Below are 52,625 nucleotides of genomic sequence, written 5' to 3'. Positions count from 1 at the left end.
GTCGCAAGCCGTCTCGGACGCAACCCGGCTCAAGCACTTCCGGGTGCCCAAGCTGCGGACGAGCTTGGGATTCCTCTGACGCGGGGCCAGCGCACGGCAGACCCGGCGATGATGGGTCGCGAGAACGCGATGGCGGGCGGCGCCTATGGCGATCGAGCGCAGCGGGTCGCGCAGGAAGCCATTGAAGCCCAGCGCGGTAAGGTGCTGGAGGCTCGCGACCAGATCGGCGCAACGGCGGGGCGCGGGCAAGTGGATATCGCTCGGCCGGGCGATGCTGGCGGCATCGTGGGGGAGGCCGTCGACAGCTTTGCGAGCCGCGCGCGGTCGACGTGGGAGGCCAAGCAAAACAGCCTCACCAATACCGTGAACGAAGCTTCCGACCGGATGGCGGGACGCTTCAATCCGATGGACGTTTCGCCGGTCGATGCCGGCGGCTTCGTCGCGGAGGCCACGCGCTCCGCCGCTGCGCGCGGCAAGCTCAAATACAATGAGGCTTATCGCGACGCCTTTTCCAAGCAAGGCGAGATTGCGCCGGAGTTCTTCACCGGCATGGCAAAGCCCGGACAGAACGGCCTCACGGTGCTTGGCTCGCCTGCGAACGAGTTTGCGGCGCCGATTTCGAAGCGCATTCAGGAAGGGCTTCTCAATCGGGCTGAACCGATCATCCCCGATCGAGCAACAACGCCCATTGCGGCGAAGACGCTGAACGAGCTGGACCGAATTGCCAGCCTCAACCTTGGGCGCATCGGCAACCCCGCTCCTGGGCAGGAGATTGCCGGCGTCAATCTGCGAGGCATTGAGCAAGCCCGGAAAATCCTCATCGCGGGGTACAAGGACGCCAAGGCCAATGCCGCCGATGCGCGAGCAATGCGCGGCATCATCGAAGGCTTTGACGACCAGCTAGAGCGCGGCTTCGCAAGCTCCCTGTTCTCTGGCGACGAAACCGCGCTGGCCGCGATCAAGCAGGCTCGCGGCGCCTATTCGAATTGGATGCGAGCTTTCCGCCCGAATGGTGCAGGTGATGACGCGGGCCGGGCTGTGCAGCGGATCATCGAGCGCGGCGCCACGGATGAGGAGGTGGCGAATTTCCTCGTAGGCTCGGCCCGCGTCGGAGATACCGGATTGAGCTCTCGGCTCGTTGATCGGCTCGCCAGCGTGCTCGGGAAGGATTCGCCCGAGTTCACGGCTATTCGGGGCGCGACGTGGCAAAAGCTGACTGGCGGCTTTGACGCCGCTGATCCGAAGGGCGCGGGCAAGGTGGCGGAACGGGTTGCGGAGTTCACTGGCGAGCGCGGGCGAACGTTCGCCGGGAAGCTCTTCAGCAGCGAAGAGCTTGGCGCCATGCAGCGTTATTCAAACGCGCTGCGCATGTTCGCGGCCCGAGCGAAGGCCCAGCCCGACAACCCGGCGGCCCAGGCTCCCGTCAAGCTCCTCATGGATATCTCGGAGCGTCGCTTGTCGCCCGAGGACATGGCGTCCTCCATCTTCGGCTTCGGCAACAAGGCATCGAGCAGCAATATCAAACTGGTCGATGCCATCGGGGACTTGATCGGAAAGGACGGCCCGGAATGGGCTGCCGTCCGTCAAGGAGTCTGGCAGCGCATCGCCAACGTGCCGGAAGGGTCGATCGAGATGGGCGCTCAGAAGATGAGCCAGCGCATCTACAATTTCGTCTCGGGCGAGGGGAAGACCTTGGCGGAACGTCTCTTCTCTCCCGAGGAACTGGGCCAGATGCGAAAGCTCGCCACGGCCCTTCGGCAGACTATCCCGCCACAGGGCTCCACCAACGTCTCAAACTCGGGCAATCGCAACGCGGGTCAGATGCGCGAAATGGCGCGTCGTGCGGTGGAAGCCATCATGACGACGATCGGCGCAACCCTCGGCGGTTGGGGCGGCGCCACATTGGGCCTTGCCGGCGGGAAGGGCGTCGGCGCCATCGCCAATATGCAGGCGGGGCGGCAGGCTCGCGGACTCTACTATGCCGGCCCACCGACGCCGATTGCGCCTCGCTTGGCCGAGCGCCTTGGGACTGCTGGCGATTACGCTCCCCAGGCTACAGGGCTGTCACTGCCATCTCAGATATCGGGCAGGGGGAGCGCGCCGGGTTACCTGCCAGCCGCAGCCGATCAAGACCAGCGCTAGGGTGATAGGATGCGGCCCGCACGCAATCAGCAGCCCGAGCAGCAGGGAAACCCCCAGGCGCCTCATCTACGCGGGTTCGCGGAATCCGCTGACAACCCACGCGATGGCACGGCATGTCGCGTACCAGAGGACGCCAGGGACGGCGAACAGCACAGCAAGCATGTAGCTGTCATTTGCCTCGCTGGCCGTCTTCGCCAGGAAGAAGCCGCCAAAGCAGATATACGCTGCGACCAGCAAGAGTGGGACAGCGCCAACAAGTCCAAGCCGATGAAATCCGCGCGTCATCCGGTCCACGGTGGAATGCTCCAGTTTGCCACCTCAACGTGCCCCTTCCCCCGTCCTCCTGCAAGGGGTGACGCTGTCTTAGCGTTAGCGAGCTTCGCTCTCGTCGCGTGGGTGATGCTCAGGGGGGTGGCATGAGCGAACCTGAAAATGCAGGCGGAAAGCAGGGAACTCGGTTCAAGCCGGGGCAGTCGGGGAACCCTGCCGGCAAAGCGAAAGGCACGCGCCATAAGACCACGCTCGCCATCGAGGCCCTGCTGGAGGGTGAGGCCGAAAAGCTGACGAAGAAAGCCATCAGCCTGGCCATGGCTGGCGACATCACGGCCCTACGCCTCTGCATGGATCGCATTGCCCCCGTCAGGCGCGACCGGCCTGTCACGTTTGACCTCCCGAACATCGAAACCGTCAGCGACCTCCCGAAGGCGACGCAGGCCATCATGGAAGCGGTTGCCGGGGGCGAGCTGACGCCATCAGAGGCGGCCGAGCTGGGCAAGCTGGTGGACGCACACGCCAAGGCGATCGAGGTGACGGACCTGCATCGCCGGTTGGAAGCGCTGGAGGGAGGACGCCCATGACACGGCAGCTATCCGCGCGCATCGATCGGCTGGAGCAAGCGCGGAACGCTCAGTCCAGCCGTTTCATCATGTGGTCGGATTCCGAAGACCCGAACGCGCCTCTGGAGCGCGTCGAGCTTTGCGGTCTCTCGCATGAAGAATGTCTCGATCTCCTCGACGAACCCGCGGTGATGCAATGAAAAGCACCATCCTCGCCCGCATCGTCAAATTGGAAATGATGCGCCGGCCAGGAGCAGATGAGAACGCGGAGCGTCGTGAAGTAGCGAATTGGGCGGCGGCCAATCCTGAAGAGGCAAGCCGGCTTATTGCAGAAGTGAGCGCTCGTCTGCTTGGCGACGGCAAAGACTGCCCTGTTTACGTCGTTCCGCCCAAGCCGGCCGCAGTGCATGACTTTTTCATGGAGGGGCTATGAGCAACGCAATCCTTGCTCGGATCATAAAGCTTGAGGAACGGCGCAGGCCGGTTTTCGAACATATCGCCAAAGAGGCGCGGGATGCCGCTGTGGCTGCTGATCTAGCTCGCCTCAAAGCATCTCCCGAGGCAATGGCAGCCATCCGAGCCCGCCTGCGAGGGAATGAGGATGCATGGCGTTCGGGGCAGGCAGCCATTGCGGCAGCGCTGAGGGCTGACACATGACCAGCGCTCTCGCCCGTCGTCTGAACCGGCTGGAGGCAGCATTGCGAGCGCGCGTCCCTCTGCGGTGCCTGATCCTGTGCGGGACGGCTGAAGAGAATGAGGCCGAGTGCCTGCGGGCCTTCGCTGAAGGGCGCATCACGGCGCGCGAACCAATCATCCGGGTCAACTGGCCCGCTGGCTATCGGCCGGCCATGCAGGGAGCAGCTTAAATGCGACTGAGCGAGCGATTGGCAAAGCTGGAGAAGGCGTCCGGCGTCAAGAAGCCCGGCCAGCGTGTGGAGCTGCATATCCTCGACTGCGCACCGGAGGAACGAGAGGCCCGGATTGCTGCGATTGAGGCCGCAGACACCGACGCCTTTCACATCGTCAACGTCATCATTGAACCCGCTGAAAATGGCATTGGGCTATGAGCCGGGAACTGGAGCGCCGCCTCATTAAGATGGAGGCGAAACACAAAGCCGAGCGCGGCGGCGGCAAGCGCATTGAGCGTATGACCGATGCCGAGCTGACGGCGGCCATCAGGGCGTGCAATGCCAAGCTGGAGGAAGAGCATGGCCCAGGCTGGCGCGAGTGGTTGGCTGCAAATGACCCGGAAGGGCATCGCACACTAAGCCAACTTGAGCAGGAGGGCGCACTTTGAGCCGCGAGATGGATAGGCGCATCGCTGCGCTGGAGCGCGTCAAAAATGGTCACGGCGGAGTGCGATATGTCGTTCTCGATCATCCGCCGGAAGATGACGAGCGCGAGCCTTTCGAGCTGCGGCGGCCGATGAGCGAAGAGGAGTGGGTGGCGAAACACTGCTTCGATTGACCGGGCAGCGAGGGCTTTCAGATGGCCTTTTTGATGGCCTCTTTCCGTGGCTGATCGATAATCTTGCAATTTTGCCAAGTGGTTGCCGCTCCTATTCGATACCTTAGCAAGGCATGACATCGATGGACGGCATGGAAAAGCCCGCCGCTGATGGCGACGGGCCTCTGGCTAGGCCAGGACTTTCCGTAACCGGCAATCGCCGGGAAACCGATGGCTCTCCGCTGACGCGGTCGGTACATCCGCGACTACGCGGCCAGGGAGAGCGTGCAGACGCCAAGGCGACGCCGGGCTGGCAACGAGATAGGGGCGCAATGTGTTCCTGCAAGGGCTGGTCGGTTCGCGACGCGGCGCCGTGATCCATCGGCGCAAAAATGCGCTGATCGTAGATCCTTCACCAGCGCTCCCCGCGCCGCCATTGCTCGGGGTCGATGAACGTCCCGGCATGCATCCCGACATCGGCGGCCAAAGCTTCGTCATAGGCCTTGGAGTAGCGCGCGCCACCATATCGCCAGTACGGAACTGCCCAGCCCTGCCGGATCATCTCGCGGCCGATGTCGAGCCCGGCGGCATTGGTGCAGGTGGCAACCTCGCGGCCATAGCGGTCATGGGTTTCGACCATGCAACGTACGCCCTCGCGGATCAGCTTCGCCAGCGCATCCCGAGAATCTCGCCCGCAGAGCGTCGCCTTGCCGGCGTCCGATCGGCAAACTTGGCTCAGCTCGGGGGCATCCATTGCAGACAGGCGGATGCGCTGCGAACCAATCCGAAGCGTATCGCCGTCGATCGCAACCGCTTGGCCTGGGCGGAACTCATAGGACTGCGCGCTCGATACCGCAGGGCAGAACAGGAGAACGGCTGCGCCAAAAAGGAAATTTCGAGAACTGTTCAGAGGGTCCACCGCTGCGGTCGTTATCTAACTCCGCTTGGAATGCCTACGGGGGGGCGCGCTCTTTAACTTGCGGAAGTCCAGATAGCGGCCTTTTACAACCTGAGCCGTAAAAAATGCGCTCGCCAGATCAATAGGCAATGGCGCGCTCCTCGGCGCCGGGACGGGTGCTGAGACTTCTCGCTTTTGATATTTTGTCGGGTCGTTTTTGATCTTGCTCATCAGTTTGATTTGAGAGTTCCCTCAATCTCCCGTCTCGTCATCCGAGCCTTACAAAGGTCGCGCTTTCGCCGAGCCGCGCCCCCCAGCACCGTAGTTGTAAACTCGGTAGAGCCGTCAGAGTTCACAACGAAGCGTTTCTCCGTTCCGTTTTCGTTCTTTATCCAAACCTTGTTAACAGGGTCTTCAACCGGCCGCCAGTCCAGACATTCGTCAATCGCCGCGAGGGCGTTAGCTACCGCAAGAGCCGATGGATAACGATCAAGCGGGTTCGGCTCCAGACACTTTGCCACCACCCGACGCAGCTTGACCTGAACGTGCTCGCCAAAGGCTTGCCGATCGGGAAAGGCCCCGGCAATGATTGCTGCCGCTAGCGCGGGCCGGTCTATGTTTCCGAGGGCGTCATAGAAAGGAGCAAACTGCCGATAGAACTCGTCATTTCCATTGATCATGCGATATAGCGTCAGGCCGATTTGGTAAATGTCGAACCGCAAATCATACGGCGGCCCGCCAACGGCCTCTGGGGGTGCCATCTTCAGATAGAAGCCATTAGGTTGAGCAAAGCCGAGCTGCATTTGTTTCGCTAGCCCGAAATCAGAAAGCAGAGCCTCGCTCCGCTTAGAAAGTAATACATTGTCCGGTTTTATATCGAAATGTATCAGTCCTTTAGAATGTATATTATGAACACCGCAAAGCAATTGGCATCCGAGCCTGATGACTTCCCGCACGGTTAGTCTGCTGGCCGCCATAAGCCCCTTGACCGACCCGCGAATGTAAAATGGCATGGCGATATATACGCTGTCGGCATCCTCGCAGGCGTAATGTATTTGCACCACGTTTTGATGAGCCGTCGCGTAGAGATGCTTGGCCTCGTCAAAGAATTCTGCAGGATCGATAAGATCGGCTTTTGCGATTGTCTTCATGACAATCTCGGCACCCAGTTGGGCGTCGCGAACCAGATGAGTTTTCGAATTTCTGCCGTCGGCGCCTATCTCTCGAATTTCAGCAAAATTTAGCTCCGCCCTTTTGTACGGCCTAAGCATTAACTGCTCCCCTCGCGCACAAAACAGCCTCCCGCTGTTCTTTATTCATCCGGTCCCAGTTTTCTATGCCGGGATCGCTCTCTCCATCAATCATTGGCTTGAGTGCGGCTCGGTCGATACCGAGACGCGATGCGATCGATGAGATATGACCTACATAAAAGGCTTCGAGGTCGCTACTTGCAAAAGCCTCCTTCAGTACGCCTTCTATTTCTATGCGTGGGATAGAAGGATTTTGCGCCGAAGGTTCCGTAGCGCGGATGCCTGCACGAGTGACTTTGTACTCCCTGAGTACGTCAAGCAGGTTGCTCCTAATGTATTTAAGCGCGTCGGGAGTTTCGAATGCCGCTGGTATGACTATCTGCTCGACGTTCACAACGACCTGAGCCGCGGCGTCATACACAGCAAACGTCACGGCGCTGGGCGCCGCTCTGATACCAATTGTCCGCATGATCCCCCCGAAGCACCAATTAATGCTCGCCTCATTGGTACAAAGGATCAAGGCGCAATCTGTGGCTGACGGGATTTTGGAGGGGATCTACGAAGCGCCGAGAGGTCTGCACTGCCGGCGACTGCCTCAAACCGTCGAACTTCCCCCATGAACCAGAACTTCACCTGGCAGATCTCGGCCATCCAGGATCAAGCGTGACGGACGCGCCATCGGGATAGTACACCGTGATCCCATTTTGGCCGCCGAAGAACCGCAGGCCGCCGCGGCTACGCTGTGAGCGATGCCGTCGGCGGTGCCATACTCACCCTCGGGACGGAGCCAGAAACTGAAGGCGAGCGATGCCTTGCTGTTGCACTCGATGCGCTTGACCTTCGCCAGTGCTGCCGTACCCCACATGAGGCGGAGCAGGGATCTCATTCGGGAGTGAACTGGACGTCAAAGCGCAGGTGGCGTCTTCAGAGTCGCGGGCCGCATTCGTGCTGGCTCGGCTACCACCCCAGCCGTGGCCTCATCAGGGCCAGCCAGCGCCAGCCACTGAGTCATGGCGGGGCTATCTATTCTCCGGAGTGGGCTTCCTGCGTGTAGCCGCAGCCAGAAATTCATCGGAGGATTCCAGCGCGGCCTCAACGATGGGCCGAACGAAGGCGCGCAAATCACGCCGCCACTCCTCCGACGATTGCTCCCAGGTGAACTGGCGCTTTTCACGAGCGCTCTCATGCATGGCCTTGGCTCCTGCCTCAATTGCCAGGTCGATACGCGTTTCTGCCATTGGTGTCCTCCTCTCCGGCTTCCATAGTGTCGGAAATGTCGCGATAGACGCTGGGGGCGAGCTTGCCACAGACGTGCACCCGAAGAGAGCTCTACGACCTGGTGTGGGCCGAACCGCTTTGGAAGCTGTGCGAGCGGTTCGGCATTTCAGACGTTGCCTTGAAGAAGGCATGCAAGAAATTCGATGTGCCGACGCCACCGCAGGGACATTGGAACAAGCTGCAGGCCGGGAAGAGGACCGTCAAAATAGCGCTGCCCCAAAGAGGCCTGGGAAAACCGGAAGTCCTTGTCATCGGCGACTCTCAATGGCGGCTGTGGAATGACGCGCCCGACGATTTCGTTCCCGAACTTCCAGATTTCGACGAGGACGAGACCGCCGTGCGCAACCGGGCGCACGCGCTCGTGGGAACAGTCAATATTCCGGATCGCATCACGAGAGCTCATGTCCAAATCGCGACGCTGATTTCTGAAGAACAGAAATTGGTGGAGCAGGAAAGGGCAAGTGGATTCTCCTGGCCGCGCCCGCGCTTTCAAAGTCCTCTCGACCGAAGGCGCCTGAGAATCGCAAACGGGCTCTTGCTGGCGGGGGAGAGGGCTGGTGCGAAATGGCGCCGCGGCGACAAAGACAAACTGGAATTTGAGGCCACTGTCGGTGAAACGCGGATCGGGCTCTCGGTACGCAAGGTCGCCAAACACTCTTACAAGACGATATCCGGTCGTCGCGAGCGAGAAGAGCGCGAAGAGGTCGAGGTCGTGCTCGGGCCATTTCGAGATGAGCGAGAATCGGGCGGTCGGGTCTGGTCCGACACCGAGAGCGGCAAGCTGGAAGCATCGGCCGCGGAAATCCTTACGGAGCTATTTGTTGATGCAGAACTCAGTTACCGCCAAGGGTTCGCAGACCTAAGGGACTGGCGCATCCAACGGCGGGACCTCGCGATAGAGCGAGACCGTCAAGAGCGGGAGCGCATCGAGCGCGAAACCAAGGAGCAGCAAGCGGCTCTGGAGCAAGCGCGGGTCAAACGGCTGCTCGATGACGCGGACAATCTCCGAAAGGCATCTGCTATTCGGTCCTATGTTGATCAAGCGGTGCGTGAGTGGGAAAAGCGGCCCGGTAATATCGCTCGCGAGAAACTCGATAAATGGCGAAGGTGGGCAATTTCCCAGGCTGATCGCATTGATCCCGTCGCCAACGGAAGTTTCGTCATGTTCGACGAAGACGGTCCCAAATGATGGTTCCGGGCGCGACGCACAAAAACTGCGGTATTGAGCCTAATTTTCGCGCGTCACGTTTGCGGTATTGAGCCCCTAAAACGGGGTGCAGAAAAACTGAGGTATTGAGCCTATTTTCCCGATGCTCGTTCAGTGCTCAAGTTGGACACTGGTTTGCGAGCTTCTTCCGCCAGGTGGACGCAGTCTGCGGGCTCACTCCGGTGCGCCGCCCGATCTCCCGGTCTGACAAATGCGGCGCCTCGTTCAACAGCGAGATGACGTCGCGCTGCTTATCGGCATTGGTGCGCCAATTGGTGCCCGTCGATTTGGCACAGGCTTCGTCCTGTCCATTTTGAGCGGGAGCCTCGTAGCGTCGGCGAAGCATTTCAAAGTCGCGGCGGAGGGTCATTACGAGCCCGTCTTCCTTCTCCTCGGTCGGGTCGATCCACTGTCGCTCGAACTTATGCTTTTCCCAGGCGAACCGGGCTTGTACATCGTCCCAAGATTCCGCGGGGCGATTGTGCAGGTCGCGTTCCAGCAGCTCCATCCGGGCGAATACTTCAAGGTGGTGACGATATTCGCCCTCGACAAATGCGCTTCGGTCATCATGCAGCTTGTCCCACATCAACGCCTCGGCAAGCATGCCGTGCAATTTCTGCGGCATCGGCCAGCCCTCGCGAATTGCAGCAACCGCCGCGGGGTCAGCCTTGCTGAGAAAATCCAGCTCGCCAGCGCCCCCTAAATTGCAGGTGAACGCGAACTTCTGCGTACCGCACCAGTCCATGTTGATTTTCCGCTTTGCAAACGGCGCGGCGGCGACGAACAGCGCCCGCTCGATTTCCGTCAAAGCGAAAACGGCTGACACATTCCCAAATCGCTTCAGAAGCGCACGACGCCGGTCGGCCCGACGTTCCTCGCGGGCGGTTTTCTTCTCCGCCTGGCTCGCTTTGTAGCCTGGGTGCTTCTCCTCCATCCAATCGTCCATGCCGCGGAAGATGTCGCGCCAGTCGGATGATGGTTGAGCGGCAGCGGGTTGCGCTTTGGCCTTGCTGTCCATTTTGGACGACGCCTGCTTGAGTGTCATCCCAGCGCGTGCTGCCATGGCTTCAGCCCGAGCCCGAGCCCGAGCCGCAGCGCGCTCGCCCTCAGTCGCGCCTCCGCTCATCAGGCGGTGGACCTTGGCAAACTTGTCCATGTCCAATTTGGATGCGGTTGCGGCGGCGGTCATTTGCCAGCCCTCCGCATGGCATTAGCGAGCGCCTGCGCAATCTTCGCCTCAACGAAGGGCCAGCCGTCGCGCTCCCAGAGGATGGTGCCAGACTGCTTGGCGCCCACGTGCTCGCCTCGCGTTGGCGAGCCCAGCATGCGCAGCTCGTGGCAGAGCTGCTTGGCCTGCTCATGAGCAAACGTCTCGATCTTGTCTTGCATCGTCATAGTGGACCTCACGCGGAGCGACGGTTGTTGTTGGCGGCGGACCCGGTTTCCTGGCCCTGGGTGCGATAGCTCCCTTCGACCACTTCGAAGCGACGGCTCGCGCTCATGAACCAGAACTTCACCTGCCCCGGATGACCGCAGATGGGCTGCCGCCTGATCTTCTTCGCAATGACCATGGTGCAGCGGTCTTCGAAGTCGCGGTAAACGACCAAGCCGGCATCCGCCTTGTTGCGCCAGTGAGCCGAGCCCGAGATGTCATAGAGGCCCGGCACAGGCTCTTTGCCGCCAGCCGGGTTCGATATCTTCGTCGGGTGCGCAACCATGAACACCGTCACGCCGTGGACCTTGGCGAAGCGCTTGCACTTGCTGATGAGCTGCGAGACGAACTCCGTTTCCGTCATGCCTTGAGGGCGGCCGGCCTCCAGTTCGTTGTAGGGGTCGACGATCAGGCCATTGATGCCCTTTCGCAGAACGGCAGCCTTCGCACGCTCCAGAACCCAATCGATCGACGGGGTATGCTCGCCCGAGTCGATGAACATGAAGCGCTCGTGAACCCACCGCATCGAGGTATGCAACTGCTCCTCGTCCATGCGCATCGACGGGCCATCATGGAACGGCAGTGCAGCGTGAATCTCGCATAGGTCGATGATGTGGTTTTCGCTGCCCGTCTCGGGTGAGAACACGGCCCAGCGCCATCCGTGCAGCTCCGACATGGTCGCGGCGGCCTGATCCAGCCATCGGCTCTTGCCGTGGTTGGGGATGCCGGTCACAACGACGAACTGGCCGGGCAGCACCTTGAAAGCCTGATCCATGTCCCGCCCCATCCCGAGCGAGAGAGGCTTAGGCCCTTCGCCGCGATAGGTGGCCAGCACCTCGTCCGCGAACGTGTCTGCGCCATAGAGGCCATCGATCGGCCAGGGCTCGGCATTGTCGACGCGCCCCCGCAGCACGCCCTTCCCGAACTGCATCAAGCACTCGTTAGCGTCCTTCGTCTGCGTCGTCTCATCGGCCGGGAAGGTGACGCGCCAGCATCGATCCTTGCCCAGACGGCGGGCTAGCTCCTGCGCCAGCAGTTCGCCGGGGCCGTCCATATCGGTCGCGATCAGGATACGACCGGCGGCCTCCAGTTCGGCCGCATGCGTGGCCAAAGGCTCATACCGCTTATCCGACTGCTCGGGCCGATCGGGCGCACCATTCGGCAGGCTGACCACATTGGACAGACCCGCTTCGATGAAGGCGAGCACGTCCATTTCGCCCTCAACGAAAATCAGATCCTCACCCGGCTTGATCGCATCGGCGTTGTAAAGGACGGGCTCGGGGTTCTTCTCCTGGCGAAAGTTCTTGTCGTTGTCGCGGTACTTCACATTGCGCAGCGTGCCGGCCCATTCGTAGGGGAAGGCGATGCAACTGGCCTCGGCCTCAAGCTGCGGAAACCACTGGCGGGTGCGATAGATACCCATGCGCTCGACGGCGGCAGCGGAGATGCCCCGGCCGGCGAACCAAGCCAGCAGCTTGTCGGGGCGTTCGGGGTTCTCGATACGAACAGGACGATTGAACATGCGGACCTCGCGGACGGGGTTGCGCCTGAAATCATCGCCCCCGGCGCCGCCGGTCCAACCGCAGTGATGGCACTGCCAGCGGACCCGATCGGCAAACACGGTGACGGACAGGCAAGGGTCGGTTTTCTTTTTGCGGAGATGCGAGCAGCGCGGGCAGGTCGTCTTGTGGTTGCCCTGCGCCCATGAGCGAAGCCGGATGCCTTCGGCCTTGGCGGTTTCGAGGTAATCCATGCTCAGCCCCTCCCCATCGTGAAAGCGAGGGAATCGGAGCGCTGCGCGGGCCGCGCCTTCAATGCGGCTTCGATCCAGGCGACGGGCTCGGCCGCGTTCTGCTCCTGCGCGTCCTCGATCGTGCGCAACACCTTGCGGGCATCGTCCTTGGCCTCACGAAGCCACTTCCCGATCAGCGACCGCGCCGCCGCATCAGGCTTTCCGGTTAACTGCCTGACGGAGGCGAGGCCTTGCCGAAAGAGACGATCCCGCCAGTCGGGGAGGGCAGTATCTGCCGCAGGCGAAGCCGGGGCGGCCACGCCCGAAGCGTCAGCTTCGGATATATATCTACTGTCTACTGTCCTATGCGTCTCCGAGACGCTAGGGCGACCCGAGGTAGCGTCTACACTAGCGTCTACAGTAGCGTCTCGGTCCCTTAAGGCCTCCTCCAGCATCCCCTCCAAGGTGGCGAGCTTGGCGCCCCCCGGTGGGGTGATCCCGAAGGACCGGAGCTGCGCGCAGATATCTCGGCTGCGGTCGCGCCAGCGTTTTTGCCGTTCGCTGCGGTTGAGGTTGGCTTCGCGGAACTCGCCCTTCCGCTCGAAAGCCTGCACGGCCTTTTCAGCGACGACCGGATGATAGAGGCGCCCGTCATCGCACTTGATCCAGCCGGACAGGGCCCGGTCGCGGATGCGCTCCCACTCGGCGGGATCGCACATGGCGAGGCGCGCCAGCACGCGGTCATTGTCAGGCAGAGAGCCGGCAGGGACTTGATGCCAGCACTCGGCCCAGAGCGTCATCGAGGCATGGCCTAGCCGCGGATCGCTCGCGGCCTCTAGCCAGGTATCCGACCGCAGGAGCCGGCGCACGTCCAAGGACATGAACTCGAAATCCCGCAGGTCGCAGTTCTTGGGAGTGAGGGGCGCGGTCATCACAGCGCGGCCTCATCATCGGAGACGTTCTCCGCGCACCACGAGCACCAGTTGGCATGCACGGCCAGCGGCACGTCATACCGATCAACGGTCATGGAGGTGCCACGGAACGGCCCAGGCACTTGCTCCTGCCTGCGCTCAATCAGGCCGCGGGAAACGAGGGTTTCGAGGGTCCGAGGATGGTGGCCAAGGTCGTTGCCGATGGCGATTTGTTCGAAGGCCTCAAGAGCGCGCTTACTCAACCCTGCGCACGGATGAGGCTGGCGAGCAGCTTTCGTGCTGGTCATTATCCTGCCTCGTTGGAAATGAAGCGCAGGCCATCACGCTCGGCCATTTCGCGAGCGAGAGCGGCAGCGGCTTCCGGTGTGTTCGGGGTGGCGGGGTGGCGCCTGACGAGGCGCCCTCCCTGACTGGTAGCAGCGCACCACAGGCCGAAGTCCAGGACGACCTCGACGGCATCCGGTACGCGCTTGACGCGGCGCTCATTGGCGCGAGGAAACCGAACCACGCTAGTCATCGTGGCCGCCTTCCTCGTCGAGCTGGCGCATGGCCTCTGGCAGAGTATCCAGCGCCGCCTTGGCGAAGGCTGCGAACTTGCGGACAGAGCGCATCAGGGCCGGCCCATCGCCCATGACGAGATGGTCGGAGGCATGGCCTAGATGGAGGCAGGCATAAGCCAGCGCTCCGCCCATGAACGCGCGTGGGTTAGTTGCGCTGTTGATGTCCGCGACCGGCGGAAGCGGCAAGGGGGTAACGTTCAGGCTCATGCCGCCCTCCGCTCGATGACCGTTACGGGGACGCTCAGGACGTAGCGGGCATGAGTGCCCGCATATGGCCCGGAATGCTTCTCATCGTGGGTGACGACGCCAACGCCGCCCCGGCGGAGCTTGAAAACATAGTGCGACCAGCGCGGGCCGGGGTGGTCGATCGGCGTGCAGCCTTTCGAGCCGGCGTTGATGAGGTTGTCCAAGGCCCAGGCGTCGCGGCCCTTGAAGGTGCGCGGCGTCGTATCGCCTTCGACGGTGATGGTGATGCTCTTGAGGTTTGCCATCAGTCACGGCCCTCCTTCGGCCCGAGAGAGGCGAGGCGGAGAACCGTCAGGGCGTGCAGCTCGGACAGGCCGAAACGGCGCTGGAGACGATTGACGATAACGGCGGGGATGGTATCTTCGGAAGGCATTCCGGCCAGGAATGAAGCCTTCGCGAGCCCGGCGCCCCCGCGCCGGGTTTGTTTTTGAAGGTGCATGAGACTACGCAGCCTCCAGTCGGGAGGCGGCTTCGACCGCATCGATATAGCGGCGAACCTCGCTTGCACGGATGAAGCGCCGGGTGCCGTTGCGAACGGCGGTGAGGCGCTTTGCCTTCAGCTCCTCATATCCCTTGGTGCATTTCAGGCCGGCCATGTTGAAGGCCGTCATGAGGGGGATGAGGGGATCTACCTGGGCGACAATCTCGTCGGTCATGGTCTTCCTTTCGCCGGCCTTCGGGTGAAGGCGTCCAAGTGGCGAAAGGCAGTAGGCGACCGATTAGAGGATATAAAAATCGGGGTTTAAAAGATATTTCCAGATTCTAATCCGCCCCATTGATCAGAAATTTTGTATTTTAATGGGAGGTATTAAAATCACTTGCGTTTAGGGAGCCGGTAGGTCTTCTCAGCGGCCTTCTGATCGGCGGTCTTATCGTTCGACCTGCTTCCTAGAGCCAAGGCGCGGTCAATGAATAGGCGAGCACCGGCTTGGTCATTTAGCCTAGGGTTGGCGGCCTTCGCATTGTCCAGTGCATCCCACCGGCTATCGAAGATGAATTGAGCCGGCGCGTCAGGGCATTCCGTCTCACTGAACTGGCGATGCCAGCGGGACACCGCGTCCACGAGGTTGGCGCCCGGTCTAGCGATAATGTCGGCAATCGGAGAGAGCGTCTTGGCGACCTCCTGAAATGCCTTGTCCTTGCCCGCCCCAAATCGCTGAATGAGAGTATCGGCAGCGCTGGCGATGTTGGCCCGGATACGCCAAATTTCGCCGCGCTGTGTCACGTTCCCTGCTTCTCGCGCCCTTGCCTCTAGGATTGGTGACGGAATGCCGGCGAGCAGGTCGTCTAGCGCATAGGCAAGCTCTGACATTTCGTGGATCACGAGCGGAGGGAAGTTTGCGGCATAGAGGTATTTGACCACTTGCAACATCGCATATGCGAAGCGTTCGGGGTCGCGAGGCGGCATCGCCTCTGCCTCCGCCAGGAAGGCATGCTGAAGGCCGGCTAGAAGCCTGCCGCGCTCAACCAGCATGCGGTTAGCGAGCACTTTAGCGGCCACTGCCGTTACAATCGGCAGCTCCACTTTCTCGGGCGGGTTGGGGACGCCCTGCCACGTCCAAGCGCCTTTTTCGACATAGGCGCCAACGAAAGTTGCTCTGATCTTCGGAAAGTCCACGTCGCACCTCGCGACGCACCGGGAAGGGGGCAAGGAAACCGAGTGGTGCGCCTCGGCTTGTCGGCTGGCCGGCCTATCCTTGCCCGTCTCAATTCCGTCAGCCGGCTCCCTTGGCTGGCATCGGGATAATGGTTGCGCCCTTGCGAAGCGTGTCTAGGTGATCCGCCCACCATTGCGCCATCTCGACGCGCTCTTTCCAATGAGCGCCGCGAGCGTAAGCGCGTCGGACGGCATCAACTTCCTGATGCGCCAGCGCTCGCTCGATAGCATCGGGCGACCACTTGCCGGATTCGTTCAGGAGCGTTGATGCGCTAGCGCGGAAGCCGTGCGAAGTTGCGTCGGAATTGGTGTAGCCAAGTCGGCGCAAGGCTGCGTTCAGCGTGTTCTCAGACATTGCCCGCTTGACCGATCGGACGGACGGAAAGACCAGTTCCCCATCGCCGGATATCGCCCGCAGCTCGTCCAAGATGGTGAGCGCCTGCTTGGGCAGCGGGACGGCGTGGGGCTTGCGCATCTTCATGCGGCCGGCCGGGATGGTCCAAACGGCTTCGTCGGTATCGAACTCGCGCCACTCGGCAAGGCGAAGCTCTCCCGGTCGCGGAAAGAGGAGTGCCATCAGCCGCAGGGCGTGCCGGGTGAGGGGCATCCCGTCATAGTCGTCGATGACGCGCAGGAGCGCCCCGAAGGCCTTGGCCTCGGTCACGGCGGCATGGCTCTTCACGACTGGCGCCATCAGTGCGCCGCGCAGGGCCACGGTCGGATCATCCTTCGCCCGCTGCGTCGCGATGGCGAAGCGGAATACCTGCCCGATGATGGATCTCATTCGGCGCGCGGTTTCGAGATGGCCCCGCGCCTCGATTTTTCGCAAGACAACGAGAATTTCGGCCGCGCTGATTTCGGTTATCGGTCGCTTGCCGAGCACCGGCTTGGCCAAGTCCAAGAACCAATCGAACTTGTCGAGCGTAGCTTGAGCCTTGCCGCTTTGCTTCTTCCTCGCGGCAACCTCTGCGGCGATGGCCTCGAATGTGTTTTCCCGGTTGGCCTTGCCTGTCAGCTTCTCCAGCCGCTTTTCGGCGCCGGGGTCTTTGCCATCACGCAGGAGCGTCTTGGCTTCCTCTCGCTTCGCCCGAGCGGCGCGAAGGTCGATCGCCGGGTAAGTGCCGATTGAGAGTTTCTTCTGCTTGCCGTCGAATCGGTAGGCGAGACGCCAGAGTTTGCCGCCTTTCGGCTCAATCCAGAGCTGGAGGCCGCCACCATCGGACAGCTTCACAGTCCGTCCGGCCGGCTTGGCATTCCTTATCGCAACGTCTGTCAGGGGCATGATGTTGGCCTGAATTCCTAGCCTGTTGGCCTATGCAGGCGAGCAGGCCAACAAATTCGGCGACTGTCAACGAAGGCCGGCGAAGGCTAGCAAAGAGAAAGGCCTCCGAGACCAGAGGTCTCGGAGGCCTTTTCGGTCACCGGCGAAAGCCGGCGAAGGTAAATGTGGTGCCCAGGAGAGGACTCGAACCTCCACGCCCTTGCAGGCGCCAGCACCTGAAGCTGGTGCGTCTACCAATTCCGCCACCTGGGCAACGGCGGTTCGTTTACGGGGGCCGAGTCGTCCTGTCAACGGCCCTGTCGCGGCGAAATGAATTTGTTTTCGCTGCCCTGTGGAAACGGCCCTCACGGGCTGTGACGGATTGGGGGCGTTTTGGCGCGGAAGCCATGGGCCGGTGCCAAACAGGGGCGGGACCGGCATTGCTGATAGGGCGGAACGCCGCAGGGGGCGGGATATCGGAGGCATCGGCCGCAAAAGGCATTTCCACTTTCGCGGAACATGATCTAGGAGGGCAGAACCATTCTAAACGGAGCTTTTGCGATGGCTTCCCTGGCCTCGGCCCAGCAACTCGTCACGGTCTTCGGCGGTTCCGGTTTCGTCGGCCGCCATGTCGTGCGTGCGCTCGTCAAGCGCGGCTATCGGGTGCGCGTCGCCGTGCGCCGGCCGGATCTCGCCAATTTCCTCCAGCCCATCGGCATCGTCGGGCAGATCCATGCCGTGCAGGCGAATCTGCGTTATCCCGCCTCCGTCGCGGCCGCCGTGAAGGGGGCTGATGCCGTCGTCAATCTCGTCGGTATCATGCAGGAACAGGGGCGCCAGAGCTTTCCGGCCGTGCAGGCGAACGGCGCGCGCGCCATCGCCCAGGCCTGTGCCGCTGCCGGCATCGCGCGGCTGGTCCATGTTTCTGCGCTCGGCGCCTCCAGCGACTCGGCTTCGGCCTATGCGCGCTCCAAGGCCGAAGGCGAGGCGGCGATGTTCGCCTCCGTGCCGGGCGCGGTCGTGCTGCGCCCGTCCGTGATGTTCGGCCCCGAGGATACCTTCTTCAACCGCTTCGCCTCGCTCGCCCGCATGCTGCCCGTCCTGCCGCTGGTCGGGGATGGCGCGACGAAATTCCAGCCGGCCTTCGTCGGCGATGTCGCCGAGATCGTTGCCCGCGCCGTTGACGGCGCTGTCCAGGGCGGTCGCGTCTACGAGCTTGGCGGGCCGGAGGTGCAGAACCTGCGCGAGATCGTCGAGGAGGTCTGCAAGGTGACCGGCCGCAAGCGTCTGCTCGCGCCGCTGCCATTCCCGCTGGCGCGGATCATGGGCAGCGTCCTGCAGGTCATCGATTCCCTGACGCTTGGCCTGATTCCGGACGAACTGGTCATGACGCGCGATCAGGTGACTCTGCTCGAGAGCGACAACGTCGTCTCGGCGGCAGCCGTTGCGGAGGGGCGCGACTTCGCCGGACTCGGCCTGGCGCCGACCTCGTCCGAGGCGGTCATCTCGTCCTATCTCTGGCGCTTCCGCAAGACCGGCCAGTTCGACACGCTTCAGACCCGCTGAGCGGCTGACGGAGCCCGGCATGTCGTTCGATCTCGTCATCTACGATTGCGATGGCACGCTGATCGACACCGAGACGCTCTATGGCGAGGTCAACCTCGCCATGTGCCATGAGATCGGCCTGGGCCACTGGACGCTGGATCATTATGTCGAGCAGCTCGTCGGCATTCCTTGGGCCGACGGCCTGAAGATCATCGAGGCTGAGCTCGGCCGGCCGCTTCCGGCCGATTTCGAGACGCGGATCGAGGATGCGGTAGCTCTCCGCCTGGAGACCGAACTGCGCGCACTTCCCGGTGTGCGCGAGGCGGTGACGTCGATGGCTGGGCGTCGCTGCGTTGCTTCGTCGACGGTGCTGGAGCCGCTGCGCCGCAATCTGGGGCTCGCCGGCCTGATCGACCTGTTCGATCCCCATGTCTTCTCGGCCTCGCAGGTGGTTCGGGGCAAGCCGGCGCCGGACGTCTTCCTGTTCGCGGCGTCGCAGATGGGTGCCGAGGCCGGGCGCTGCCTTGTGCTGGAGGATTCGGTCCCGGGCGTGCTGGCGGCGCGGGCGGCTGGCATGCAGGTTGCCGGCTTCACAGGCGTCGCTCATGACAAGGCTCGCATGCGAGAGCGCCTGCTGGCTGCGGGGGCGGCGGCCGTGATCGACGATTTCAGGGAATGGCCCGCGGAAGCGGCACGCCTTGCGGGACTGCGCGCCGCCTGAACTGCCACCCTGGGCGGTATCGATGTCGGCCGATCGTTCACGCTTGTCATTCCGGTTTCGCGCCTGCGGAACGCCCCGAACGACAAGCGTAAGATACGCAGCTCTCAGAGCATGCTCGGCAGCACGCGATCCGGCGGCTTGTGGCCGTCCATGAAGGTCTTGATATTGACGATGACCTTCTCGCCCATGTCCGCGCGGCCCTCATGGGTGGCCGAGCCCATATGCGGGAGCACGACGACCTTGTGCTGGCGTGCGAGCTTCAGCAGGCGTGGATTGACCGCCGGTTCGCTCTCGAACACGTCGAGGCCGGCGCCGGCGAGTTCGCCGGCCTCCAGCATGCGGGCGAGCGCCGTCTCGTCGACGACCTCGCCGCGGGCCGTGTTCACCAGGATGGCGTCCGGCTTCATCAGCTTGAGGCGGCGCGCCGAGAGCAGGTGGTAGGTCGCCGGCGTATGCGGGCAGTTGACCGAGACGATGTCCATCCGCGCCAGCATCTGGTCGAGCGAATCCCAATAGGTCGCGTTGAGCTGTTCCTCGATGCGCGGATCGACCCGGCGGCGGTTATGATAATGTATCGAGAGGCCGAAGGCGGCGGCGCGCTTCGCCAGCGCCTGGCCGATGCGGCCCATGCCGACGATGCCGAGGCGCTTGCCGGTGATGCGCCGGCCGAGCATCCAGGTCGGCGACCAGCCGGCCCAGTCGTCGTCCGGGATGACGCGCGCGCCTTCGGCGATCCGCCGGGCGACGGCAAGGATCAGTGCGATCGTCATGTCGGCCGTGTCGTCGGTCAGCACGCCCGGCGTGTTGGTGACGGTGATGCCGCGCTGCACGGCGCTGGCCACATCGATATTGTCGACGCCGTTGCCGAAATTGGCGATCAGGCGCAATTGGTCCCCGGCCTGCGCGATGACGGCGGCATCGATCTTGTCTGTTACGGTCGGGACGAGCACGTCGGCGGTCTTCACCGCCTCGACCAAAGCGGCCTGCGACATCGGCTTGTCGTCGATGTTGAGCTTGGCATCGAACAATTCCCGCATCCGGGTTTCCACCACGGCGGGCAGTTTGCGCGTCACCACCACCAAGGGCTTCTTCTTCGACATGGCGGTCAACCTTCCGTCATTGGCCGTATCGGCCGCAATTCCTCAACCCGCCATTAACTCTGGTGGCCCAGGAATGGGAATTGTTGCGCGGCACCATAAGCGTGTCTAGGCGGCAGCGCGGCGGATGACAACTTGCCCCTTCGCCGGGGAGGCGAGCGGATGCGAAGGAGAATGGCGCCATGGTGGTCTCGTCGATGCGCTGCCTGACTCTGGCTGCATTGGCCCTCATCGGCTTGCCTGCGATCGCCTTCGCCCAGGACATGCAGGCTGGATCGGTTACCGGGCTGCCGGTGCCGCGCTATGTCAGCCTGAAGACGGATCGCGTGAATCTCCGCGAAGGCCCCTCCAAGGAGCACCGCACGCGCTGGGTCTATCAGCGCGCCGGCCTGCCGATGGAGGTCACCGCGGAGTTCGAGACTTGGCGGCGCGTGCGCGATGCCGACGGCACCGAGGGCTGGGTGCTGCACAGCCTGCTTTCCGGCCGCCGCACGGCGCTCGTCGCGCCCTGGTCGAAGAAGAAGGACGAGAATTTTCCGATGCGCAGCGCCGCCAGCGAGGAGGCGGCCGTCGTTGCCAGGCTGCAGCCCGGCGTCGTTGCCAGCATCGCTTCCTGCGCCAATGCCTGGTGCCGTGTCAGTGTCGGCAACATCAACGGTTTCATTCGCCAGGAACGCCTCTGGGGCGTCTATCCCAACGAAAAGGTCGATTGAGCGTCGGCTACGACCGCGCCAGGGTCATCATCGGCCGGCCGCGGCCGTCGAGCAGCGCGAGCAGGCCCGACCCGCGATGGATGTCCCAGCGTCGGACCTTGGCAAGTCCGTCGAGGAAGCCACGCTCCTGCGCCATCGCAGCCGGCGCGCAGGCCATCATCGTCGAAACCATCCGCGAAAACCGGATCGTCCGGCCTTTGAGGGTCGCATTGCCGCCGAAGCCGTTGCAGCCGCCGCGACCTGACACCTTGCCGTCCGCCGCGATCGCCATGGTCGTGGCGATCGCGTCAGGAACCGGCTTGCCGCCGAGGCTGACGAGGCGCCAGTTCCCGACCGGGGAGGGCGCTGCGGCGGGCGGCCGGTCATCGCTCGAGACGCGCTGGACCCAGATATCGGTATTGTCCGGGCCGCCCGTGAAGACGCTGTGTCGCTCCGCGGAGATGAAGAGCAGTTGCCCGCGGTGAAGGATGCGCGCCTGCAACGCATAATTCCGGCGAGGCTCGATCTGCCGCGAATCGAAACGGAGGGTCCATGGAGCAGGGATGCGGCGGCCGGAGACGCGGGTCTCGGCGATCGTGCGGGAAGGCGCATCGGCCAGCGAGACGTCCAGTAGCTTGACCTCGACGATCGCGCCGGGCGGCAGCGCCATGCGCTCGCGATAGGCAACGGTGCCGCGCAAGATGCGCGGCGCAGCCAGCGCCGGGGTGATGGGAGCCGCCGCGGCGAGCAGCAAGGCCGCCAGAGCGCGCCGTGAGATCGACGAATCGGTGAAATGCATTTCCATCGTCTCCCGAGGCGGAGGGGCTGCCGTCAGCCGTCGATCTTGCGCAGCCGTACCACGACGTCGACGCGCGCGATCTCGTAGCCTTCCGGCGGCACCGGCAGGCTGGCGACGTCGATCTCTTCGGCGGGAATGTCGATCACCCGGTTCTCGCCGTCGACGACGAAATGATGGTGTTCATGATCGGCGGTATCGAAATAGGCCTTGGCGCCGTCGAGCGTGAGTTCACGCAGCAGGCCAGCCTCGGTGAACTGGCGCAGTGTATTGTAGATGGTCGCGAGCGAAACCGGAATCCGCTCCTTCATCGCCTCTTCGAACAGCATCTCGGCGCTGACATGACGTTGGCCCTTGGCGAAGAGCACCCAGCCGAGCGAGACGCGCTGGCGGGTGGGCCGCAGCCCTACGCGCCGCAGTTTCTGGCGGATGTCGTGGAAGGGGCAGCCCTGCCGCACCGGCATCCCGTAGCCCTGGTCCTGGGAGGTCAGGTCGCTCATGCCGTGCTCGCGTGCCTTTTTTATCAAACGGATGTCCTGGAGGCTCCGTCTCTCGAATGATTTCAACTGAAATGTAAGGCGTCGGGTTCCTGGTCGCAAGCGTCGAGCCGGTTTCTCGGAGGGACGAGCCGGCCTGGATCGATCTGGCGCGTTCTGCCCGCTGTCTTTGACGTTGTACTGTGGGGCGATCGGCGCGGTGCCCTTTCGTTTCCGGCTTCCGCCGTGTTAGGCACGGCGGACGAGACACCCGCCGAATCCGGCCGGTGCCAGGGAGCCTCACGGGAATGCAGCGTCAGTCGTCTTTCAGCTACGAGGAGATCCTCGCCTGCGGTCGTGGGGAACTGTTCGGGCCGGGCAATGCGCAGTTGCCGCTGCCGCCGATGCTGATGTTCGACCGGATCGTCGAGATCGCCGAAGAGGGCGGCGAGCACGGCAAGGGCCTTGTCCGTGCCGAGTTCGATATCAAGCCCGATCTCTGGTTCTTCGATTGCCATTTTAAGGGCGATCCGGTGATGCCGGGCTGTCTCGGCCTCGATGCCCTCTGGCAGCTCACCGGTTTCTTTCTTGGCTGGCTCGGCCTGCCGGGCCGCGGCCGGGCGCTGGGCGTCGGCGAGGTCAAGTTCGCCGATCAGGTGCTGCCATCGGTCAAGAAGGTCGTCTACGGCGTCGATTTCAAGCGCGTCTTCAAATCGAAGCTCGTTCTCGGCATCGCCGATGGCTGGCTGGAGGCCGACGGCAAGCGCATCTACACGGTCAGCGACATGCGTGTCGGCCTGTTCAAGCCGGAAGCGGGCTGAGGAAAAACGCGCCGCGACCTTGCGCCTGGCTGCTGTCCGGTCCATTTGCGCGGTATGAATCCAGACGCGGCCGGCCGGCCCGCCGCGTGCTGAGAGCTGGAGTAGCGAGCATGAGACGCGTCGTGGTCACCGGGATGGGCATCGTCTCGTCCATCGGCAACAACACGCAGGAGGTTCTGGCCTCGCTGCAGTCCGCCAAATCGGGCATCTCCTTCGTGCCTGATTTCGCCGAGCACGGCTTCCGCAGTCAGGTGGCCGGCGTTCCGACGCTCGACCCGGCGACGGTGCTCGACAGGCGCGCCATGCGCTTCCATGGCGGCGGTTCGGCCTGGAATCAGGTCGCGATGGAGCAGGCGATCGTCGACGCGGGCCTGGAGCCGGTCGAGGTCAGCAACGAGCGCACGGGCATCATCATGGGTTCGGGCGGCCCGTCGACCCGCGCCCTGATCGACGCCTATGACAAGGCTCGCGAAAGCGGCTCGTCGAAGAAGGTCGGCCCCTTCGCCGTGCCCAAGGGCATGTCCTCGACCGCTTCGGCGACGCTGGCGACCTGGTTCAAGATCAAGGGCGTCAACTATTCGATCTCCTCGGCCTGCGCGACCTCGAATCACTGCATCGGCAATGCCTATGAATTGATCCAGTGGGGCAAGCAGGATGTGATCTTCGCCGGCGGCTGCGAGGAACTGGACTGGACGCTCTCCGTCCTCTTCGACGCCATGGGCGCGATGTCCTCGGACTTCAACGGAACGCCGGCCCGCGCCTCGCGCGCCTATGATGTGGCCCGCGATGGCTTCGTCATCGCCGGCGGCGCGGGTGTCGTCGTGCTCGAGGAACTCGAGCACGCCAGGGCCCGCGGAGCCAAGATCTATGGCGAAATCGTCGGCTATGGCGCGACCTCGGACGGCTACGACATGGTCGCTCCGTCGGGCGAGGGCGCGGTGCGCTGCATGCGCATGGCGCTGGAAGGCGTGAAGGCCAAGGTCGACTACATCAACCCGCACGGCACTTCGACCCCTGTCGGCGACGGTAAGGAGATCGAGGCGATCCGCGAGGTCTTCGGCGCTGGCGACAAGGCGCCGCCGATCTCGGCGACGAAGTCGCTGACCGGCCATTCGCTCGGTGCGACCGGCGTGCAGGAGGCGATCTATTCGCTCCTGATGCTCAACAACGACTTCATCTGCGAGAGCGCCCATATCGACGAGCTCGATCCGGCCTTCGCCGACATGCCGATCGTGCGCAAGCGCATCGACAATGCCGGCCTCGGCTGCGTGCTCTCGAACTCCTTCGGTTTCGGCGGTACCAACGCCACCATCGTGATGAAGCGCCTGGAGGTCTGAGAGCGTCATGCTCTTCATGGTGATCGAGCATTTCGATCAGGCCCGCGTGAAGGATGTCTACGCCCGCTTCCAGCATAGCGGGCGGATGGCGCCCGCCGGCGTGCGCTATGTCGAGAGCTGGGTCTCGGCCGATCTCGGCCGCTGCTTCCAGATCATGGAATGCGACGATGTAGCTCTGCTGCAGGCATGGGTCATGCAGTGGAACGACATTGTGCGTTTCGAGATCGTGCCGGTCTCGACCTCGAAAGCCGCCGCTGCCGCGATCACCAAGACCGACTAGACGTTCCTGTGCCGCCAATGAACCGGCATGCCGTTCAGAGTTCGACCGACCAGCCGACCGATCCTCCGTTCCCCGCCTTCGAGCCAGATCCTGAAGCCCCTTCCGAGTTTGCCATGCTCCCGCTGATGCACAACAAGCGCGGCCTCATCCTGGGCGTCGCCAATCAGAATTCGATTGCCTGGGGCATTGCCCGCACGCTTCATGCCCATGGCGCCGAGATCGCCTTCACCTATCAGGGTGATGCGCTCGGCAAGCGCGTCCGGCCGCTGGCGGAAAGCATCGGTTCGAAGCTGGTCCTGCCCTGCGATGTCGAGGACATCGCCTCGGTCGATGCCGCCTTCGCGGCGCTCGACGAAGCCTGGGGTGGCGATCCCGAGCGCAACACGCTGGACTTCATCGTCCACGCCATCGGCTTCTCCGACAAGAACGAGCTGAAGGGTCTCTATGCCGATACCAGCCGCGAGAATTTCTCGCGGACCATGGTGATCTCCTGTTTCTCCTTCACGGAGATCGCCAAGCGCGCGGCCGAACGCATGCCGAAGGGCGGCAGCATGATCACGCTGACCTATGGCGGTTCGACCAGGATCATGCCGAACTACAACGTCATGGGCGTCGCCAAGGCGGCGCTCGAGGCGAGCGTGCGCTATCTCGCCGGCGATTACGGCCCGCGCGGCATTCGCGTGAATGCGCTCTCGCCCGGGCCCGTGAGAACCTTGGCCGGCGCCGGCATTTCAGATGCGCGGGCCATGCTGTCCTGGCAGCGCGCCAATTCGCCACTGCGCAAGTCGGTTTCGCTTGAAGAGATCGGCGGTTCGGCGCTCTATTATCTCTCGGATCTCTCCGGAGGTGTCACCGGCGACGTCCATCATGTCGATGCCGGCTACCATATCACCTCGATGCCTGCGCTGGATTCGCTGCGCGCGGCCGATAGCGGCAACGGCGACTAGCCGGAACTCCGTGGCCGGGACGTGGTTTTCCTTTGATCGAAAGGAGGATGCGCGATGGTCATGGTCAAATACGAGGTGGTCGAGCACGACGGCGGCTGGGCCTACAAGGTCGGCGGCGCCTGGTCCGAGACCTTTCCGACGCATGACGCCGCGCTCAAGGCGGCGACCCGTGCCGCTGCCCGCCAGACGGTGGCGGGAAGTACAGACGGGATCGTCTACCAGGACCAGAGCGGCCGCTGGCACGAGGAGCTGGCGGACGGTCATGACCGCCCCGCCACCCGGGTGGTGGACGGAAGCTGACGATATTTTCTTGTTGTACCCGGCAGGGACCGCAGGGCGGCCCTTGCCCATTCCGCCTCAGCGCGCGGTGAAGAAGGTCAGTAGCACCTTGTTCTTCTCGCCCAGCAGGCAGAGGAAGCGGCGCGGCTTGTCGGAGCGGTCGGTCCGCAGATAGGCCTCGCCCATGATGATGCGCGTGACCGGGATATCCTCGATCTTCGATTCCGATACTGCGACCGTAGCGGCGTCCTCGTCGATATAGATGTCCTTGATCTCCGGCTCCCTGGCGTGGAGCGTCTGCAGCGCGGAAGTCTTGCAGGTCGCGATCTCCGGCGTCGCCGGCTTTTCGCTCTTCGGTGGAACTTCCTGCGCGATGACAGGCGCGCAGAGGGCTGCGGAGATTAGGGCAGGGGCGAGGAAGCGGAGCATGCGGAAAGCACTCGGGTTGATCGGTGAGTGCTGAACGCACGAATGCGGCGTGGGTTCACGCCGGCTGTCCTCCCGTGCGCCCTGCCACTTGCAAACTGGGGAATGCCGGTCGGATTCAGCCCTCGGCATCGCGCCTGAAAGATCGGGCCGATCGAAAAGGAAAACCCGGCGTGGTCTGACCTCGCCGGGTGATTGGAGCTTTTGTCGTCACGAGGTCCCGTGTTTGCGCAACGGCATTACATGCCGCGGCGCGCACGGGATGACGCGCTCTGATAGCCGGCTCTCAGAGCCCCAGCTTCTTCTTGCGCTGGCCGAGCGTGCGCAGGCGCAGCGCGTTGAGCTTGATGAAGCCGGCCGCGTCGCGGTGGTCATAGGCCACGGCGCCCTCCTCGAAGGTGACGAGGTCCTGATCGTAGAGCGAATAGTCGCTCGACCGGCCGATCACATGAACGCCGCCCTTGTAGAGCTTGAGGCGGACGTCGCCGGTGACGAATTCCTGGCTCTTGTCGATCAGCGCCTGCAGCATCTCGCGCTCCGGCGAGAACCAGAAGCCGTTATAGATCAGCTCGGCATATTGCGGCATGATCTGGTCCTTGAGATGCGCCGCGCCGCGGTCGAGCGTGATCGACTCGATGGCACGGTGCGCCGCGTGCAGGATCGTGCCGCCGGGCGTCTCGTACATGCCGCGCGACTTCATGCCGACGAAGCGGTTCTCGACCAGGTCGAGCCGGCCGATGCCGTTGTCGCGGCCGAGATCGTTGAGCTTGGCGAGCAGCGTCGCGGGCGAGAGCTTTTCGCCATCGATCGCGACCGCGTCGCCCTTCTCGAAGGAGATCGTGACGATGGTCGGCTTGTCCGGCGCATCTTCCGGCGAGATCGTGCGCGAGTAGACGTAGTCCGGCACCTCGACCGCCGGGTCTTCCAGCACGCGGCCTTCCGAGGAGGCGTGCAGCAGGTTGGCGTCGACCGAGAACGGCGCTTCGCCGCGCTTGTTCTTGGCGATCGGGATCTGGTGCTGCTCGGCGAAGGCGATGAGTTGCTCGCGCGAGCGCAGGTCCCATTCGCGCCAGGGCGCGATCACGACGACGTCGGGCTTGAGCGCATAGGCCGTGAGCTCGAAGCGAACCTGGTCGTTGCCCTTGCCGGTCGCGCCGTGGGAGACGGCATCGGCGCCGGTCTTCTCGGCGATCTCGATCAGCTTCTTCGCGATCAGCGGCCGCGCGATCGAGGTGCCCAGCAGATAGACGCCTTCATAGGCGGCATTCGCGCGGAACATCGGGAAGACGTAGTCGCGCACGAATTCCTCGCGCAGGTCCTCGATATAGATGTTCTCCGGCTTGATGCCCAGCAGCAGCGCCTTGTCGCGCGCAGGGCCAAGCTCCTCGCCCTGGCCAAGATCGGCGGTGAAGGTCACGACCTCGCATCGATAGGTGGTCTGCAGCCATTTGAGGATGATCGAGGTGTCGAGACCGCCGGAATAGGCGAGAACGACCTTCTTCACGCTGCTGTCAGCCATCTGTTCATTTTCCTTCTGACGGCCCCATGGGCCGCGTTTCGGACGCAATGGCGCACTATCCCAGCACTCGGGGCGAAGCAATCGGAACCTTCTGATCGATCCCGCGTCGTCCGTTGATGGATCGACGCAGGAGTGCGCGTCGTCCCTCCATTCCACAGGCGCCCTTCGCGGCGCTTGCGGTCGCGTTACGAAGAGCGCAGGCTCGATCGGGCGCGACACGACATGACGACCTGTTCGGAGGCTGAATGCCGAATCGCCCCGGTTTGGATTTCTGGTATGAGTTCGCGTCACCCTATTCCTGCCTGAGTGCCCTCAGAATCGAGAAACTGGCCGAGCAGGCCGGCGTCGCCTTGCGCTGGCGCCCTTTCCTGCTCGGGCCGATCTTCGCAGCGCAAGGCTGGAACACCTCGCCCTTCGCGCTCTATCCCAGCAAGGGACGCTATATGTGGCGCGACACGGCGCGGCGCGGACGGCGGCAGGGCGTAGCCATCGTCAAGCCAGATAATTTTCCCCAGAATTCGCTGACGGCGGCGCGGCTGGCTCTGGCGGGGCGTGATGGTGGCTGGACGCCGGCCTTCTCCAAGGCGCTGTTCCGGGCGCATTTCTGCGAAGGCCGCAACATGGCGGAAGAGGCCGTGCTGAGCGCCGCGCTGAAGGAGGCAGGCAGCGACCCCAATGTCGCGCTGCCGCTCTCACGGAGCGAGGAGATCAAGGGCCGCCTGCGCGCCGAGATCGAATATGCCAAATCGATCGGCATCTTCGGCGCCCCCTTCTTCGTGACAGGCGACGGCGAGCTCTTCTGGGGGGACGACCGTCTCGAGGAAGCGCTGGAATGGGCGATCGAAGGGCGTTGAAGCTGTGATTCTGGACCGCCGCCGCGTGTTGGTCGCCGGGGCTGGCCTGTGCCTGGCCTCGGCTGCACGGGCACGCCCTGCCTTGCCGGGCGATGCTCCGGCCTACGATGCGCGCGAACTCACCGTCGTCCCGAATGCTCCCGCGATCGGGCGGCGCTACTGGTCGCCCGGCCTCAACGAAGGCTATGTTCCGCAGGGCCTCACCGTCTTTGGTGACGAGGTTCTGGTCGCCTGCTATCGCAGTACCGAGCGCGATCAGGACAATGGGCCGGCGCGCGTGTTCCGGCTCGCGCGCGCCGACGGGCGCCTGCTCGGCAGCTTTGTGTTGCCGGCGACTTATGGCCATCCCGGCGGTCTCGCCACCGCGCGCGATACCTTGTTCGTCGCCAATTCGGGTCGATTGCTGGCGCTCGATTTCAAGGAATCCTGCCGCACCGGCGAGTGTGCGCCGCTCAAGGAGGCTCGCGTCGACAAGGCGATGGGACCATCCTTCCTGACCGCCTCGGGCGATACGCTCTGGTTCGGCCCCTATCGCCGCGAAGGGACGCCGGGCCTCCACGCGGTGCCGATCGATCGGGTTCTGGCCGGCGGCGAGATTCCCATCGGCCTTGCCGACAGCCGGGCCGCCCTGCCGTTGCCGCTCTTCGCGCAGGGAGCGACCTTCGACAAGGCGGGCAAGATCTGGATATCGCAAAGCTCCGGCAACCGGCCGGCCTTCCTGTCCCGGCTCGACCCCGCGACCGGCGCTGTGCTGGGGCGCTACCCCGCTCCGGGCGGAATCGAGGATCTCGGTCTCGCCCGCGACGGCAAGATCTGGGCGGTTGGGGAAGCCGGCACGCAACGCTGGAGCCGTTGGAGCACGTTCTTTCCGCTGGTCTTCGAGATCGATCCGGCGAAGCTGGTTACCTGAGTCCTAGCCCGGCCTCTGCGGCGGCCTGGCCCATGGCCCCCGTGACGCGGTTTCCTCGACCATCGTCGGCAGGTCCTGGCGCTCGCCGATCTTCGGGGGATGCGGCGGCATGGCCGGCATCCGCCCGCCCGCGGTCTCGATCAGCGCCTGTACGCGCTTGGTGACGGACGGATGGGTCGAGAACAGGTCGGCGAAATCGTCCGGGTCGTTCTCGAAGCACATGTCCATCACACCCGACGGCACGCCCTCGATATCGGCCCGGCCGGAGATCTTGAGCAGGGCGGAGATCATCGCATCCGGGTTCTTGGTCAGTTCGACGGCGCCGGCATCGGCGAGGTACTCGCGCGAACGCGACAGCGACAGCCGGATCAGCACCGCCAGGAACCAGGAGATCGCGATCACCACGATGCCCACGATGATGGCGAGCCCGTTGCCCTTCTTGGCATCATCCGAGGAAACTCTGATCCGGCTGCGCCCGAAGCCGCGGAAGACGATTTCGCCGACGAAGGAGATGACGCCCGCAATCACGACGGCGATCACCATCAGGCGGACGTCGCCGTTGCGGATATGGGTCAGTTCATGCGCCAGCACCGCCTCGATCTCGGCATCGTTGAGCTGGGCCAGCAGCCCCGTCGTGACGCTCACGGTGAACTGCTTGTCGTTGACGCCGCTGGCGAAGGCGTTGAGCGCATCGCTCTCGACGACGGCGAGCTTCGGCATCGGCAAGCCGCGCGAGATGCAGAGATTTTCCAGCATCCGGTAGAGTTTGGGGTTGTCTTCGCGCGCGAGTCCTCTCGACCCCGTGACGACATTGATCATCGCGACATTCATGTGGAAGCCGATGAAGACCCAGAGCATCGTCGCGGCGGTGATGAAGGGGAACCAGGAGCGGAAGACGCGGCCGGCTTCGCCGAAGGCGGTACGCCCGCGCGGCACGCCGCCATAGCCGAAGGCGACCAGCAGCAGGCCCCAGGCCGTGAGATAGACCAGCACGAACAGCCCGGCGATCAGGAAATTGGACCTGATCCGGTTGTTGCGCTGATGGGTATAGAGCCCGAAGGCCTCGGCCATCGCAGCCGCTCCCGCTGCCTGAAGGATTCGCCGTCAGAACTTCACGCTGGGCGCAACTTCGATCTGGGCGCGGGTCTGTTCGCCGACATCGAAGAATTCGCGCTGGGTGAAGCCCATCTGCGGCGCGAACAGCACGGCCGGGAAGGCCTGGATCGCGGCATTGAACTCGCCGACCGCATTGTTGAAGAAGCGCCGCGCCGCGGCGAGCTTGTCCTCGACATTGCCGAGATCGACCTGGAGCTGCTGGAAATTGGCTGATGCCTTGAGGTCCGGATAGGCCTCGCCGAGGGCGAGCAGCCGGCCGACCGCGCCGGAGAGCTGCTGCTCGGCTGCGGCCTTGTCATGGACACCGGTCGCGCCCTGCGCCGCGTTGCGCGCCGTGATCACCGCGTCGAGCGTCGATTTCTCGTGCGTCGCATACCCCTTCACCGTCTCGACGAGATTCGGGATCAGATCGTGGCGCTGCTTCAACTGCACGTCGATATCGGCGAAGGCCTGGTTGACGCGCTGCCGCATCGCGACGAGCCCGTTATAGGTCATGATCAGGTAGACGACGAGAACGACGATCAGCCCCAGAATGGCCCAGCCCATGGCACCCCTCCCAACACGCGGACGAAATCCGCCCGCAGCCTCGCACGAAGTGTGAGGCCGGGGAAGCTATGCGATATCCGGGGACGCCGGCTCCCTCGAATGGGGGATATCCCATAACGTAGCGTCATGCTTGGTCCGGGGCGAGGGTGGCATGGACGCGACACGGGAGTCGCGCGGCCGCGCGGGGGGACATGTGATGAGACTTGTCGTGACGGCGCTGCTGGCGCTGACGCTCGGTGGCTGCAATCAGACGATGCAATCGGAAGGGCCGGAGCCGGTGGCCGCTGCCTTGCCGGCAGCGCCGGCCTCGCCGCCGGAAGGGCAGGGGCCGCGGCTGGCTTCCAATGGCACGGTCGCTGCCTTGCCCGCGGGGGATCCGGGCGGCGCCATCTACGAGCCGCTGGTCGACATGCATCGCGTCAATCCCGATCGCTATCAGCGCGATCTCACTGCCTGCCGTCAGCAGGCGGCTCCGCAACTGGCGGCGATCAGGCGTGCGACGCAGCAGCAGCAGACGGGCACTGCGATCGCGGTCGCCGGCACGCTGGCGAGCTATATTCCTGTCCCGGGGTTCCGGCAGGCCCATGTGCTGGCGAGTGCTGCCAGCGCCGTGCAGTCGGTTGGCGGTGCGACAGCGGAAAGCGGCGCTGCCGCGGTGGAGAAGGCATCCTCCGACTATGCGCTGGTCGTTGACAGCTGCCTGACCCACAAACGCTACAAGCTGCTGCGTCCCTGATCGAAATAAGCGGGGCAAGACTTCTTAGCCTTGCCCCGCGCGTCTACTTGGATTACATCGCGCTGGTCCGAAGGGCCGTGATCGATCATGCGCCGGGGGCGGTCTTTGAGGCCTGCTCCCGTTTTGTGTTTGAACCGGCCGTCCGGATACGGATCGAGCCGCTGGTCCTGGCGCCTCCGCCGGCCCCGTCTGACGGGGAGGCGGATACCTCCGAGAGGAGGTGCCGACGGCCGCGATCCGGAACGCAGCACCAACCACGGCGCCTAAGCCGGACATCCGCGGGATACGTGGCCGGCTCCCAGGAGATTACATGTCTGCAGTTGAAAGCTACAGCGCGGGTCGCGAGGATTTCGCCGCCCTGCTCGAAGAGTCCTTCACCCGTAACGAGGCCCTCGAAGGCTCCGTCATCAAGGGCAAGGTCGTCGCCATCGAGAAGGATATGGCGATCATCGACGTCGGTCTGAAGACCGAAGGTCGCGTCGCGCTCAAGGAATTCACCGGCCCCGGCCGTGAGCAGGAACTGAACGTCGGCGACGAGGTCGAGGTCTATCTGGACCGGATCGAGAACGCGCTCGGCGAAGCCGTGATCTCGCGCGACAAGGCTCGCCGCGAAGAGAGCTGGGTCAAGCTCGAGAAGGCCTTCGAGGCTCGCGAGAAGGTCACCGGCATGATCTTCAACACCGTCAAGGGCGGCTACACCGTCGACCTCGACGGCGCCGTGGCCTTCCTGCCGCGCTCGCAGGTCGACATCCGTCCGATCCGCGACGTCGGCCCGCTGATGGGCCAGCCGCAGCCCTTCGAGATCCTCAAGATGGATCGCCGCCGCGGCAACATCGTCGTCTCGCGCCGCACCGTCCTCGAAGAGACCCGCGCCGAGGCTCGTTCCGAGCTGGTCGCCTCGCTCGAAGAGGGCCAGGTCATCGACGGCGTCGTCAAGAACATCACCGAGTACGGTGCGTTCGTTGACCTCGGCGGCATCGACGGCCTGCTGCACGTCACCGACATGGCGTGGCGCCGCGTGAACCACCCGTCGGAGGTCGTGACCATCGGCCAGACGGTCAAGGTCAAGATCATCAAGATCAACCAGGACACGCACCGCATCTCGCTCGGCATCAAGCAACTGCTGGCCGATCCGTGGGATGGCATCGCCGAGCGTTACCCGGTCGGCACCCGTCTCAAGGGCCGCGTGACCAACATCACGGACTACGGCGCGTTCGTCGAAGTGGAGCCGGGCATCGAAGGCCTGATCCACGTCTCCGAGATGTCCTGGACCAAGAAGAACGTCCACCCCGGCAAGATCGTCTCGACCTCGCAGGAAGTCGACGTCGCGATCCTCGAGGTCGATCCGGTCAAGCGCCGCATCTCGCTCGGCCTCAAGCAGACCCTGCGCAACCCGTGGGAGCTCTTCGCGGAGCAGCACCCGTCGGGCTCGACGGTCGAGGGCGAGGTCAAGAACAAGACCGAGTTCGGCCTGTTCCTGGGTCTCGAAGGCGATATCGACGGCATGATCCATCTCTCGGATCTCGACTGGAACCGTCCGGGCGAGCAGGTCATCGAGGAATACAAGAAGGGCGACGTCCTGCAGGCCGTCGTTCTCGATGTGGACGTCGAGAAGGAGCGTATCTCGCTCGGCCTGAAGCAGCTCGGCGGCGATCCCTTCGTGGATGCCGGCGAGTTCAAGAAGGGCCAGATCGTCACCTGTGAGGTGGTCGAGGTGAAGGAGTCGGGTCTCGACGTGAAGATCGCCGACACCGACATGATGACCTTCATCAAGCGCGCCGAGCTGGCTCGCGATCGCTCCGAGCAGCGCCCCGAGCGCTTCGCGGCCGGCGAGCGCATCGACGCCCGCGTCGTCCTCTTCGACAAGAAGGCCCGCAAGATCCAGGTCTCGATCAAGGCCCTGGAAATGGCCGAGGAGAAGGAGGCGATGGCCCAGTACGGCTCCGCCGATTCCGGTGCCTCGCTCGGCGACATCCTGGGCGCGGCGCTCAAGAAGGCCACCGACAAGAAGTGAGGTTTCGGCCGCGTGAGCGGCCGGCCCTTGAATTCGGCCCGCGCGGAGCGATCCGCGCGGGCTTTTGTTTCGGTCCTGCTCGTCATTCCCGGGCGGAGTGAAGCGCAGACCTGAGAATCTCACGACCAGAGAGCTCTGGTTTCCGAGAAGGTCGGGTCAAGCTCGACCACACGCTATAAAAGGAGCTCGCCATGACCCCCGCCGCCATCGGCATCGACTTCGGCACCACCAACAGCGTCGTTGCGCTGGCGGGGTCGGACGGGTCGGTCATGACGCGCTCCTTCGCCACGAAGCAGGGCGCGGTCGATGCCTATCGCTCGGCGCTGATGTTCTGGCGGGAAGGGCGCCCGCCCGAGACCCGCATCACCCATGTCAGCGGTCCCGACGCGCTCGACATGGCGCTCGGCATGACGACCGAGCACCGCTTCCTGCAGTCGCTAAAAACGCATCTGTCGAGCCGTGCCTTCCAGGAAACGCGCCTGTTCGGCAAGCTCTTCCGGCTGGAGGATCTGATCGGCGTCTTCCTTTCCGACCTCGCGACGGGACTGCCCGGCCATGACGCGCTGCCGTTGGTGTCCGGCCGCCCGGTCGTGTTCGCCGGAGAGCGCCCGGACGAGGAACTCGCGGTCGGTCGCCTGAAGGCCTCCTATGGCAAGGCCGGCATGGAACAGGTCGATTTCGCCTATGAGCCGCTCGGCGCCGCCTACTGGTATGCCCGTGACCTGAAGACGCCGCAGACCATGCTGGTCGCCGATTTCGGCGGTGGTACCAGCGACTTCTCGGTGATGCGCTTCGAACCCGGCCGCAATCGCGGCCTGGAGGCGATCCCGCTCTCCCATGCCGGTGTCGGCGTCGCCGGCGACACCTTCGACTACCGCATCATCGAGCATGCGGTCTCGCCGGCGCTCGGCAAGGGCACGGACTACCGTTCCTTCGGCAAGCTCCTGCCGGTGCCGGCCCATTACCACGCCGCCTTCGCGCAATGGCACAAGCTCTCGCTGATGAAGAGCCGCGAGATCATGGCCGAGCTAAACGCGCTGATCCGCGAGGCCGTCGAGCCCGGCAAGCTCGAGGACCTGCTGACGGTGATCGAATACGATCTCGGATACGAGCTCTATCGCGCTGTCTCCGCCGCCAAGGTCGCGCTCTCCGACCGCGAGGAGACCACGCTGAGCTTCAACCAGATGGGCGTCACCATCGAAAAGCCGATCCGCCGCGCCGATTTCGATCGCTGGATCGCTGATGATGTCGGTGCCATCGAAGCAGCGCTTGACCGCGCACTGGCCGAGGCCGGCCTTGGCGGCGGTGACCGCATCGAGGCGGTCTTCATGACCGGCGGTACCTCCTACGTCCCGGCCGTGCGCGGCCTGTTCGACCGCCGCTTCGGCGCCGGCAAGGTGCATATCGGCGATGCTTTCCGTTCGGTGGCCAGCGGCCTTGCGCTGCTCGCGCTCGACCGGGCGCGCGCCTCGGTCGCGGCCTGAGACGGCGCCTCGCGCCTTGCCCGGCCGGCCCTGCGGGTCTACATCACGGACCCGCAGCCGCCAGGAGTAACCGATGTCGTCCGATGCCGATCTGCTCGCAGACCGCCGCAGCCTGCGCCGCAAGCTGACGCTCTGGCGCGTGCTCGCCGTGCTGGGCGTGATCGTCGCGGCGGTGGTCGCCGGCTTCGCCTGGAAGGGCGACGGCCCTGCCAGCCTGTCGAGCGCCCATATCGCGCGCATTACCATTTCCGGCTTCATCTCCGGCGATCGCCGCACGCTCGACCTGATCAAGTCGGTCGAGGACAGCAAGTCGGTCTCCGCCGTCGTGCTCCGCGTCGACAGCCCCGGTGGTACGACCTCGGGCTCCGAGGCATTGCATACGGCTTTGCGCCAGCTCGCCGCGAAGAAGCCGATGGTTGCGGTGGTCGACGGCGTCGCCGCGTCGGGCGGCTATATCGCCGCGATGGGGGCGGACCGCATCGTCGCCCGCCAGACCTCCCTCGTCGGCTCGATCGGCGTGCTCTTCCAGTTCCCCAACGTCTCGAACCTGCTCGACACGGTCGGCGTCAAGGTCGAGTCGATCAAGTCGAGCCCGTTGAAGGCGGCGCCGAGCGGTTTCGAGCCGACCTCGCCGGAGGCGCGCGAGGCGCTGCAGCGCGTCGTCAACGACAACTACACCTGGTTCAAGGACATGGTGCGCGACCGGCGCCATCTCGCCGAGGGCGAGGTGGCCACGGTCTCGGACGGCCGCGTCCATTCCGGCCGCCAGGCCGTGGCCCTCAAGCTCGTCGATCAGATCGGCGGCGAGCCGGAGGCGATCGCCTGGATGGAGCGCGAGAAGAGTGTCGCCAAGGACCTGAAGGTTCGCGACTGGCGTCGGCGTAGCGAATCCTCGTCGCTTGGCCTCTGGAGCTTTGCGGAGGCTATGGCCCGCGGTGCCGGGCTCGATGCGCTCGCCGCGACGATCGCGCGGGCGGCGGACCAGCCGGTCGGCTTGCGGCTTGACGCGCCCTTGGCGCTCTGGCAGCCTGCCGCTGAAAAGTGATGTTGATACAAATGGTTATACTCCAGCGATGATTAAGTCCGAACTCGTTCAGCGGATCGCCGACCGCAACACCCACCTCTATCAGCGCGACATCGAGAACATCGTCTCGGCTATCCTGGACGAGATCGTGAAAGCGCTGGCGCGGGGCGACCGGGTGGAGCTGCGCGGCTTCGGCGCCTTCTCGCGCAAGGGCCGCTCGGCCCGCATCGGCCGCAATCCCCGCACGGGCGACGCGGTGGAGGTCGAGGAGAAATTCGTCCCCGTCTTCAAGACGGGCAAGGAGCTGCGGCTGCGCCTCAACGGCAAGGACTGATCGCAGGCGTTTCCAAGGCTGGGTCCAACTCCAGCCCTCATCCTGAGGGCCGCGCTAGTGGCGTCTCGAAGGATGATCCAGGAGGTTCTGGTAGCATCTGGAGCATCCTTCAAGACACAGGCCTGTCGGCTTGCTTCTCAGGATGAGGGCTCGCAAATGCAAAGGGTACAAACCCGATGAAGGCCTTCTTCAAGGCGCTGGTGCTGGTTCCCGTCGCGCTGGTGATCGTGCTGTTCTCTGTCGCCAATCGCGGCATGGTGCGCGTTTCGCTCGACCCTTTCAGCCGTGACCTGCCGATGTTCTCGATCGAGCTGCCGCTCTTCGCAGTGGTGCTCGCGGCGATCGCCATCGGCGTCCTCGTCGGCGGTCTGGCATCCTGGATCGCGCAGGGCAAGCACCGCAAGGCGGCGCGCCGCAACCGTCGCGAGGCGGAGGCGCTGCGTTCCGAAACCCAGGCGCTGCGCTCCGCCGTGCCCGACTCCGCGCTGCCGGCACTGACCAACGGACGGAATTGATGCGACTTTTCGACGTGGCCGAGATCGACGCGGCCCTGAATTACCCCGGCCTGATCGACATTCTCGACGACGCCTTCCGCAGCGAGGTCATCGCACCCAAGCGCGGCCAATACGCGATCCAGCGGCCAGACGAGACCGATGCCATCCTGCTGACCATGCCCGCCTGGAGCGGGCCGGATGTCGCCAGTCCCTATATCGGCACCAAGATTGTCTCGGTCTTCTTCGGCAACGGCAAGCGCAACCTGCCGGGCGTCATGGGCGCCTATCTCCTGATGGACGGCACGAGCGGCAAGCCGCTCGCCGTGATGGACGGCAACCGGCTGACGACCTGGCGCACGGCCGCGGCCTCGGCCCTGGCCTCGCGCTACATGTCGAACCCCGAATCCAGCCGCATGCTGATGGTCGGAGCCGGCGCGCTCGCACCCTTTATCATCAAGGCGCATCGCTCGGTCCGTCCGCTCACCGAAATCGCGATCTGGGCGCGGCGCCCCGAAGCGGCCGAGGCCACCGTGGCCGAGCTGGCCCGGGAGGGCATCGAGGCCCGCGCCACCACCGATCTCGAAGGCGAAGCCCGCACCGCCGACATCATCTCCTGCGCCACCAACGCCACCGAACCCTTGATTCACGGCCACTGGTTGAAGCGCGAGGCCCATCTCGACCTGATCGGCGGCTTCACCATGCAGATGCGCGAGGCCGATGCCGATGCCCTGCACCGCGCCCGCGTGATCGTCGACTCCGGCAAGGCGATCGATGAAGGCGGTGACGTCGCCGTCGCGATTGCCGAAGGCAGTTACAGTGCAGACCAGGTCGCTGGCACGCTCGCCGATCTCTGCCATGGCCGGATCGCCGGCCTGGTCGAGGGCGGCGGCATCACGCTGTTCAAGTCGGTCGGCGTCGCCCTCGAGGATCTGGCGGCCGCCATCGCGGTCTGGGAGCGCCGCATCTAAGCTCGACGGAGCTTCGCCGCGGCCCGAGGGGGATACCGGTGGCGATCGATCTGACGGAGGAAGAGCGCAGCCAGGTCGCGCATGCCGCCGCGGCCGATGGCGGCTTTCGAGGGGCGCTGTTGTCTGCCTTGCCCTATCTCGGTCCTGCCGCGCTCTTGTCTGTCTGCGCCAAGATTGTCGCCGGACCTGGCGCAACTGGTCGGCCTGACGTGGCCTGACCGGTTGCGACAGTTCCCGATCAGGCGACCCGCGCGCCGCCGATGGCGCCGAGCAGCCACAGGATCAGCACGATTACGATCACGAGGCCGAGCACGCCGCCCAGTCCTGCCGTCCCGTAGCTGCGATGGCCGTAGTAGCCGCCGCCGCCGAGAAGCAGGATGAGCAGCACGATGATGAGCACGGTAGACATGGCGAACTCCCGTAGATCGATGCCCGTGTCGGGCGAGGTCTAGCGGGAAACGCCGGCTGCGAACTCCCGGTTCCGCTGCGGCACACCGGGATGATTGCCGCGAGGCCGGCTGCCGGAGGCGCCGGTGTTTCCTGTCATGCTTGACCCGCACGGTACGTAGCGGCGATTCTCCGGATATGCGCAGCATCTCCCGAATCGCGGCTCTTCTGGCGCCGCTCGCCCTTCTGCCAGCCGCAGGCCGGGCCCAGTCCACGGCAGACCAGGAGGCGAAGACCCGAGCCGCGAATATCGCAGCCTGGCCCGATGCCGCCCGTTCCCTCTTTGGCCAGAAAACGGGGCCAGCCAACATGCAGGCCCGCGCCATCGGTTCCTATGCACGCGGCTGCCTTGCGGGTGCGGCGGAACTGCCGGTCGATGGCCCGAGCTGGCAGGTCATGCGCCTCAACCGCAATCGCAACTGGGGCCATCCGGCTCTGGTCGATTATCTGGAGAAGCTCGCACGAGACGTACCGCGTATCACCGGCTGGGCCGGCCTGCTCGTCGGTGACATGTCGCAGCCGCGCGGCGGCCCGATGCTGACCGGCCATGCCTCGCACCAGATCGGGCTCGATGCCGATGTCTGGCTGACGCCCATGCCGCGCGGCCGGCTCGACCGCTCGCAGCGCGAGAACATGCCGGCGGTCAACATGGCTCGCTCGGACTGGCGGGACGTCGAGCCCCGGAACTGGACACCGGCCCATACCCGGTTGATCCGCGCTGTCGCGGCTGAGCCCAAGGTCGAGCGCATCTTCGTCAATCCGGCGCTCAAGGTCGCGCTCTGCCGCGAGGCCGGTGCCGACAAGAGCTGGCTGGAGAAGGTGCGGCCGATCTGGGGCCACAACTACCATTTCCATATCAGGCTGGCCTGTCCTGCCGGGATGGCGAGTTGCCAGGGCCAGGAGCCGCCGAATTTCGGCGATGGCTGCGGCGCCGAGCTCAGCGGCTGGATCGAACGCCAGCACAACGCGATCTTCAATCCGCCGAAGCCGAAGCCCGGGCCGAAACCCAAGCCGAAGCCGCCGATGTCCCTCGATGCCCTGCCGCCGGAATGCCGGCAGGTTCTGGTCTCGCGCTGAACCGTCGGTCTAGCGCCGGGGCGGTACGCGCCCCGAGCTATAGGCGAAGGGATCGTTCCGGGCGTTGATCGGCAAGGCCTCCTCGGAGCCCTGCTGGTCCATGACGCCGGAGCCGCCGCCATCACCGAGGGTGGCCTCTTCCTCCGATGGCTCGACGGCGCCCGGCAATGCGAGCGGCCCGCGACTCTCGCTCGGCAAGGGCTGCGGCTGGTAGCGTCCCCGCTGCTGGCGCGCGTCGTACTGCTCCAGGAAGCGCTGTTGCGCGTCGAGACCACCAGACTGGCCCTGGGCGTAGCTTGCCACGGGATAGCCGCCCTGGACCGCGCCGGGCGGCCGCAGCCCGTCGCTCGGCTGGCGGAGCAATCCGCCGCCCGCGACCACGGTGCCGGCGCTCGGCGCCGAACCGCGCGGCAGCGTCTGGGCCGACGAATAGGGGCGTGTCGGGTCCGGCGGTGGCAGGTTGTAGTTCGGCGTGTACTTGATCACCGGCTTGCAGATGTGCCGGCCCTTGGCATGGCGGGCCAGGTCGATATGGAAATGGTCGTAATGCAGCGGATCGGCCCCGGGGCCGAGCACCGTCGAGAAATGTTCGCAGGCGCCGACGAAGACCTCGCGCAGGAAGTTCTGCTCCTCGGGCGAGCCGCGCCAGCCGTCCTTGACCGTGATCACGCGGTTGTCGTTGAGCCGGAAGGAGAAGACGTCGACGGCATTGCCGAAGGCATGCTCCGAGGTGCGTGACGTTCCCGTGCCGTTGTTCATCGCCCGGCATGAATACGAGCCGGCCCGCAATTCGATGACCTGGGCGCCGAGCACGTTCATCGCAGCCGGCTGCACGACTTCGGCCAGCCACTTGTCGGTGGTCGCGACCACGGGGCAGGAGAGAGTGGCCGAGCTGGTCAGCCCGATGCCGCCGCCCGAGAAGGCGGAGACCTTGAGCGGCTGCTGCATGCCGCAGGTGCCCGGCCCGTCGATCGCCTTGCCGCGCAGACTGACATAGGACGAGATCTGCACCTGGCGGGACGCCATGCAGGCCGCTTCCGCCTGGTCGCGCCAGGCGGCGCGCTGGGGCTTCTGGAACTTGCCGCAGCCCGCAAGGCCGGTTGCGCCGACGATGCCGAGTGCGATGAGGGCGAGATGAGCGCGTCGCATGACCATTCAAATGCGAACCGCTTGGTGAACGGTTTCTCAACCGACTGCGTCCAGGCCGCCACAGGCGGATTAACTTTGGTGCGGTGGTGAATCGCGCCTTAATGAGCGGTTCCCGGCCTTAACCGGGATAGCTTCCGCCGCTGCCGGCCCTGTCGCGGATGTCGGCAAGAACAGTGCGCGGGGATCGCAGGTCGAACCATGGCGAAGCCGTGGCGGAGCGGTGGAGACGACTCGCGACGAAATTTCGCAGCCAGAAATATCCCCAAATCTAATCAATGGTTTAACGGGTGATTAAGGATGATCTTGCCTGCATCCCGATGCCGCCACGATGCCGCCCCCTTGCGGCCTTCGTCAGTTCTGGTAGCTTCCACGACAGGTCAATGACACAGGAGGGTGTGATGAGTGTCACGCTACGTCTCGACCGATTGATCATGGGTGCGGCATTCGTTTTCATGATGGCGATCGTTCTGGGAGCGTTCTGACAACGGGTCAGTCTCGAAGTCGCTAGGACCACAAGAGCAATGAAAACAACGCCGCCGGGAAGGAGTCCCGGCGGCGTTTCTGTTGGAGCGGCTAGCGTCAGGCCGGCGCGTTCAGCTTTCCGGGCAGGCGGTTTCCGTTATCTGCCACGACATCATGTTGACCACCCGTCCGCAGGTCGCGACGCGCCGCCCCTGCGTGGTCCTGATGCAGGACATCGCTCCTTCCGTGATCTTGCGACCGTCGTTCCAGCAGAAGCAGAGCGGTTCCGGCGCCTGGGCGAGGCGCGGCTTGTCCAGTGCGACGGCCGGCTCCCCGGCTGCGGCGGCTTCGCTCAAAAGGAATAGGACGGCGAGCGCGAGCATCCAGCGCAGCACGCGGTGTCGGTGAGGCCTCGGTCCGGATCCGGTCATGGCGCTCTCCCCGCGCCTCGCATCGCGAGGCCGCTCTGGAGTTTACCATATCGGGCCGATCGCAACGAATGATTATGCACTGATTTGAAATGGTTATGGATTTCAGCCTGTTAGCCGGTGAGGTCTTGCGTGGAATGCGGGCTCTCTCCATATTGGCGCCCGTGGGCCCATGGTGGGCTCCGGGAGGAACAATGTCTCTGATTTCGCTCGCCCGTCGTGGACGTGCCGTCGCCCTCGTCGCCGGGGCCCTGGTGCTCGTGCCGCTCGTTGCCGAAGCCCGCCCGGGCGGTGGCCGCAGCTCGGGCAGCCGTGGGTCGTTCACCAATAGCGCGCCGCCCTCGACCAATACGACGCCGGGTGGCGCCCAGACGTTCCAGCGCTCCGCTCCGGCCTCGCCGTCGATGGCTGGTCCGTCGGCCGCTGGCGCGGCTGCGCAGGCCGCCCGCCCGTCCTTCGCGCGCAACATGATGATGGGCATCGGCGCCGGTCTGCTCGGCGCGGGCCTGTTCGGTATGCTGTCGGGCTCGGGCTTCTTCGGCGGGCTGGCCTCACTCGCCGGTATGCTCGGCTTCCTGCTGCAGATCGGCTTGATCGCCGGCATCATCATGCTCGCCATCCGCTTCTTCCGTCGCCGCTCCGAGCCGCAGCTTGCCGGCGCGGGTGCGCCTTATGCCCGCCAGGGCTATGACGCGCCGCAGCCGCAGCCTGCCGCCGCCCGCATGGGCGGCTTCGGCGGCGGTGCCGCCGCTGCTGCCGTGCAGCCGCAGCCGATCGAGCTTGCCGGTGACGATTTCAACGCGTTCGAGCGCCTGCTCGGCGAGATCAACACCGCCTACTCGAACGAGGATGAGGCGGGCCTGCGCCAGCGTACGACGCCCGAGATGTTCGGCTATTTCGACGAGGACCTGAGCGACAACGCCCGTCGCGGCGTCGCCGACCGTGTCTCCGACGTCAAGCTGCTGCAGGGCGACCTGTCGCAAGCCTGGCGTGAGGGCGATGCCGACTACGCGACCGTCGCGATGCGTTTCAGCCTGATCAATGCGCTCTATGACCGCAAGTCCGGCAAGATCGTCGACGGCAGTGCCACGCAGACCCAGGAGGTCAGCGAGTACTGGACCTTCGTCCGTGAGCGCGGTGGCGCCTGGAAGCTCTCGGGCATCCAGCAGGCGGCCTGAGCGCCGGCAGCGTGAGAATATGACAGACGGCCGGGGCGACCCGGCCGTTTTGCTTTGCGCGGCTTTCGGGTGTTCCGCTGGCGAAGCCGGGGGTATTGCGCTACTGGCGAACAGAGCCAGCCCGGAGCCTGCCTTCCATGAGTGATATGCGTCTCGTCGTCGTCGGTGCCGCCGGACGGATGGGCAAAATGTTGATCCGCACCATCGATCAGGCCGAGGGCTGCACCCTCGTGGCTGCCATCGAGCGCCCAGGCTCGGCAGCGCTCGGAGAGGATGCGGGGATTCTCGCCGGCTTGCCGGCATCAGGCGTCAAAGTGACGAGCGATGCGGCTGCGGCCTTCGCTTCCGCTGATGGCGTCCTCGACTTCACCGCGCCGGATGCGACGGTCGCCTTCGCCAGGCTGGCGGCCAAGGTCGGCATCCTGCATGTCGTCGGCACGACCGGGCTGGAGCCCGCGCATCTGGCTGAGCTGTCCGAGGCGGCGAAGCGGGCTCCGATCATCCGCTCCGGCAACATGAGCCTCGGCGTCAATCTGCTCGCGGCGCTGGTGCGCAAGGTCGCGACGACGCTCGGCACCGACTGGGACATCGAGATCGTCGAGATGCATCACCGCATGAAGGTCGATGCTCCCTCCGGTACGGCCGTGCTGCTCGGTGAGGCGGCGGCCGAGGGGCGCGCCGTCGATCTCGCGACGACCCGCGTTGCCGGCCGCGACGGCATCACCGGTGCGCGCGAGCCCGGCACGATCGGCTTCGCCGCTCTGCGCGGCGGCACCGTCATTGGCGATCACAAGGTCATCTTCGCTGGCGTCGGCGAGCGGCTCGAGCTCGCCCATGTCGCCGAGGACCGCAGCCTCTTCGCGCAAGGCGCCGTCAAGGCCGCGCTCTGGGGCAGGGGGCGTCAGCCTAGCCTCTATTCGATGGCCGACGTGCTCGGCCTCGACGCGCTCTGACCATGACCCGCGTCACGGTCGCGCCGGGCGTCATCCACTGGCCAGGCCGGTTGGCGCCGGAGGAGCAGGCGGCGCTGGTGGCGGAACTCAGGGCCGTGGCGCGCAAGGCGCCGTTCTTCCAGCCGCGCATGCCGAAGACCGGCAAGCCCTTCTCGGTCCGCATGACCAATTGCGGCTCGCTCGGCTGGGTTTCGGACATCAATGGCTATCGCTATCAGCCCGAGCATCCCGAAACCGGCGAGCCCTGGCCGATCATGCCGGCGCCGCTGCTCGATCTCTGGCGGGACCTGGCTGATTATCCGCATCCGCCCGAGGCCTGCCTCGTCAATTTCTATACGGCCGGCGCCAAGATGGGCCTGCATCAGGACCGTGACGAGCAGGATTTCGATGCGCCGGTCCTGTCGGTCTCGCTCGGCGACGCCGCGCTTTTCCGTATCGGTGGCACGACCCGCGGCGGCAAGACCACCTCGCTCAAGCTCGCCTCCGGCGACGTGCTGCTCTTCGGTGGCGAGGCGCGGCTGGCCTATCACGGCATCGACCGCATCCTGACGGGTTCCTCAACGCTGCTGCCGGAGGGCGGGCGGATCAACCTGACGCTGAGGCGCGTGACGAAGCCGAAACCCTAGTCGGCCGGCTTGCGCGGCAGGTTCGGGAAGGACCAGCCGAACAGCAGCGAGCCGGCCCGCAGGCCGAAGCAGGCTGCAAGGCCCCCGAACATCACGATCGGGCCGGAGAGGCCGAGCCCGACGAGCAGCGCCGTCATCGCGGCGCCGGCTGTTGCGGCGGTGACGTAGAAATCGCGGCTCCACAGCACCATCGGCCGGTCGCCGGCCAGGATGTCGCGCAGAATGCCGCCAAAGGTCGCGGTCATCGCGCCGAGCGCGACGGCCGAGAGCACCGGCACGGCGGCGTCGAGGCCCTTGAGCGTGCCGATGACGGCGAAAAGCGAGAGCCCGGCGGCATCGGCCCAGATCAGCAGCTTGCGGCCGGCCCACCCTTCGAGGACGCCGGGCCTGAAATAGGCCAGCGTCCAGGCGCTGAGCGCGACCAGGGTGCAGACGATGACGTCGTTGGGATCGCGTACCCAGAAAATCCCGCGCCCGAGCAGGACATCACGCAAGGTTCCGCCGCCGACGCCGGTGACGGTCGCCAGCAGGATGAAGCCGAACGGGTCCATGCCCTTGCGGGCCGCGACGAGGGCGCCGGTCAGCGCGAAAATGGCGACGCCGGCGGCCTCGAACACGGCGTCAGTGCTGGGTGGGTTCGTGGGCCGGTGGCTCCGGCGCCTTGGGTGCGCCGGCGGAGACGCCGACCAGAGCCGGGCGCAGGACGCGTTCGCCGATCTTGTAGCCGATCTGCACGACCTTCGAGACCAGTCCCTTGGCGATCGCGGCGTCGGGCGCCTCGAACATCGCCTGATGCAGGTTGGGGTCGAATTTCTCGCCCTGGGGGTCGATCTGGCGTACGCCGTGGCGCTCCAGGGTCTTGAGCAATTCGCGTTCGGTCAGCTCGACACCTTCATGCAGCGCCTTCGTGGCGGCATCGGCCGCCTTCATCGCATCTGCCGGTATGCTTTCCAGTGCCCGGCGCAGGTTGTCGGAGGAGCCGAGCATGTCGCGCGCGAAGCTGGTGACCGCATAGGCCTTGGCATCGGCAATCTCGCGCTCGGTGCGCCGGCGCAGATTCTCCATTTCGGCAAGCGTGCGCAGCAGCTTGTCCTTGAGGTCGTCGCGTTCGGTCTGGAGCTTGGCGAGTTGCGTCGCGAGGCCTGCCTCGGTGTTGGCCGCCTGCTCGGGCGCGTCCGCGCCGGCTTCGAGGTTCGGATCTTCCGTCGCAGGGTTCTGCGTCATTTTATCGTCACGTCCCTTTCGTGGCTGGCTGCGCCGCCCGGGTGGGGCCAAAGCCGGTTGTGCCGGGGTGCTGCCGCGTTCGAGCCGGATATCGGCCTTATGGTCGTTTAAATCAAGCGCGGGCCGGCATTTTCGCCTTTATAGGGGCCGGCTTCTCCGCCTCTGATTTGAAGACGTCGAGCAGCGCCTTGCGGATCGTCAGTTGACGCCCGGTCGAGACGATCTTCGCATGGGTCAGGTCGGTGACGTAGAACACGTCGACCGCCTTCTCCCCGAAGGTCGCGATATGCGCCGAGGCGATGTTGAGGTTGAGCTTCCCGATCGCCGTGGTGAGATCGTAGAGCAGGCCCGGTCGGTCGAGGCCCGACACCTCCAGCACGGTGTGGCGCGCCGAGAGCACGTTGTCGATGATGATTTCGGGCTCGACCTGGAAGGTCTGGCCGCGCGGCGGCGGCGCGCGGCGCTGCGCCACGAGATCGGCGATCTTGATCTCGCCTTTCAGCGCCCGCTCGATGGCCGCGGCGATGCGCCCGGCCCGTCGCAATTCGTCGTCGTCGCGGTCGAAGGCGCGCGAGACCGAGATCGTATCCAGCACCAGGCCGTCGCTGGTGGTGAAGATCTGAGCGTCGACGATATTGCCGCCGGCCGCGGCGCAGGCGCCGGTGACGATGGCGAGCAGGCGTGGATGGTCGGGCGCAAGCACGGTGAGTTCCGTCACGCCGCGGAACTGATCCGTCTCGACAATGGTCGCCGTGGTCCGTCCTGCGCGCTCCGCCTCGCGCAGGAAGCGCGCGTGCTTTTCCTGCTGCTCCGGATCGACCTTGATCCAGTAGGCCGGGTAGTGGCGCGCCACATAGGCCTCGCGCTCGGCCTCCTTCCAGTCAGGTAGCCGCCGGCGCAACTCATCCTGCTTCGTGGCGACGCGCGCCTTGCGTTCGACAGCCGAATGACCGCCGGTGAGAACGAGTTCGGTCTCGTAGTAGAGGGTGCGCAGCAACTGCCCCTTCCAGCCGTTCCAGACGCCGGGTCCGACAGCCTTGATATCGGCGACGGTGAGGACGAGCAGAAGCTTCAGGCGCTCCAGCGTCTGCACGGTCGCGGCAAAGCTTTCGATCGTCTTGGGGTCGCCGAGGTCGCGGCTCTGCGCCACCGTCGACATATCCAGATGATGTTCGACAAGCCATGCGACGGTCTCCGTCTGCGCGGGCGTGAGGCCGAAGCGCGGGCCGAGCTTGCGGGCGATCCGCGCCCCGGCGATCGAATGGTCCTCGGCCCGGCCCTTGGCGATGTCGTGCAGGAAGAGCGCGACATAGAGCGCGCGCCGGTTGGCGATGGTCGGCATGATCTCGTTGGCGAGCGGATGCTCGGCCTCCAGCACGCCGGCATCGATTTCGGCCAGGACGCCCATGGACCGGATCAGGTGCTCGTCCACCGTATAGTGGTGGTACATGTTGAACTGCATCATCGCGACGACGCGGCCGAAATCCGGGACGAAGCGGCCGAGCAGCCCGGATTCGTTCATCCGCCTGAGCACCACTTCCGGCGAGCGCCGGCCGGTCAGGATCTCCAGGAAGATGCGGTTGGCTTCCGGCTCGTTGCGCAGGCCGGGGGTGACCAGCCTGAGCGACTGCGTCACCAGCCGGCTCGCATCGGGGTGGATGGCGAGGTCCTCGCGGCTGGCGATGGCGTAGAGCCGCAGCAGATTGACCGGATCGCGCTCGAAGGCGCTGTCGTCGACGACATCGAGGCGTTGGCTCGTCAGCTTGAAGTCGGCATGGCCGAGCGAGCGTTCGCGCTTGCGTTTGGTGAAGGTGCCCAGCAGCCTGGACATGCTGGCGCGCGGCTTCTGCTGGCGGGCCTCCAATGCGGCGCAGACGATGGCGGTGAGGTCGCCGACATCCTTGGCGATCAGGAAGTAGGCTTTCATGAAGCGCTCGACCGGCGCCTGACCGCTGCGGCCGGCATAGCCGATCTCCGCCGCGACCTGCCTCTGCAGATCGAAGGAGAGTCGCTCCTCGGCCCGGCCGGTGATGAAATGCAGCCAGCAGCGCACGCGCCAGAGGAATTCCTCCGAGCGCTGGAACATCTGGAGTTCCTGCTCGTCGAACAGTCCGGCTTCGACGAGATCGCGCACATCCTGGACGCGGTAAGCGTATTTGGCGATCCAGAATAGCGTGTTGAGATCGCGCAGGCCCCCCTTGCCGTCCTTGACGTTCGGCTCGACCAGATAGCGGGAGGCGCCGGCCCGCTGCACCCTGAGCTCGCGTTCGGCGAGCTTGGCCTCGGTGAAGGCGGGCGCCGTGCCCTCGACCACCTCGGCCTCGAAACGGCGGACCATCTCCTCGAATAGCGGGCGGTCTCCCACGAGGAAGCGCGCTTCCAGCAGGGCGGTGCGGATTGTCATGTCGGCGCGGGCCTCGCGCACGCAATCGTCGATCGAGCGCACCGAATGGCCGGTCTTCAGCTTCAGGTCCCAGAGCGGATAGAGCATGGATTCGACCACGCTCTCGCCCCAGGCCGTCTGCTTGTGAGGGAACAGGAAGAGCAGGTCGACATCCGAGCCTGGAGCCAGTGTGCCGCGCCCGTAGCCACCGACGGCGACGACCGCGATCCGCTCCGATTGCGAGGGGTTGTCGGCCGGGTAGAAATAGCTGGTCGCGGCGCTGTGCAGCGCCCGCACCACGGCATCCGTCACCGCCGAGAGCCGATGTGCACAGGCAAGTCCGCCGCGGGCGCCTGACAGGATCGTCCGCGCCGAAGCGTGCCCCTCGTCGAGCACCTGTCTCAGTCCGGTGACGAGAGCTTGCCGCATCTGCGCCTTGTCCCGCCGGCTGATCGTCGCGAACAGCCGTTCTATCCCGGCCTCGGGGCTGTGCAGCATCTCGGCGAGCGACAGGGCGGGCTTGGCGGGAGGCGCGGTCACGTAGGCTCCGTTCCGGGAGGCATCGCTTCTCGTAACATGAGGAGACGGCAGGAGAGAGGATAAATTTAAACGATAAACAATGTAAATTATAAAAAAAGACGCTTCATAATGTGTTGTTTGACAAATAGAACGATTGGACCTAAAGGTCGGATACGCGCCGATTTGAGCCACCAGCTTGCGGGCGCGAAACAAGTGCAGCTAAAGCGTGGGGCCAGGGACGCCACTCGTCCCGATCCCTCGCATCATCGACAGAGGGATAAGCCCCATGATCAGCGTCACCCGCCGCCTTGCGCTCGCTTTCGTTGCCGTTGCCGGCCTCGCCGCGCCGGCCTTCGCGCAGGCCCCCAGGGAAATCCGGCTCGACTACGCGACCTACAACCCTGTCAGCCTTCTGCTGAAGGAGCGCGGCATTCTCGAGAAGGCACTGGAGGCCGACGGCATCAAGGTCCGGTGGGTCTTCTCGGCCGGATCGAACAAGGCGCTCGAATTCCTGAATGCCGGTTCGATCGATTTCGGCTCGACCGCAGGTGCCGCCGCTCTGATCGGCAAGATCAACGGCAACCCGATCAAGTCGATCTACGTCTATTCCCGGCCGGAATGGACGGCACTGGTCACCGGCGCCAGGAGCGAGATCACCAAGGTCGCCGACCTCAGGGGCAAGCGCGTCGCTGTCACTCGCGGCACCGATCCGCATATCTTCCTCGTCCGGGCGCTGGCCGATGCCAAGCTGACCGAGAAGGACGTCAAGCTCGTCCTGCTCCAGCATGCCGATGGCCGTCTCGCGCTGGAGCGCGGCGACGTCGATGCCTGGGCCGGGCTCGACCCGATGATGGCGGCAGCCGAGGTCGAAAGCGGCGCGAAGCTGTTCTACCGCAAGCCCGAGGACAACACCTGGGGCATTCTCAATGTCCGCGAGGCGTTCGCCAACGAGAATCCTGCGCTGGTGAAGAAGGTGCTGGCGGCCTACGAGCAGGCGCGCGCCTATGCCCTTACCAATCCGGCCGAGGTCAAGAAGGTTCTGGTCGACGCGACCAAGCTCTCCGACGCCGTGATCGAGCGCCAGCTCACCCGCACCGAACTGACGCATTCCACGATCGGCCAGGCTCAGATCGACGGCATCACCGCTGCCGGCCTGGCGCTGAAGGATGCGGGCGTTCTGCCGGCCACGACCGATGTGAAGGCCGCCGTCGACGCGCTGCTCGACCGGCGCTTCGCCGCCACCAACTGACGGGCAAGCCAAAGCGATGAGCGTCCTGGAGATCGCAGCCGCCATCGACGGGCCGGAGCGGCGCCCCGCCGCCCCGCGCCGTTCCTACGGGCTCGCGATCGCCGGCTTCGTCCTACCGGTCGTGCTGGCCATTCTCTGGGAGTGGCTGGTCGCGGCCGGCATCGCCAATGGTCGATTGATGCCGCCGCCCAGTGTCGTCGGGCGCACCCTCTGGGGCCTCGCCGCCTCGGGGGAGCTTCTGACCCATGCGGGAGCGACGCTCTGGCGGGTCGGCGCGGGCTTCGGTCTCGGCGCGCTTGCCGGGACGATGCTCGGTGCGGTCACAGGCGCTCTGCCTGTCGCCCGCAGCCTGCTCGATCCGGCCTTGCAGGCGCTGCGCGCGATCCCTTCGATCGCCTGGGTGCCGCTCTTCATCCTCTGGCTCGGCATTTTCGAGGCCTCGAAAGTCGCGCTGATCGCGGTCGGCGTCTTCTTCCCGGTCTATCTCGGCGTCGCTGCGGCGATCCAGGGCATCGACCGCAAGATCGTTGAGGTCGGCCGTGTCTTCCGCCTCTCGCGTCTCGCCATGGTGCGCCGCGTCCTCCTGCCGGCGATCCTCCCGGCCTGGATCACCGCTTTACGTTCCGGGCTCGGCCTCGGCTTCATGTTCGTGGTCGCGGCCGAGATCATGGGAGCGAGCGAGGGGCTGGGTTACCTGCTCGTGGACGGCCAGCAACTCGGCCGCCCCGACACCATCATCGCGGCCATCATCAGTTTCGCCGTGCTCGGCAAGCTGGCGGACGGTCTGCTCGTCGCCATCACGCGGCCTTTCCTCGCCTGGCAGGATACGGCGCGCGACAAGCTTTGAAGGCTGCTACCGTGCTGAGTTTCGACCGGCTCTCCAAAACCTATGCCGACGGCACGCGCGCTCTGTCGGCGATCACGCTCGATGTCGGGCGCGGCGAGATCGTTGCCCTGCTCGGCGGCTCGGGCTGCGGCAAGACCACCTTGCTGCGTCTCGTCGCCGGGCTCGACCGGCCGAGCGAGGGCGCGATGCGTCTTGATGGCAAGGCGATCGCCGAGCCGCGTGCCGATGTCGGCGTCATCTTCCAGGAGCCGCGGCTCTTCCCCTGGCTCAGCGTCGCCGAGAATGTCGGCTTCGGCCTCGCGCATCTCTCCGCTTTCGAACGCGAGGGACTGGTCACCAATGCGCTGGTCCGCGTCGGCCTGGCCGGCCACGAGAAGCGCTGGCCGCGCGAACTCTCCGGCGGCCAGCAGCAGCGCGTCGCCATCGCTCGTGCCCTCGTCGCCCGGCCCAAGCTTCTGCTGATGGACGAACCCTTCTCGGCCCTCGACGCGACGACGCGGTCGAGTCTGCATGGTCATCTGCTGGCGCTCTGGCAGGAGAGTCGGCCGACGGTCGTCATGGTCACGCATGATGTCGAGGAAGCTGTAATGCTCGCCGATCGCATCGTGGTGATGCAGCCTAGCCCGGGTCGCATCTTCGACGAGTTCGACAACCCGCTTGCCCGCCCGCGTGACCGGCTTTCGCCGGCATTCGAGGCGACGAAGCGCGAAGCTTTGCGCGCGCTCGACCGCTCGTTCCGCGACGAGGTGCCGAATCAGGAGAAGGCGGTCGAGACCGCCGGCATGTGGTGGTAGTCAGGCCGCATCGCAGCGGCCGGGACTGGCTGGCGGTCCGACTTCGGCCTATCAGCCGTACAAGCGATCTTCAGGACGAACGAGAGGCTCGAATCTCATGGACATCACCGCGCTGCGCGCCTTGCAGGCCCCCCTCAAGGACGAATACCGGGCCAACCCCGAAGCCGCGATCATCACGCTCAAGGCTCATGGCGAACTCGACGACCAGCATATCGCCTGCAAGGTCGAGACCGGCCGCGCCGTCGCGCTCGCCGGCCTGCATCCCGCCACCGGCGGCTCGGGCGCCGAGCTCTGCTCCGGCGATATGCTGCTGGAGGCACTGGTCGCCTGCGCCGGCGTGACACTGAAGGCGGTCGCGACCGCGCTCGAGATCGAATTGAGGAAGGGCGTGGTCCGCGCCGAGGGCGATCTCGACTTCCGCGGCACGCTTGGCGTGGCCAGGGATGCAGCCGTCGGCTTCAAGGCGATCCGCCTGTTCTTCGACGTCGAGACCGATGCGCCGCAGGAAAAGCTCGACACGCTGCTCAAGCTGACCGAGCGCTACTGTGTGGTGTTCCAGACGCTGAACGTGAAGCCGGAACTGTCGGCGAGCCTGGAGCGGAACGCCTCCTGACACGGATCAGGAGGCGTCTTGGAGACCGGCGGTCGGGGGAGCTAGAACTCCTCCCAGCCCGTGCTGCCGTTGCGGGCATTGACCGCGCGCTTGGCGGGCGCCGGCCGCGCGTCCGCGGCGACCGGGCGCCGCGATGGATTGAAGGCGGCTTCCGCGAGCTGGCGCAAACGCTCCGGCTCGGAAGCGGCCGGGACGGGCGCACGCGGCACCGCAGTCTCGCGCCCGGTCTTGAACGCTGCGACGAGGGCGTTGAGCTGCTCGATGCGGCTGGAGAGGGAGCCGGCCGAGGCCGCGCTCTGCTCGGAGAGGGCGGCGTTCTGCTGGGTCATCTCGTCGAGATGGGCGACGGCCTGGCTCATCTCGTCGATACCGTTGGCCTGCTC

The 52,625-nt window shown here is 65.0% G+C and carries 61 protein-coding genes, 1 tRNA gene and 1 pseudogene (1 of these 63 running past the window's edge); 33 read left to right on the top strand and 30 right to left on the bottom strand.

The window, feature by feature from the left end; translation table 11 throughout:
* The 6 genes from J0I42_RS18185 to J0I42_RS18160 all read left to right on the top strand — a co-directional run.
* On the top strand, positions 1-2,142 hold the 3' portion of the coding sequence (locus J0I42_RS18185; protein ID WP_291656822.1) for a hypothetical protein. Its footprint begins 729 nt before the window's first position; only the last 2,142 of its 2,871 coding nucleotides appear in the window; its start codon lies beyond the left edge, outside the window; the stop codon is at positions 2,140-2,142.
* A 416-nt stretch (positions 2,143-2,558) separates the two neighbouring features.
* The gene (locus J0I42_RS18180) at positions 2,559-2,999 is read left to right on the top strand and encodes a DUF5681 domain-containing protein (RefSeq protein ID WP_291656820.1); all 441 of its coding nucleotides are present in this window, start codon (positions 2,559-2,561) and stop codon (positions 2,997-2,999) included.
* A gap of 175 nt (positions 3,000-3,174) precedes the next feature.
* Entirely contained in the window at positions 3,175-3,411 is a 237-nt protein-coding gene (locus J0I42_RS18175; RefSeq protein ID WP_291656818.1) for a hypothetical protein, read from the top strand.
* A gap of 433 nt (positions 3,412-3,844) precedes the next feature.
* The gene (locus J0I42_RS18170; RefSeq protein ID WP_291656816.1) at positions 3,845-4,045 is read left to right on the top strand and encodes a hypothetical protein; all 201 of its coding nucleotides are present in this window, start codon (positions 3,845-3,847) and stop codon (positions 4,043-4,045) included.
* A complete protein-coding gene (locus J0I42_RS18165) occupies positions 4,042-4,275 on the top strand; it encodes a hypothetical protein (protein WP_291656813.1) in 234 nt (77 codons plus the stop codon). Before J0I42_RS18170 ends, J0I42_RS18165 begins: the two co-directional genes overlap by 4 nt.
* Entirely contained in the window at positions 4,272-4,445 is a 174-nt protein-coding gene (locus J0I42_RS18160) for a hypothetical protein (RefSeq protein WP_291656811.1), read from the top strand. Before J0I42_RS18165 ends, J0I42_RS18160 begins: the two co-directional genes overlap by 4 nt.
* Before the next feature lie 391 nt (positions 4,446-4,836).
* Here J0I42_RS18160 and J0I42_RS18155 read toward each other — a convergent pair whose 3' ends face one another.
* The 4 genes from J0I42_RS18155 to J0I42_RS18140 all read right to left on the bottom strand — a co-directional run bounded on the left by J0I42_RS18155 (position 4,837) and on the right by J0I42_RS18140 (position 7,810).
* A complete protein-coding gene (locus J0I42_RS18155) occupies positions 4,837-5,343 on the bottom strand; it encodes a thermonuclease family protein (RefSeq protein WP_291656809.1) in 507 nt (168 codons plus the stop codon).
* A 209-nt stretch (positions 5,344-5,552) separates the two neighbouring features.
* On the bottom strand, positions 5,553-6,593 hold the full coding sequence (locus tag J0I42_RS18150) for a serine/threonine-protein kinase (protein WP_291656807.1): 1,041 nt from the start codon (positions 6,591-6,593) through the stop codon (positions 5,553-5,555).
* Positions 6,586-7,005, bottom strand: coding sequence for a hypothetical protein (locus tag J0I42_RS18145; protein WP_291656805.1), 420 nt, complete (start codon positions 7,003-7,005; stop codon positions 6,586-6,588). The genes J0I42_RS18150 and J0I42_RS18145 overlap by 8 nt, the downstream gene beginning before the upstream one ends.
* 586 nt (positions 7,006-7,591) lie before the next feature.
* The gene (locus J0I42_RS18140; RefSeq protein WP_291656804.1) at positions 7,592-7,810 is read right to left on the bottom strand and encodes a hypothetical protein; all 219 of its coding nucleotides are present in this window, start codon (positions 7,808-7,810) and stop codon (positions 7,592-7,594) included.
* A 101-nt stretch (positions 7,811-7,911) separates the two neighbouring features.
* Here J0I42_RS18140 and J0I42_RS18135 point away from each other — a divergent pair, with 101 nt between their 5' ends.
* Positions 7,912-9,039, top strand: coding sequence for a hypothetical protein (locus tag J0I42_RS18135; protein WP_291656803.1), 1,128 nt, complete (start codon positions 7,912-7,914; stop codon positions 9,037-9,039).
* A 136-nt stretch (positions 9,040-9,175) separates the two neighbouring features.
* On the opposite strand, the gene J0I42_RS18130 is transcribed toward J0I42_RS18135, so the two are convergent.
* The 12 genes from J0I42_RS18130 to J0I42_RS18075 form a co-directional block, all read right to left on the bottom strand.
* A complete protein-coding gene (locus J0I42_RS18130) occupies positions 9,176-10,246 on the bottom strand; it encodes a winged helix-turn-helix domain-containing protein (protein ID WP_291656802.1) in 1,071 nt (356 codons plus the stop codon).
* A complete protein-coding gene (locus J0I42_RS18125) occupies positions 10,243-10,452 on the bottom strand; it encodes a hypothetical protein (protein WP_291656801.1) in 210 nt (69 codons plus the stop codon). Before J0I42_RS18125 ends, J0I42_RS18130 begins: the two co-directional genes overlap by 4 nt.
* An 8-nt stretch (positions 10,453-10,460) precedes the next feature.
* Positions 10,461-12,242, bottom strand: coding sequence for an AAA family ATPase (locus J0I42_RS18120; protein ID WP_291656800.1), 1,782 nt, complete (start codon positions 12,240-12,242; stop codon positions 10,461-10,463).
* 2 nt (positions 12,243-12,244) lie between these two features.
* The gene (locus J0I42_RS18115; RefSeq protein ID WP_291656798.1) at positions 12,245-13,153 is read right to left on the bottom strand and encodes a DUF1376 domain-containing protein; all 909 of its coding nucleotides are present in this window, start codon (positions 13,151-13,153) and stop codon (positions 12,245-12,247) included.
* Positions 13,153-13,440, bottom strand: a complete 288-nt coding sequence (locus J0I42_RS18110; protein ID WP_291656797.1) for a hypothetical protein — start codon at positions 13,438-13,440, stop codon at positions 13,153-13,155. Before J0I42_RS18110 ends, J0I42_RS18115 begins: the two co-directional genes overlap by 1 nt.
* Entirely contained in the window at positions 13,440-13,670 is a 231-nt protein-coding gene (locus tag J0I42_RS18105; protein ID WP_291656795.1) for a hypothetical protein, read from the bottom strand. Before J0I42_RS18105 ends, J0I42_RS18110 begins: the two co-directional genes overlap by 1 nt.
* The gene (locus J0I42_RS18100) at positions 13,663-13,920 is read right to left on the bottom strand and encodes a hypothetical protein (protein WP_291656794.1); all 258 of its coding nucleotides are present in this window, start codon (positions 13,918-13,920) and stop codon (positions 13,663-13,665) included. The genes J0I42_RS18105 and J0I42_RS18100 overlap by 8 nt, the downstream gene beginning before the upstream one ends.
* Positions 13,917-14,204, bottom strand: coding sequence for a winged helix domain-containing protein (locus tag J0I42_RS18095; protein ID WP_366509844.1), 288 nt, complete (start codon positions 14,202-14,204; stop codon positions 13,917-13,919). Before J0I42_RS18095 ends, J0I42_RS18100 begins: the two co-directional genes overlap by 4 nt.
* 198 nt (positions 14,205-14,402) lie before the next feature.
* Positions 14,403-14,615: a hypothetical protein gene (locus tag J0I42_RS18090; protein WP_291656793.1), complete on the bottom strand. Its 213-nt coding sequence runs from the start codon at positions 14,613-14,615 to the stop codon at positions 14,403-14,405.
* 158 nt (positions 14,616-14,773) lie between these two features.
* Positions 14,774-15,577: a hypothetical protein gene (locus J0I42_RS18085; RefSeq protein ID WP_291656792.1), complete on the bottom strand. Its 804-nt coding sequence runs from the start codon at positions 15,575-15,577 to the stop codon at positions 14,774-14,776.
* Between the two features lie 97 nt (positions 15,578-15,674).
* Positions 15,675-16,898: a tyrosine-type recombinase/integrase gene (locus tag J0I42_RS18080; RefSeq protein WP_291656791.1), complete on the bottom strand. Its 1,224-nt coding sequence runs from the start codon at positions 16,896-16,898 to the stop codon at positions 15,675-15,677.
* 165 nt (positions 16,899-17,063) lie between these two features.
* Positions 17,064-17,150 (bottom strand) — tRNA-Leu (locus J0I42_RS18075).
* 288 nt (positions 17,151-17,438) lie between these two features.
* Here J0I42_RS18075 and J0I42_RS18070 point away from each other — a divergent pair.
* Together J0I42_RS18070 and J0I42_RS18065 are read left to right on the top strand one after the other, a co-directional pair.
* A complete protein-coding gene (locus J0I42_RS18070) occupies positions 17,439-18,443 on the top strand; it encodes a complex I NDUFA9 subunit family protein (RefSeq protein WP_291656790.1) in 1,005 nt (334 codons plus the stop codon).
* A gap of 19 nt (positions 18,444-18,462) precedes the next feature.
* On the top strand, positions 18,463-19,143 hold the full coding sequence (locus J0I42_RS18065) for an HAD family hydrolase (RefSeq protein WP_291656789.1): 681 nt from the start codon (positions 18,463-18,465) through the stop codon (positions 19,141-19,143).
* A gap of 104 nt (positions 19,144-19,247) precedes the next feature.
* Here J0I42_RS18065 and J0I42_RS18060 read toward each other — a convergent pair whose 3' ends face one another.
* Positions 19,248-20,243, bottom strand: a complete 996-nt coding sequence (locus J0I42_RS18060) for a 2-hydroxyacid dehydrogenase (protein WP_291656788.1) — start codon at positions 20,241-20,243, stop codon at positions 19,248-19,250.
* Between the two features lie 179 nt (positions 20,244-20,422).
* Between J0I42_RS18060 and J0I42_RS18055 the strand changes: the two genes are divergently transcribed.
* Positions 20,423-20,953, top strand: a complete 531-nt coding sequence (locus tag J0I42_RS18055; RefSeq protein ID WP_291656787.1) for an SH3 domain-containing protein — start codon at positions 20,423-20,425, stop codon at positions 20,951-20,953.
* Positions 20,954-20,960: 7 nt separating this feature from the next.
* On the opposite strand, the gene J0I42_RS18050 is transcribed toward J0I42_RS18055, so the two are convergent.
* Both J0I42_RS18050 and irr read right to left on the bottom strand, forming a co-directional pair.
* On the bottom strand, positions 20,961-21,731 hold the full coding sequence (locus J0I42_RS18050) for a YbaY family lipoprotein (protein ID WP_291656786.1): 771 nt from the start codon (positions 21,729-21,731) through the stop codon (positions 20,961-20,963).
* 32 nt (positions 21,732-21,763) lie between these two features.
* On the bottom strand, positions 21,764-22,228 hold the full coding sequence (irr, locus tag J0I42_RS18045) for a Fur family transcriptional regulator Irr (protein WP_291656785.1): 465 nt from the start codon (positions 22,226-22,228) through the stop codon (positions 21,764-21,766).
* A 284-nt stretch (positions 22,229-22,512) separates the two neighbouring features.
* Between irr and fabA the strand changes: the two genes are divergently transcribed.
* The 5 genes from fabA to J0I42_RS18020 all read left to right on the top strand — a co-directional run bounded on the left by fabA (position 22,513) and on the right by J0I42_RS18020 (position 25,889).
* Entirely contained in the window at positions 22,513-23,025 is a 513-nt protein-coding gene (gene fabA / locus J0I42_RS18040; protein ID WP_291656784.1) for a 3-hydroxyacyl-[acyl-carrier-protein] dehydratase FabA, read from the top strand.
* Between the two features lie 110 nt (positions 23,026-23,135).
* The gene (gene fabB, locus J0I42_RS18035; protein ID WP_291656782.1) at positions 23,136-24,362 is read left to right on the top strand and encodes a beta-ketoacyl-ACP synthase I; all 1,227 of its coding nucleotides are present in this window, start codon (positions 23,136-23,138) and stop codon (positions 24,360-24,362) included.
* Between the two features lie 7 nt (positions 24,363-24,369).
* Positions 24,370-24,642 (top strand): DUF3303 domain-containing protein, encoded by a 273-nt coding sequence (locus J0I42_RS18030; protein ID WP_291656780.1) that lies wholly within the window; start codon positions 24,370-24,372, stop codon positions 24,640-24,642.
* 113 nt (positions 24,643-24,755) lie between these two features.
* Positions 24,756-25,589, top strand: a complete 834-nt coding sequence (fabI, locus tag J0I42_RS18025; RefSeq protein ID WP_291656778.1) for an enoyl-ACP reductase FabI — start codon at positions 24,756-24,758, stop codon at positions 25,587-25,589.
* 54 nt (positions 25,590-25,643) lie between these two features.
* Positions 25,644-25,889 carry a DUF2188 domain-containing protein gene (locus J0I42_RS18020; protein WP_291656776.1) on the top strand — a complete coding sequence of 82 codons (246 nt, stop codon included), beginning with the start codon at positions 25,644-25,646 and terminating at the stop codon, positions 25,887-25,889.
* Between the two features lie 57 nt (positions 25,890-25,946).
* Here the strand turns inward: J0I42_RS18020 and J0I42_RS18015 are convergent, their stop codons facing one another.
* Both J0I42_RS18015 and J0I42_RS18010 read right to left on the bottom strand, forming a co-directional pair.
* Complete coding sequence (locus tag J0I42_RS18015; RefSeq protein ID WP_291656775.1) at positions 25,947-26,297, bottom strand: hypothetical protein; 351 nt, start codon at positions 26,295-26,297, stop codon at positions 25,947-25,949.
* Positions 26,298-26,580: 283 nt separating this feature from the next.
* Positions 26,581-27,813: an argininosuccinate synthase gene (locus tag J0I42_RS18010; protein ID WP_265058015.1), complete on the bottom strand. Its 1,233-nt coding sequence runs from the start codon at positions 27,811-27,813 to the stop codon at positions 26,581-26,583.
* Positions 27,814-28,058: 245 nt separating this feature from the next.
* On the opposite strand from J0I42_RS18010, the gene J0I42_RS18005 reads away from it, so the two are divergent.
* Complete coding sequence (locus J0I42_RS18005) at positions 28,059-28,667, top strand: 2-hydroxychromene-2-carboxylate isomerase (RefSeq protein ID WP_291656773.1); 609 nt, start codon at positions 28,059-28,061, stop codon at positions 28,665-28,667.
* A 25-nt stretch (positions 28,668-28,692) separates the two neighbouring features.
* Positions 28,693-29,577, top strand: a complete 885-nt coding sequence (locus tag J0I42_RS18000; RefSeq protein ID WP_291656771.1) for an NHL repeat-containing protein — start codon at positions 28,693-28,695, stop codon at positions 29,575-29,577.
* Between the two features lie 3 nt (positions 29,578-29,580).
* Here the strand turns inward: J0I42_RS18000 and J0I42_RS17995 are convergent, their stop codons facing one another.
* Positions 29,581-30,648 (bottom strand): M48 family metallopeptidase, encoded by a 1,068-nt coding sequence (locus J0I42_RS17995; protein WP_291656770.1) that lies wholly within the window; start codon positions 30,646-30,648, stop codon positions 29,581-29,583.
* Positions 30,649-30,681: 33 nt separating this feature from the next.
* Positions 30,682-31,239: a LemA family protein gene (locus J0I42_RS17990; protein WP_291656769.1), complete on the bottom strand. Its 558-nt coding sequence runs from the start codon at positions 31,237-31,239 to the stop codon at positions 30,682-30,684.
* A 196-nt stretch (positions 31,240-31,435) separates the two neighbouring features.
* On the opposite strand from J0I42_RS17990, the gene J0I42_RS17985 reads away from it, so the two are divergent.
* The 8 genes from J0I42_RS17985 (at position 31,436) to J0I42_RS17950 (ending at position 38,511) form a co-directional block, all read left to right on the top strand.
* On the top strand, positions 31,436-31,975 hold the full coding sequence (locus tag J0I42_RS17985) for a hypothetical protein (protein WP_291656767.1): 540 nt from the start codon (positions 31,436-31,438) through the stop codon (positions 31,973-31,975).
* A gap of 310 nt (positions 31,976-32,285) precedes the next feature.
* Positions 32,286-33,989: a 30S ribosomal protein S1 gene (rpsA, locus tag J0I42_RS17980; protein WP_265058019.1), complete on the top strand. Its 1,704-nt coding sequence runs from the start codon at positions 32,286-32,288 to the stop codon at positions 33,987-33,989.
* Between the two features lie 191 nt (positions 33,990-34,180).
* Positions 34,181-35,473, top strand: a complete 1,293-nt coding sequence (locus J0I42_RS17975) for an Hsp70 family protein (RefSeq protein ID WP_291656765.1) — start codon at positions 34,181-34,183, stop codon at positions 35,471-35,473.
* A gap of 73 nt (positions 35,474-35,546) precedes the next feature.
* Complete coding sequence (sppA, locus tag J0I42_RS17970; protein WP_291656763.1) at positions 35,547-36,518, top strand: signal peptide peptidase SppA; 972 nt, start codon at positions 35,547-35,549, stop codon at positions 36,516-36,518.
* Between the two features lie 28 nt (positions 36,519-36,546).
* Complete coding sequence (gene ihfB / locus J0I42_RS17965) at positions 36,547-36,831, top strand: integration host factor subunit beta (protein WP_199085290.1); 285 nt, start codon at positions 36,547-36,549, stop codon at positions 36,829-36,831.
* A 176-nt stretch (positions 36,832-37,007) separates the two neighbouring features.
* Positions 37,008-37,346 (top strand): LapA family protein, encoded by a 339-nt coding sequence (locus tag J0I42_RS17960; protein WP_291656760.1) that lies wholly within the window; start codon positions 37,008-37,010, stop codon positions 37,344-37,346.
* A complete protein-coding gene (gene lhpI / locus J0I42_RS17955) occupies positions 37,346-38,293 on the top strand; it encodes a bifunctional Delta(1)-pyrroline-2-carboxylate/Delta(1)-piperideine-2-carboxylate reductase (protein WP_291656759.1) in 948 nt (315 codons plus the stop codon). Before J0I42_RS17960 ends, lhpI begins: the two co-directional genes overlap by 1 nt.
* A gap of 38 nt (positions 38,294-38,331) precedes the next feature.
* Positions 38,332-38,511, top strand: coding sequence for a hypothetical protein (locus tag J0I42_RS17950; RefSeq protein ID WP_291656758.1), 180 nt, complete (start codon positions 38,332-38,334; stop codon positions 38,509-38,511).
* 20 nt (positions 38,512-38,531) lie between these two features.
* Here the strand turns inward: J0I42_RS17950 and J0I42_RS17945 are convergent, their stop codons facing one another.
* Positions 38,532-38,702, bottom strand: coding sequence for a DUF3309 family protein (locus tag J0I42_RS17945; RefSeq protein WP_291656757.1), 171 nt, complete (start codon positions 38,700-38,702; stop codon positions 38,532-38,534).
* A 176-nt stretch (positions 38,703-38,878) separates the two neighbouring features.
* Here J0I42_RS17945 and mepA point away from each other — a divergent pair, with 176 nt between their 5' ends.
* Positions 38,879-39,817, top strand: coding sequence for a penicillin-insensitive murein endopeptidase (mepA, locus tag J0I42_RS17940; protein WP_291656756.1), 939 nt, complete (start codon positions 38,879-38,881; stop codon positions 39,815-39,817).
* A 9-nt stretch (positions 39,818-39,826) separates the two neighbouring features.
* On the opposite strand, the gene J0I42_RS17935 is transcribed toward mepA, so the two are convergent.
* Entirely contained in the window at positions 39,827-40,966 is a 1,140-nt protein-coding gene (locus tag J0I42_RS17935; RefSeq protein WP_291656754.1) for an extensin-like domain-containing protein, read from the bottom strand.
* Positions 40,967-41,559: 593 nt separating this feature from the next.
* Positions 41,560-41,859 (bottom strand): hypothetical protein, encoded by a 300-nt coding sequence (locus J0I42_RS17930; RefSeq protein WP_291656752.1) that lies wholly within the window; start codon positions 41,857-41,859, stop codon positions 41,560-41,562.
* 191 nt (positions 41,860-42,050) lie between these two features.
* Between J0I42_RS17930 and J0I42_RS17925 the strand changes: the two genes are divergently transcribed.
* The 3 genes from J0I42_RS17925 (at position 42,051) to J0I42_RS17915 (ending at position 44,613) form a co-directional block, all read left to right on the top strand.
* Entirely contained in the window at positions 42,051-43,034 is a 984-nt protein-coding gene (locus J0I42_RS17925; RefSeq protein ID WP_291656751.1) for a Tim44 domain-containing protein, read from the top strand.
* Between the two features lie 146 nt (positions 43,035-43,180).
* The gene (gene dapB / locus J0I42_RS17920) at positions 43,181-43,987 is read left to right on the top strand and encodes a 4-hydroxy-tetrahydrodipicolinate reductase (protein ID WP_291656881.1); all 807 of its coding nucleotides are present in this window, start codon (positions 43,181-43,183) and stop codon (positions 43,985-43,987) included.
* Positions 43,988-43,989: 2 nt separating this feature from the next.
* A complete protein-coding gene (locus tag J0I42_RS17915; protein ID WP_291656749.1) occupies positions 43,990-44,613 on the top strand; it encodes an alpha-ketoglutarate-dependent dioxygenase AlkB family protein in 624 nt (207 codons plus the stop codon).
* Here the strand turns inward: J0I42_RS17915 and J0I42_RS17910 are convergent.
* The 3 genes from J0I42_RS17910 to J0I42_RS17900 form a co-directional block, all read right to left on the bottom strand.
* Entirely contained in the window at positions 44,610-45,230 is a 621-nt protein-coding gene (locus tag J0I42_RS17910) for a trimeric intracellular cation channel family protein (RefSeq protein WP_291656748.1), read from the bottom strand. The genes J0I42_RS17915 and J0I42_RS17910 overlap by 4 nt on opposite strands.
* A 4-nt stretch (positions 45,231-45,234) precedes the next feature.
* Complete coding sequence (gene grpE / locus J0I42_RS17905) at positions 45,235-45,837, bottom strand: nucleotide exchange factor GrpE (protein WP_291656746.1); 603 nt, start codon at positions 45,835-45,837, stop codon at positions 45,235-45,237.
* A gap of 112 nt (positions 45,838-45,949) precedes the next feature.
* A complete protein-coding gene (locus J0I42_RS17900) occupies positions 45,950-48,718 on the bottom strand; it encodes a [protein-PII] uridylyltransferase (RefSeq protein ID WP_291656880.1) in 2,769 nt (922 codons plus the stop codon).
* Positions 48,719-49,025: 307 nt separating this feature from the next.
* Here J0I42_RS17900 and J0I42_RS17895 point away from each other — a divergent pair, with 307 nt between their 5' ends.
* The 4 genes from J0I42_RS17895 (at position 49,026) to J0I42_RS17880 (ending at position 52,242) form a co-directional block, all read left to right on the top strand.
* Positions 49,026-49,988: an aliphatic sulfonate ABC transporter substrate-binding protein gene (locus J0I42_RS17895; protein ID WP_291656743.1), complete on the top strand. Its 963-nt coding sequence runs from the start codon at positions 49,026-49,028 to the stop codon at positions 49,986-49,988.
* A 16-nt stretch (positions 49,989-50,004) separates the two neighbouring features.
* On the top strand, positions 50,005-50,835 hold the full coding sequence (locus tag J0I42_RS17890) for an ABC transporter permease (RefSeq protein WP_291656741.1): 831 nt from the start codon (positions 50,005-50,007) through the stop codon (positions 50,833-50,835).
* 11 nt (positions 50,836-50,846) lie between these two features.
* A complete protein-coding gene (locus J0I42_RS17885) occupies positions 50,847-51,629 on the top strand; it encodes an ABC transporter ATP-binding protein (protein ID WP_291656739.1) in 783 nt (260 codons plus the stop codon).
* 97 nt (positions 51,630-51,726) lie between these two features.
* The gene (locus tag J0I42_RS17880; protein ID WP_291656737.1) at positions 51,727-52,242 is read left to right on the top strand and encodes an OsmC family protein; all 516 of its coding nucleotides are present in this window, start codon (positions 51,727-51,729) and stop codon (positions 52,240-52,242) included.
* A gap of 41 nt (positions 52,243-52,283) precedes the next feature.
* On the opposite strand, the pseudogene J0I42_RS17875 reads toward J0I42_RS17880, so the two are convergent.
* Positions 52,284-52,625: pseudogene (locus tag J0I42_RS17875) on the bottom strand (hypothetical protein); the annotation flags it as partial.

The sequence above is a fragment of the Allobosea sp. genome (genome assembly GCF_017308015.1).
Lineage (GTDB): Bacteria > Pseudomonadota > Alphaproteobacteria > Rhizobiales > Beijerinckiaceae > Allobosea.
The sequence above is the reverse complement of the archived record's forward strand: the minus strand, read 5'-3'. Positions and strand labels throughout refer to the sequence as shown.

Excerpts from the sequence above, each read along its gene's own strand:
- J0I42_RS18180 (WP_291656820.1), top strand. The coding sequence starts at position 2,559 with ATGAGCGAACCTGAAAATGCAGGCGGAAAGCAGGGAACTCGGTTCAAG.
- J0I42_RS18175 (WP_291656818.1), top strand. The coding sequence starts at position 3,175 with ATGAAAAGCACCATCCTCGCCCGCATCGTCAAATTGGAAATGATGCGC.
- J0I42_RS18170 (WP_291656816.1), top strand. The coding sequence starts at position 3,845 with ATGCGACTGAGCGAGCGATTGGCAAAGCTGGAGAAGGCGTCCGGCGTC.
- J0I42_RS18165 (WP_291656813.1), top strand. The coding sequence starts at position 4,042 with ATGAGCCGGGAACTGGAGCGCCGCCTCATTAAGATGGAGGCGAAACAC.
- J0I42_RS18150 (WP_291656807.1), bottom strand. The coding sequence starts at position 6,593 with ATGCTTAGGCCGTACAAAAGGGCGGAGCTAAATTTTGCTGAAATTCGA.
- J0I42_RS18140 (WP_291656804.1), bottom strand. The coding sequence starts at position 7,810 with ATGGCAGAAACGCGTATCGACCTGGCAATTGAGGCAGGAGCCAAGGCC.
- J0I42_RS18130 (WP_291656802.1), bottom strand. The coding sequence starts at position 10,246 with ATGACCGCCGCCGCAACCGCATCCAAATTGGACATGGACAAGTTTGCC.
- J0I42_RS18125 (WP_291656801.1), bottom strand. The coding sequence starts at position 10,452 with ATGACGATGCAAGACAAGATCGAGACGTTTGCTCATGAGCAGGCCAAG.
- J0I42_RS18120 (WP_291656800.1), bottom strand. The coding sequence starts at position 12,242 with ATGGATTACCTCGAAACCGCCAAGGCCGAAGGCATCCGGCTTCGCTCA.
- J0I42_RS18115 (WP_291656798.1), bottom strand. The coding sequence starts at position 13,153 with ATGACCGCGCCCCTCACTCCCAAGAACTGCGACCTGCGGGATTTCGAG.
- J0I42_RS18110 (WP_291656797.1), bottom strand. The coding sequence starts at position 13,440 with ATGACCAGCACGAAAGCTGCTCGCCAGCCTCATCCGTGCGCAGGGTTG.
- J0I42_RS18105 (WP_291656795.1), bottom strand. The coding sequence starts at position 13,670 with ATGACTAGCGTGGTTCGGTTTCCTCGCGCCAATGAGCGCCGCGTCAAG.
- J0I42_RS18100 (WP_291656794.1), bottom strand. The coding sequence starts at position 13,920 with ATGAGCCTGAACGTTACCCCCTTGCCGCTTCCGCCGGTCGCGGACATC.
- J0I42_RS18095 (WP_366509844.1), bottom strand. The coding sequence starts at position 14,204 with ATGGCAAACCTCAAGAGCATCACCATCACCGTCGAAGGCGATACGACG.
- J0I42_RS18090 (WP_291656793.1), bottom strand. The coding sequence starts at position 14,615 with ATGACCGACGAGATTGTCGCCCAGGTAGATCCCCTCATCCCCCTCATG.
- J0I42_RS18080 (WP_291656791.1), bottom strand. The coding sequence starts at position 16,898 with ATGCCCCTGACAGACGTTGCGATAAGGAATGCCAAGCCGGCCGGACGG.
- J0I42_RS18070 (WP_291656790.1), top strand. The coding sequence starts at position 17,439 with ATGGCTTCCCTGGCCTCGGCCCAGCAACTCGTCACGGTCTTCGGCGGT.
- J0I42_RS18065 (WP_291656789.1), top strand. The coding sequence starts at position 18,463 with ATGTCGTTCGATCTCGTCATCTACGATTGCGATGGCACGCTGATCGAC.
- J0I42_RS18060 (WP_291656788.1), bottom strand. The coding sequence starts at position 20,243 with ATGTCGAAGAAGAAGCCCTTGGTGGTGGTGACGCGCAAACTGCCCGCC.
- J0I42_RS18055 (WP_291656787.1), top strand. The coding sequence starts at position 20,423 with ATGGTGGTCTCGTCGATGCGCTGCCTGACTCTGGCTGCATTGGCCCTC.
- J0I42_RS18050 (WP_291656786.1), bottom strand. The coding sequence starts at position 21,731 with ATGCATTTCACCGATTCGTCGATCTCACGGCGCGCTCTGGCGGCCTTG.
- irr (WP_291656785.1), bottom strand. The coding sequence starts at position 22,228 with ATGAGCGACCTGACCTCCCAGGACCAGGGCTACGGGATGCCGGTGCGG.
- fabA (WP_291656784.1), top strand. The coding sequence starts at position 22,513 with ATGCAGCGTCAGTCGTCTTTCAGCTACGAGGAGATCCTCGCCTGCGGT.
- fabB (WP_291656782.1), top strand. The coding sequence starts at position 23,136 with ATGAGACGCGTCGTGGTCACCGGGATGGGCATCGTCTCGTCCATCGGC.
- J0I42_RS18030 (WP_291656780.1), top strand. The coding sequence starts at position 24,370 with ATGCTCTTCATGGTGATCGAGCATTTCGATCAGGCCCGCGTGAAGGAT.
- fabI (WP_291656778.1), top strand. The coding sequence starts at position 24,756 with ATGCTCCCGCTGATGCACAACAAGCGCGGCCTCATCCTGGGCGTCGCC.
- J0I42_RS18020 (WP_291656776.1), top strand. The coding sequence starts at position 25,644 with ATGGTCATGGTCAAATACGAGGTGGTCGAGCACGACGGCGGCTGGGCC.
- J0I42_RS18015 (WP_291656775.1), bottom strand. The coding sequence starts at position 26,297 with ATGCTCCGCTTCCTCGCCCCTGCCCTAATCTCCGCAGCCCTCTGCGCG.
- J0I42_RS18010 (WP_265058015.1), bottom strand. The coding sequence starts at position 27,813 with ATGGCTGACAGCAGCGTGAAGAAGGTCGTTCTCGCCTATTCCGGCGGT.
- J0I42_RS18005 (WP_291656773.1), top strand. The coding sequence starts at position 28,059 with ATGCCGAATCGCCCCGGTTTGGATTTCTGGTATGAGTTCGCGTCACCC.
- J0I42_RS17995 (WP_291656770.1), bottom strand. The coding sequence starts at position 30,648 with ATGGCCGAGGCCTTCGGGCTCTATACCCATCAGCGCAACAACCGGATC.
- J0I42_RS17990 (WP_291656769.1), bottom strand. The coding sequence starts at position 31,239 with ATGGGCTGGGCCATTCTGGGGCTGATCGTCGTTCTCGTCGTCTACCTG.
- J0I42_RS17985 (WP_291656767.1), top strand. The coding sequence starts at position 31,436 with ATGAGACTTGTCGTGACGGCGCTGCTGGCGCTGACGCTCGGTGGCTGC.
- rpsA (WP_265058019.1), top strand. The coding sequence starts at position 32,286 with ATGTCTGCAGTTGAAAGCTACAGCGCGGGTCGCGAGGATTTCGCCGCC.
- J0I42_RS17975 (WP_291656765.1), top strand. The coding sequence starts at position 34,181 with ATGACCCCCGCCGCCATCGGCATCGACTTCGGCACCACCAACAGCGTC.
- sppA (WP_291656763.1), top strand. The coding sequence starts at position 35,547 with ATGTCGTCCGATGCCGATCTGCTCGCAGACCGCCGCAGCCTGCGCCGC.
- ihfB (WP_199085290.1), top strand. The coding sequence starts at position 36,547 with ATGATTAAGTCCGAACTCGTTCAGCGGATCGCCGACCGCAACACCCAC.
- J0I42_RS17960 (WP_291656760.1), top strand. The coding sequence starts at position 37,008 with ATGAAGGCCTTCTTCAAGGCGCTGGTGCTGGTTCCCGTCGCGCTGGTG.
- lhpI (WP_291656759.1), top strand. The coding sequence starts at position 37,346 with ATGCGACTTTTCGACGTGGCCGAGATCGACGCGGCCCTGAATTACCCC.
- J0I42_RS17945 (WP_291656757.1), bottom strand. The coding sequence starts at position 38,702 with ATGTCTACCGTGCTCATCATCGTGCTGCTCATCCTGCTTCTCGGCGGC.
- mepA (WP_291656756.1), top strand. The coding sequence starts at position 38,879 with ATGCGCAGCATCTCCCGAATCGCGGCTCTTCTGGCGCCGCTCGCCCTT.
- J0I42_RS17935 (WP_291656754.1), bottom strand. The coding sequence starts at position 40,966 with ATGCGACGCGCTCATCTCGCCCTCATCGCACTCGGCATCGTCGGCGCA.
- J0I42_RS17930 (WP_291656752.1), bottom strand. The coding sequence starts at position 41,859 with ATGACCGGATCCGGACCGAGGCCTCACCGACACCGCGTGCTGCGCTGG.
- J0I42_RS17925 (WP_291656751.1), top strand. The coding sequence starts at position 42,051 with ATGTCTCTGATTTCGCTCGCCCGTCGTGGACGTGCCGTCGCCCTCGTC.
- dapB (WP_291656881.1), top strand. The coding sequence starts at position 43,181 with ATGCGTCTCGTCGTCGTCGGTGCCGCCGGACGGATGGGCAAAATGTTG.
- J0I42_RS17915 (WP_291656749.1), top strand. The coding sequence starts at position 43,990 with ATGACCCGCGTCACGGTCGCGCCGGGCGTCATCCACTGGCCAGGCCGG.
- grpE (WP_291656746.1), bottom strand. The coding sequence starts at position 45,837 with ATGACGCAGAACCCTGCGACGGAAGATCCGAACCTCGAAGCCGGCGCG.
- J0I42_RS17900 (WP_291656880.1), bottom strand. The coding sequence starts at position 48,718 with ATGCTGCACAGCCCCGAGGCCGGGATAGAACGGCTGTTCGCGACGATC.
- J0I42_RS17895 (WP_291656743.1), top strand. The coding sequence starts at position 49,026 with ATGATCAGCGTCACCCGCCGCCTTGCGCTCGCTTTCGTTGCCGTTGCC.
- J0I42_RS17890 (WP_291656741.1), top strand. The coding sequence starts at position 50,005 with ATGAGCGTCCTGGAGATCGCAGCCGCCATCGACGGGCCGGAGCGGCGC.
- J0I42_RS17880 (WP_291656737.1), top strand. The coding sequence starts at position 51,727 with ATGGACATCACCGCGCTGCGCGCCTTGCAGGCCCCCCTCAAGGACGAA.